The organism is Corynebacterium sp. HMSC069E04, from assembly GCF_001813175.1.
Taxonomy (GTDB): Bacteria; Actinomycetota; Actinomycetes; order Mycobacteriales; family Mycobacteriaceae; genus Corynebacterium; species Corynebacterium aurimucosum.
The window spans coordinates 1-56,460 of the sequence record NZ_KV811655.1 but is presented as its reverse complement, the minus strand read 5'-3'; the positions used below and the strand labels follow the sequence as shown (position 1 = coordinate 56,460).

Sequence of the window (56,460 nt, the reverse complement as noted above, 5' to 3'; positions counted from 1 at the left end):
ACGGCGCCCACGCAGGAGCCGGAGGCGGAGACCACGTAGTCGATGGAGGGATCCGCAAAGGCGTCCGCATAAGTGCGGATCATGCCCAGGGTCTGCTCCTGGTAGCCGGTGTTGATGTGCATCTGGCCGCAGCAGGTCTGCTCCTCTGGGAAGACGACGTCATAGCCCAAGCGAGAGAGAATGAGGGCCGTGGCCTTATGAGCATCGGGGAAGAGTGAATCACCGATGCAGGTGGAAAACAATGCTATTCGCATTCGCGTGTGCTCCTTAGTCTGCCTCTCTGTAGCTTGTCCTGTGCTTGGCACAGCGATGGTGTACTCGGATGCGCGCTACCAGGACAGCCGCAGTGGGCATTTTTCGAGTTTGTATCTATGAGCCTACCGCCCAAAACTCACATTATCGAGGCGGAATTAGCCCTCCTACCTGGCGTTTTATCGCAACATTAATGTTGTGAAATTCCTTACGTGCAGAGATGAAGCGGTCACAAAAAGCGGGCAAGCGAAAACCCCCAGATGTGGCGAGTGAAGTGCCCGATTCTGGGGGTAGTTGGTGCTGAGGACTGAGAACTTAAGGAACCAGGAAGCCCAGCACGTTGGTCATGAGAAAAACGATGATGCACACGACGGCAAGGAAGGCCACGGAGTAGCCCACAACGGCCTTGAAGATGCGGGATTCCTCGCCCTCCATTTGAACCGCAGTGGCTGCAATGGCCAGCGACTGCGGGGAGATCATCTTGCCCACAACGCCACCCGAGGTATTGGCAGCCAGCATGAGGTCCGGGTTAACGCCGATGCGCTCAGCAGCGGTGACCTGGAGGTTGGCAAAGAGTGCGTTAGCGGAGGTATCCGAACCGGTAACCGCGGTACCAATCCAACCCAAGACGGGGGAGAAGAGCGCGAAGATACCTCCGACAGAAGCCACGAACTGGCCGATGGAGATGGTCTGGCCGGAGTAGTTCATAGTGTAGGCCAGCGCCAGGACCAGGATGATGGTCAGCGCAGAGAACTTCATGCGGGAGATAACCTCGCCAAACTTAGCTAGCGGTGCCGATGCCTCCAGCGTGTAGCGGCCGTTCTCGTTGAAGGACATGTAGATAACAGCCACGATGATGCCGGAAATCAACAGCAGGGTGCCCGGGTTGCCCAACACGTTGAACTTAAACGCGGTATCCATGGCGTGGCCTTCGGCGTCGAAGACGGTGCCTTCGAGAAGCGGCCAGGCAACGTTGAGCTGCAGGAAGCCGAAGATGGACGGCCACGCGGTGGCGATGGCGAAGACAGCGGTGACCACGGCATAGGGCAGCAGTGCCATCCAGATGCGGCTGCCGTTGAGGTCCGTGACCTCCTCTTGGGCGGGCAACTCCATGCGCTCACGCAGGCTGTCCACACCCTTGGGCTTCCACACACGCAGGAAGAGGAAGCCAGCGCCGAGGGAGACAATGCAAGCCACGACGTTGGTGAGCTGGTAGGCAAAGAAGGTGGCCGCGGCCCACTGAGCAATGGCGAAGGAGATGCCGATGACAGCGGCGGCGGGACCTGCTTCTTTAACACCCCGCATGCCGTCAAGGATGAAGAGGATAAAGAAAGGCACGACGGCGGCGATGAGCAGGACCTGCAGCGAAATCAGTCCGGCGATATCAGCGGTCTGTTCGGCGGTACGGCCGCCCACGGAGCCTGCGGTGGTCACCGGGATGCCTACCGCGCCGAAGGCCACGGGTGCGGTGTTGGCGATGAGCACGGTGGTGGCTGCCTTGAGGGGTTTGACGCCCAGCGCCAGGATCATGGTGGCCGTAATTGCTACCGGAGCGCCGAAGCCGGCGAGCGCCTCCAAGAGGCCACCGAAGCAGAAAGCGATGAGAATGGCCTGGATGCGAATATCGCCATCGCCCAAGAGGTCAAAGGTCTTGCGCAGGTCATTGAAGCGGCCAGAGGCCACGGTGACCTCGTAGAACCAGATGGCAGTAATGATCACCCAGACGATGGGGAAGAGGCCGAAGAGCCCGCCGCGCACCGCGGAGGACAAAGCCATGCCGGTTGGCATGCCCATGCCAAAAATGGCGATGAGAACCGCGACGAGAAGCGCTACCGCACCCGAGGTGTGAGCGCGGGCCTTGAGCCCTAGGAGCATGATGAAGAACGCGATGAGCGGCAACGTGGACACCAGCGCGGTGAGCCCGATGTTGCCAGCGATGGCGTCGGTGGTGATGTTGAAGGTTGACATAAAACTCAATTCCAGTTGGCTCCCGCTGGCGTCTTTGTGGAGGTCCCCAGGATGCGGCACCGCATGTGTCGGCCAAGCGAGAAGGCGGAAGGTTGGATCGATTCAGATAACGCCTTTAGGGTAGAACTTGGTGCTTCGCTGTGCCGCATTGTTCACCTGATGGGGGTGAGTGACCTTGCTAACCTCTGCGACCTGATAGCGCCTCCCAGCGGCGGAGACGATAGACTTTGGCCCTATGAATCCTGAAGATCTTTCCGTCCTGATCAAGAACACTGCCGCTGCCGTGCTCACCGAGCATGAACTGGACGCCTCCGTCCTGCCAGAGACTGTCACCGTGGAGCGCCCGCGCAACCCGGAGCACGGTGACTATGCCACCAACCTGGCACTCCAGGTAGCCAAGAAGGCTGGTGCCCAGCCCCGCGAGCTGGCGCAGTGGTTGGCGGAGGCCCTCGCCGGCAACGACGCCATCGATGAGGCCTCCATCGCGGGCCCGGGATTCCTTAACATTCGCCTCGCTGCCGCAGCGCAGGGCGCCATCGTGGCCCAGGTGCTCAATGCCGGTGCAGACTTCGGCAGCAACACCACCTACCAGGGCAAGAAGATTAACCTGGAGTTCGTCTCCGCGAACCCGACTGGCCCGATCCACCTGGGCGGAACCCGCTGGGCTGCCGTGGGTGATTCGCTGGGCCGCGTGCTCGAAGCCTCCGGCGCGGAGGTGACCCGCGAGTACTACTTCAACGATCACGGCGGCCAGATCGACCGCTTCGCTCGTTCCCTCGTGGCTGCCGCCAAGGGCGAGCCGACCCCGGAGGACGGTTACGGCGGCGATTACATCAAGGAGATCGCTCAGGGTGTGCTGGAGCAGAACCCGGACGCCCTCGACGGCAGCGATGCCGAGGTCCAGGAAGCCTTCCGCTCCGCGGGCGTGGAGATGATGTTCGCCCAGATTAAGGAGTCCCTCCACGAGTTCGGCGTGGACTTCGATGTCTACTTCCACGAGAACTCCCTCTTCGAGTCCGGTGCCGTGGAGAAGGCCATCCAAAAGCTCAAGGACAACGGCAAGCTCTACGAAGCTGAGGGCGCATGGTGGCTGAAGTCCACCGAGTACGGCGATGATAAGGACCGCGTGGTCATCAAGTCCGATGGCAACGCCGCCTACATCGCCGGCGATATCGCCTACGTGGCTGATAAGTTTGACCGGGGCCACGACCTGGCCATCTACATGTTGGGCGCAGACCACCACGGCTACATTGCCCGCCTGCGCGCTTCCGCTCAGGCTTTGGGCTATGACCCGGAGGCCGTCGAGGTCCTCATCGGCCAGATGGTCAACCTGGTCCGCGATGGCCAGGCGGTCAAGATGTCCAAGCGTGCCGGCACCGTCATCACTCTTGATGACCTCGTCGAGGCCATCGGCGTCGACGGCGCGCGCTACTCCCTGGTGCGCTCCTCCGTGGATTCCAGCCTGGACATTGACCTGGGTCTGTGGGCTTCGCAGTCGGCGGATAACCCGGTCTACTACGTGCAGTACGGCCACGCCCGCATTTGTTCCATCCTGCGCAAGGCAGCAGAGCTGGGCTTCGACACCGCCGAGCTTGCCGATGCCCCCCTCGACCTCCTCACCCACGATAAGGAGGGCGACCTCATCCGCACCCTGGGCGAGTTCCCGGAAGTTGTGGCCACCGCTGCCACGTTGCGCGAACCGCACCGCATCGCGCGCTATGCCGAGGAGCTTGCCGCCGTGTTCCACCGCTTCTATGACCAGTGCCAGGTGTTGCCGAAGGCTGGTGAAGAGACCGAGCCGATTCACTCTGCGCGCCTCGCCCTGGCCAGCGCCACCCGCCAGGTCATGGCCAATGCCCTGACCATGGTTGGGGTCAGCGCACCGGAGAAGATGTAAGACGGAGAAGATATAAGACAAGGTATCGATGACTGATTTCAATTCTCTTCCGGCCCACGTGTGGCCGCGCAACGCTGCTCGTGATTCCGATGGTGTGGTCTCGATCGGCGGCGTTTCCCTGACCGACCTGGCCGAAGAATACGGCACCCCGCTCTATGTCTTTGATGAGCAGGATTTCCGCTCACGCTGCCGGGACATGGCCCAGGCCTTCGGCGGCCCCGACCACGTGCACTATGCCTCCAAGGCTTTCATCACCAAGCGCATCGTCCGCTGGGTAGATGAGGAGGGCCTGTGCCTTGACGTGGCCTCCCTCAACGAGGCCAAGCTGGCGCTCGCTGCGGACTTCCCACCGGAGCGCATGACCGCGCACGGCAACAACAAGGAAGACGAATACCTTGAGTTGTGCGTAAACGAGGGGATTGGCCATGTGGTCTTGGATAACGCGGAGGAGCTCTCGCGCCTCAACAGCATTGCTGCGGCCGCCGGCCGTGTGCAGCCGGTGATGATCCGCGTCAAGCCCGGCGTGGATGCCCACACACACGAATTCATCGCCACGGCTCATGAGGATCAAAAGTTCGGCATTTCCCTGTCCACCGGCGCCGCCTTCGATGTCGCTCGCACGGTGCTGGAATCCGCGAACCTAAAGCTCGTGGGCTTGCACTGCCACGTGGGCTCCTCGGTGTTTAATGCCGATGGCTTCAAGCTGGCTGCCGAGCGCGTGCTGAGCCTCTACAAGCGCATTCACTCCGAGCTCGGTGTTGCCCTTGAGGAGCTGGACTTGGGCGGCGGCTTCGGCATTCCCTACATGGAATACGAGGAAGCCCTCGACGTCGCCACGCTGGCTAAGGACCTGCTCGACGCCGTGGAGCGCACCGCCACTGAGCTCGGTATCAAGCCGCCCTTCGTGCTGGTGGAGCCCGGCCGCTCGCTGGTGGGTGCCTCCGCGGTCACCGTATACCGCGTGGGCACGGTCAAGGACGTGGAGACCGGCAAGGCGGATCTGCCGATGCGCCGTTACCTCTCCGTGGACGGCGGCATGTCCGATAACATCCGGCCGGCGCTCTATGGCTCTGAGTATGACGTGCGCGTGGTCAACCGCCGCACCCAGGGCGAGCCGGTGGACTCGCGCATCGTGGGCTTCCACTGCGAGTCTGGTGACATTCTGGTCAACGAGCGCCGTTTCCCCTCGGATATCACTACCGGGGATCTCCTCGCTTTCGCCACCACCGGCGCCTATCAGTACATGATGGCCTCGCGCTATAACGGCGCTCTGCGCCCGGCGGTCGTATCCGTGCGTGACGGCAAAGCCTCACTTATGCTGCGCCGGGAAACGGTGGAGGACTTGCTGGCGTTGGACGTCGATTAGCGCGGCGTTGGCACAGCTCACCGCATTTTATTCACAAAGACATGGCCGGTCGCACGTTGTGCCGGCCATTTCGTATAGAAATAGACAGCTCGTTCTGTATAGTGATGGGCTAGCACGTAAGAATCTTTCGCAATTTCAACAAGGGGACACCATGACGACGAACCGTAGCAAGAAGCCCGAAGGCGAACCCGTAGGAATCGCGCTGCTTGGATTTGGCACTGTGGGCGCTGAGGTTTTCCGCCTCGTGCAGGAGAACGCTGACGCTTTTGCACACCGCATCGGCGGCCCCGTGGAGATCCGCGGCGTTGCCGTGCACAACAAGAACAAGCTGCGCCCGGGCGTTCCGGCGGAGCTGCTGACCGACGACGCCAAGGCACTTGTCCTGCGCGATGATATCGACCTTGTCGTCGAGGTCATCGGCGGCATTGATTTCCCGCGCGAGCTTGTCCTCGCCGCCCTCAACGCCGGTAAATCCGTGGTCACCGCCAACAAGGCTCTCGTGGCCGCGCACGCGGATGAGCTCGCTGAAGCTGCCGACCGCGCCGACGTTGACCTTTACTTCGAGGCCGCTGTAGCCGCCGCCATCCCGGTCGTCGGCATGCTGCGCCGCTCCCTGGCCGGTGACAAGATCCAGCGCATCTCCGGAATCGTCAACGGCACCACCAACTTCATCCTGGACGCCATGGAGTCCACCGGTGCCTCCTATGAGGATGCGCTGGCTGAGGCCACTCGCCTGGGCTACGCCGAGGCCGATCCCACCGCTGACGTGGAGGGCCACGACGCTGCCTCCAAGGCTGCCATCCTGGCATCCCTGGGCTTCTATACCCGCCTGACCTTCAACGATGTCTACTGCGAGGGTATTTCCAAGATCACCGCCGATGACATCACGGCTGCCAACCAGGCCGGCTACTCCATCAAGTTGCTGGCCATCTGTGAGCGCCTCGTGGATGAGGAGACCGGTGCGGAATCCGTCAACGCCCGCGTGCACCCGACGTTGGTTCCGAAGGAGCACCCGTTGGCTTCGGTCAGCCAGTCCTATAACGCCATCTTCGTTGAGGCGGAGGCCGCTGGTTCCCTGATGTTCTACGGCAACGGTGCCGGCGGTAACCCGACGGCATCTGCTGTGCTGGGTGATGTCATCGGTGCGGCACGCAACATCGTCCACGGCGGCCGTGCGCCGGGGGAGAACACCTATGCCAACCTACCTATTGCGGAGTTCGGAGAAGTGGAAACTCGTTATCACGTCGACATGGAAGTTGAAGACCGCACCGGCGTGCTCTCCGCCATCTCCGGTGTCTTTGCCCGCCACGGTGTCTCCCTGCGCACCGTGCGCCAGGAAGACGGCGATGCCACCGCCCGCCTCATCGTGGTCACCCACGCGGCGAAGGAAGCGGTGCTCGAGGATATCGTTGCTGCCCTCGGCGAGCTCGATGAGGTCAAGGCCGTTCACTCCGTCATCCGCCTGGGCGTTTAAGGGGCTTAGGTACAACAATGAGTATCGATATCGAAGTAGGCACCAAGGTCACCGTCCAGGTCCCGGCCTCCTCGGCCAACTTAGGCCCGGGCTACGACACCCTTGGCATCGCGCTGAGCCTCTACGACACCGTAGAGGTAGAAGTCACGCGCTCCGGTTTGGAAGTGGAGATCTTCGGCGAGGGCGCCGATGAGCTTCCTCGCGATGGCTCCCACTTGGTAGTCAAGGCCATCCGCTCCGCGCTGAAGGCTGCCGACGTAGAAGTATCTGGCCTGCGCGTGGTATGCACGAATAACATCCCGCAGTCCCGCGGTTTGGGCTCCTCGGCCTCCGCTGCGGTAGCCGGTGTGGCCGCGGGCAATGGCCTGGCTGGTTTCCCGCTCTCCGAGGAGCAAGTCGTTCAGCTGTCTTCAGCCTTCGAAGGCCACCCGGATAACGCCGCGGCCTCCGTGCTAGGAAACGCCGTGGTCTCGTGGACCACCGTGCCTGTCGACGGCCGCTCGCTCCCGGAGTACCGCGCCGCCACCTTAGACGTGCACCCGACTATCAAGGCCACGGCCTTGGTCCCGGACTTCCATGCATCAACCCAGGCGGTGCGCCGCGTGCTTCCCTCGCACGTCACGCACGCCGATGCCGCCTTCAACGTCTCCCGTACTGCGGTGAACGTGGCGGCGTTGACCGCCTATCCGGACCTGCTGTGGGAAGGCACCCGCGACCGTCTGCACCAGCCTTATCGCGCTGATGTCCTGCCGGTGACCGCGGAGTGGGTCAACCGCCTGCGCAACCGCGGCTATGCCGCCTACCTGTCCGGTGCTGGCCCCACCGTCATGGTCTTGCACACCGAGCCCATCGAGGAAGAGATCCTCGAGGATGCCCGCGGACAGAACCTGCGCGTGCTGGAGCTGGAGGTCGCCGGGCCGGTTTCCGTCGAGCGCGGTTAGGCTAGCTAGCCTCCTTTTCCACGTTGATTCGGCACACGCCGTTTCCGGACTTCGGGATCAGCTTCAGGCTTAACCTCCCACCGGAATCGGCAGCCGCCTGCTCCAAGTAGCCATCGTGGATGGCGCAGACGAAGGGGGAGGGCTCCACACCGGCGCTGACAAATGGGCAAGCGTGTAGCTCCACATCAGTGCGGCCCTCCTCGTTGAAGTGATCAGACGAGGTTACCGGGTCAAAGCCCATATCGCGCATCATCCGATAAAGCGAGCCGAGTGCCTCAGCACCATGGCTGGTGGCCGCAGTTTTGGCCCATTCGCGGCCAAGCTCCCGCGCCTGATCGGAGGAATAATCGTTGAGCTGGTCTTTTTCCGCCAGCGCTGTGATGAGCACGCTGATCAGCGTGACGTATTCCTCCGCCACTGAACGGTTGTCCGGCACCCGCACTTGGAAGATCAGTGAGGGGCGTCCGCGCCCCTTCGCCGGAGCAGTAACTACTCGCACCGCGCCAGCGCGAACGAGCTCATCCAGGTGGCCGCGCGCGGTGTTGACATGCATGCCCATCTTCTTCGCAATCTCGGCAGCCCGTGCTCCTTGCGGGAATTTCTGTAAGGCCGAGAGGACGTCGCGCTGCTTCGGGGAGAGCTTCATCGTGTCAGGAAACAGCTCGCTGGAGGAGCGGGGGCTAGGCGTAGCAAATGCGGACATGAACTGTGACTCCTTGAAAACTCTAGAAGGATTCTACATCCGGCGCATTGATTTTCTCCCATTGCGGTGCTCAGTGGCACCACGATCTGCTTGACGACGTGGGTAAAATCCCATGGATTAAGTACGGGTGTAGACCGTGAGGGCGGTGGCGTCGAGGGCCACGGAGACCTCGTCGCTGGGAGCATTGTTGCCTGCTGGCTCGCCCACTGTGACTCGTTGGCCGTCAATCTCGATGAGGGTGGTTTTGCCCAGATCGGCCACAATGGTCGCGCTCAGTGCGCCAGCGGGGTCGAAGCGCAGCGCAGACTGGGGAAAGGCCGCCCAGTGCTCGCCGTTGCGAGCTGGCTGAAATGCATCATTCTGATGGTAGCCGCGAAGCACATTGACGCCTGCCAGCTCTGCCATAAAGCGGGACGGGGGCCGTTCCAGTAGGCGCTTCGCGGAGTCTTGAGAGATGATGTTGCCGGCTTCCATCACCAGGATGTCGTCCGCCAGCGTGTCGAGGTCCACGCGGCTGTGGGTGACGATGACGGTGGTACGGTCAGTGGCTGAAAAGCGCAGTAAGTGGCGCCAACGCGCGGCGGATTCTACGTCCATGGCGGCAAAGGGCTCATCCGCAACCAATACCGCCGGGCGCGCCGCCAGCGCGCGGAGGAGGGCAACTTGCGCGGCTTGACCGCCGGAAAGCTCGGATACATGGCCCAGCTCTTGCAGTCCGGCGGCGTTGATCAACTCTTTGGTCCTTTGCGGGTCTTTGGTCACCATCGTCAACGCTTGAGCCACGGTGGCAGTGGGCGGCAGCCCAGGGTTTTGAGAAAGCATGATCACGCGTTCGGCGTTGGTGTGTGCCCCTTGGAGTCGCCCGCTAATGAAACGCAGAAGCGTGGTCTTTCCGGCACCGTTGGGCCCGACCACCGCGGTCATGCGCCCGCCCCGGAACGTGGTGGTGGCGTTGCCGATAGTTACGGAAAGATCGTGGGCTGAGTCCACAGGGGTGGTGGCAGTGCGAAGTGCCGCAGGATCCATCGGCTTGAGCATGCGCACCTTCGGCTCGCGGCGACGCCGCAGCAACAGGGGCAGTCCGGCGGCGGTGAGCGCAAGGATGGCTATTCCAATAAGCACGGCGGAAAGGGCATAGGCATTGTCCGCGCTGACCTCGCGCTCTAGGTAGATTCCGCTCGGCATGGTTCGGGTCGAGCCGGGCAGGGAACCGGCGAAGGTGATAGTTGTTCCGAATTCACCCAGTGAGCGGGCGAAAGCCAGCGCACCACCGGTGAACACAGCGGGGCGGATGGCTGGGAGAATGATGCGCCGAAGGATGGTTCCCGCTCCTAAGCCGATGCCGCGCGCGCTGGCGATGACCTCAGGATCGAGTTGCCGCAGCGCGGAGTCCACCGCCACCACCGCGAAGGGAAGCGTGACGAAGACATGGGCTGCCACGACACCCGGGAAGGCGAAAGACACGTGCAATCCAGCCTGCTCCAGAACAGGACCAAGCAGTCCGCGGCGCCCCAGCAGGGCAGTAAGAGCCAAGCCGCCCACGACGGGAGGCATGGCCAAGGGGAGGTAGACCACCAGTCTCACCAGGTGGGAGGCGTGGCGTAGCTGCTGCAGCCACAGCGCCAAGCAGGTGCCCAGCAACGTGGACAACACTGTAGACCACGCCGCCGCGAACAGGCTGAGGCGGAGAAGATCCTGGGTCATCGGCGAGCTCAGCGTGTCCGAGAGTTGCCTCCAGGGCACCCGCACTCCCAAGGCGAGGACTGGGGCGAGAATGTAGATAGCTGCCAATGCGCCGGCGGCGATGACCGGCCAAGGGGCTCGTGGGCGCTGTTCGCGCAGAATCATGCGCGACACCTAGTTCACCGGAGTGAAGCCGAAGTGTTCCCAAGTGCTGTCAAAATCCGACTCAAGAAGCGAGAGGACTTCTTGGGCTTCTTCATGCCGGGATGAAGAAGCCACCACAGCGCCCATGATCTCATTGCGGAAGTCTTCCGCGTGGGCGAGCGGGATGGCCTCGACATCTTCGCTCGCGGCGGCGTCGGTGGAATAGACCCACCCGGCGTCCGCTTCACCGGAAGCAACCTTTCCCAGGACATCAGCGACTTGGCTCTCCAAGGAGGAGGCGTGCAGATCCCAGCCATTGGCCTCCATAATGCGCGTGGAAATGGCTCCGCAAGGCACGCTCGGGTCACAGAGAACTAGGCGTGCCGAGGGCTCAAGGTCTGCTGCGGAGCGCAGCCCTTGGGGATTACCCTTCGGCACGACCATAACCATGACGTTGCTGGCTAAGGCCACGGGCGTCTCCACGCTGCCCTGAGCGAGTGCATTCTCCATGGTCTCCCGAGAAGCAGTGAGGAGAAGGTCTGCGGGCGCTCCCTCATCGACTTGCTGCACCAAAGCAGAAGAGCCGCCGTTGTTGAAGGCCAGGGGAGTCCCGGAGGCGCTAGCAAGCTCGTCATTCAACACTCTTGTCGAGGATGCAGCAAACACCTGCAAGGGCTCTGTGGAATCAGAGGCGCAACCGGCAACAGTCAGCGCGGCGGCGATGACGGGGGCAGCAATTCTAAGAAGGCGCATGCTTCGTTAGGGTACGGCAGCATTACTCGGTGCGCGTGAATTTGATGTGGACGTCTTGTGGTTCTTTCTTAAGATACTCGTGAGTGAAAATCTCCTCCCGCTGGTCCACCTCTTTGAGCAGCGGAAGGGGGTCGTGCGGAGCTATGAGGATCATGGCTTCGCCCACGTTGAGGGTGCCGAGTGCCCCATGGATGGCGCCGTGGCGCACCGCGTGAGGGATTTCGGAGGCGTTGAGGGTGGGGATGTCGTGGCCCTTGGAGGCGTCGATAAGCGGCAAGTTCATTGATCTTTTCCGTTTCGATTTTCTAGGGGGAGCTGGCGTTGCTGCCCGCGTCTTTAATTTACTACGATTATATCCGTGCAAATAACTAAGTCAGGTATATCTGTGCGGGATGTCTCGTTGACGTCGCGCCGGCGTTGGCACACCATTGCCTTTAGCCTCGTGGCCTTGTGGATCGCGGTGGGCGTGGGAATCACCGTGGCGAGTTATCTGGGAGCACCCGTCGTGTGGTGGGATCTCATCCATCCGTTTACCCTCGGAGCGCTGACCACCGCCATCCTCGTATTTAGCACCCACTTCACTGAAGCGCTGACCCGCACCCCGGCTACCGGCTTCCGCGGGGTAGGCGCACGGGTGGGCTTAGTTCAGGTGGGTCTGGTCCTGCTACTCGTTGATCGCGCCGGCTACGACTGGGGAATGCTCGCGGATATTGGCTCCTCACTCGTCATCGTCGCAGTCACGTGGCACCTGTGGGCGTTGTGGTCTAAGCTTCGAGGCTCTCTTTCTGGCTCTTTTGCAGTCACCGTGCCCTTTTATCTGGCCGCGGCCTGCTTCATGGTGGTCTCTGTGTTATTGGTTATCCTGGCTGCGCACGGGGTGGGTAACTACTCGCTGTTGGTGGCGGCGCATTCACGCGGCATGGTGTGGGGGTTTGCACTGCTTACCATTGTGGGCACCGTGGTCACGCTGCTGCCCACGTTGACCCGAACGCCAATTTCATCGGTCGCCCGGGCCCGGTGTGGTCGAGCATTGACCGTGCATTGCGTGGGGCTGGGGGTGGCTATGCTTGCCGACGCCTCCGGGCTCACCCGCGCCGCCGGCATGGCGCAGCTACTCACCGTCCTCGCCGCTGTGTTCATCATTCAGCCAGTACTCGCGGGCGCGCTTGGTGGCGTGAAGACCACGGCAAGCGTGTCCGCGATGGCGGGACTGGTATGGATGCTGGCACTGTGTGCCGGTGACGCGGCGGCCACTCTCGCCGGGGCCTACCCGCGCGCGGTGACGTTACTCCTGATGCCCACATTCGTCGGCGCCGGCCTCCTGCAGCTCGTGACCGGGGTGCTCCACCACATGCTGCCCATCCTGGCCGGGGCTGCTCATCCCGCGCGGGGCCACCTTCCAGGGTTCGTGCGCGTAGCGCTCATCAACCTTGGCGGCGTGCTGAGCCTCATTGGCATTACTGGCGTGTCCTTCGCCGGGCTTATCATGATGGGGCTAGGCCTCATCGCCAATTGTGCGGCCCTAGTGTGGGCCGTCTCGTCATCTCAAGGAGAAGTTCATGTCAAGCGTGCCCGTTAAAAAGGAGCAATCTGAGAAGCAGTGGGCATCCTGGCTCATCATCATTGTTGCCTTGGTGGCGGTCATTGCACTGGCAGTGACCAATTCGCGGATGGGGAAACAAGATCCGGCGCTGGTAGCTTCCGCCGATGCCGTCACTGTGGATGTCTCTGTCGACGGCATGGCCTTTGTTCCGTCCTCTATTAACGTGGCTGCGGGCAGCCACCTGGTGGTGAATTTTCATAACACGGGCGACCAGGTCCATGACTTGAAGATCGGACGTGAGGAAACCGGAAGGGTAGAACCAGGTGAGACCGTGCAGCTGGATGCCGGGATCATCGATGACTCCGTGGAAGGCTATTGCACGATCGCCGGGCACAAAATGCAGGGGATGACGTTTATGGTCAACGTCGACGAGCCAGCATCTGGGGACCATGAGCATGCGGGGGCGTCGGCAAGCACGGGCTCTGCTGGTGCCCCGGCGACGGTGCCCTCAGCAGCCGAGCGCATGGCGGCACGCGAGGGCTTCGACGCCGTCGATGCCTCCCTTGCTCCCGCGGAAGGCGACCTTCACGAGGAGACCTGGGTGATGACAGAAGAGGAGGCTGAGGTCGCCCCAGGAGTGCGCCAAACCCGGTGGCTCTTCAACGGGCAGGCACCCGGACCAACCCTGCGCGGCAAGGTCGGGGACCGATTTCGTATCACCATCAAGAACGAGGGCTCGATGGGGCACTCGATGGATTTTCACGCTGGTGAAGTCAACCCAGATAAGAACATGAAGACGATTCAGCCGGGCGAGTCGCTGACATATGAATTTGTCGCGCACCGGGCAGGCATCTGGATGTATCACTGCTCAACGATGCCGATGAGTCTACACATTGCCAACGGCATGGCAGGAGCAGTCATTATCGATCCGCGTGGTGAGGATGCACTGGGGGACGTTGACGCGGAGTACGTCATGACGGCAAGCGAGGTTTTCCTCGCCACCGCGGGCAGGGAAGCTGAAGGTGCGGATGCGCAGCGAGTCAGCAATGGCGACTATGACCTCACCGCCTTCAACTACTATCCCAATCAATACGACGAAGGCTTAGCACCGCTGCGCGCCAAGGTGGGCGATACCGTGCGTATCTGGCTGGTTAACCTCGGCCCGGATTTGCTATTGAGCTTCCACGTCGTGGGCGAGCAATTCGACACCGTGTACAAGGAAGGCGCCTATCTGCTTAAGGGCGCGAAGGATTCCGGATCCCAGGCGCTGGACCTCTTGCCCGCCCAGGGCGGATTCGTGGAGATGACCTTCAACGAGCCGGGCACCTATTCCTTTGTGAACCACCTCATGACGAACGCAGAGAAGGGCCAGCACGGTCAGATCATCGTTGAGTAGTTCGGCGCTCGCGCCGTTCGCGAAGCTCGTCCAGGGTATCTATATCGTGCACTGCGGCGGTGCCTTCGATCTCGGTGATGTTCTTCGCGAGTCCCAATAAGCGCATGACTGACCTATTGCGGGGATTGCCGAGCTCGTGCAGAGCGCGGGCGAGAGACTCGGTGCGCCACAGCGCGCACAGCGGCTGCGGCAGCCCATCGAGCGCGGCCACCGCGACATCAGCGCCGGAGCTTGCCAAAGCCACCTCGAGTGCGGGGAGCATCTGTGGGGAATCCGGGCCATCGACGGCAAAGATGGCGGTCGTGGACTCTGCGGCACCAACCAGCGCGGCGTGGCCCGCGGCGATTCCCGCGGCTGGCCCGCCGAAGAGGGGCTTTTCACATACCTGGGGCATGCCTAAGTGGTAGGGCGAGACAACCGCCACCGGCGCATCATAGGGCAACTGGCGCAGGAGACGGTCGATAAGGCGCTCACCGGCGAGAGTGATACTTGCCTTGTCCACACCACCCATGCGTGTGCCGCGTCCGCCCGCCAAAACAATGACACCTGGCATTGTTTTCTATCCTTCCGCGCCGGGCAGCTCGCGGGACCAATCACCCGAGCGGCCGCCGGACTTTGCGGTGATGCCGCAGCGCCGGATATAAGCGGAGCGGTCAACGCCTTTTACCATGTCGATGAGCGCTAGGGCGGCGACGTTCACCGCGGTCAGCGCCTCCATTTCTACGCCGGTGCGGTCGGCGGTGCGCACGGTGGCTTCGATGAAGACGTGGTCTTCGCGCAGGTCTATGTCCACTGCGCAGCCATGCACACCAATGGTGTGGGCCAGCGGCAGGAGATCCGGGACCTTCTTCGCCGCCGCAATACCGGCCGCTCGAGCAACCGCAAGCACGTCGCCCTTCGGCACGGCTCCCTCCCGCAGTGCGGTGAGGACCTCCGGCGAGCATGCCACTTCGCCTTGGGCGGTGGCGGTGCGCACAGTGGGCTGTTTTTCGGTGACGTCCACCATGTAGGCGGAGCCGGCCTCATTAAGATGAGTGAACTTCATTGTTGCAGCGGGTCCTTTCCTTGGGTAGACCCAGCCTATCTGACGAAGAGTGGGCCGATTCGCGTTTCTGAGGCGCGATCTTTGGCAGCAACGGAGGGGTGGGGGCTGTAGAAGGGGAGACCCTGAATCTAGTAGGGGTAGACGGTAAGTTGCTCCCCTGCGGTGACGGAGCTCGTCAGCAGCGCGAAACCTTGCGTGCCCGGCAGTGCTGCAACGTGGTGGCTGCGCATGCGTGGACCAGGCGGCGGAGAGGCGGTAATGCTTCCTCCCAGAGCAATTGAGCACGGCTGGATCAGCGGGCGGTGCGGATCCGGGAAGTCGGCCCCGGCGACGGCCGTCAGATGCGGCCGGTCTAAAACTCCGGTGGGGCGGGGAAGGCCGCGCAAGGAACACAGAAGCGGGGTGAGGTAAAGGTGTGCGGAGACGAACGCCGCCACCGGGTTGCCCGGCAAACACACCACGGGAACGGCGTTCCACAGCGCGTGGCCCTGTGGCGCGCCGGGGCGTTGGTTGACGTGCCCGAACCAATAAGAGCCGCGCTCCACGACATCCTCAATGACCGCGCGAACCACGTCAAAGGCTCCTGCGGATACCCCGCCTGTGGTGACGATGAGATCGGAATCAGCAGCAGCCGCGTCGAAGCAGCGCCGCAGCTCAACGGGTGAATCGCCACATACCGTGCGAGTGATGTCAACGGGCCCGGTGGCACTCATGAGTGCTTCGAGCATCGGCCCATTGGAATCCGGGAGCTGGCCGTTGCGCAGCTCCTCGCCCGTGGCGATAATGCTCACTCGCGGGATGCGGTGGACCACGGCGGTGCTGACCCCGGCAGAAATGGCGGCGGCGATGAGGGAGGCGTCGACCAGCGTGGCGGCACCGGCTAGTTGGTGCCCGGCCTCGATGTGGGAGCCGCGCCGCCGGATGTGGTTGCGCTCGGGAAGTCGGTGCACCGTAACGGTCTCGGGCAGCGGCCCGGGGCCTGGCGGAATATCGGTGTCCTCCACAGGGATGACCAGACCATCAAAGCTCGCGGGTACTGCACCACCGGTCATGATGCGCAGCGCAGTGCCGGGCTGCGGGGCCTGGGCAGACGCGCCGGCAGGCACATCACCCACGACGGGCAGAGTGAAAGGAACGGTGAGGCTGCCGGGTGAGGAGGGCTGAGGAATGAGGAAACCATCCATCGCGGAATTATCTTGCGCTGGCAGGGGCAGGCGGGCGACGAGGGGCTCAGCCAATACGTGACCCTGCGAGAGTGGGACATGCTCCGCAGGCAGGGCGCGGACCAGCGCGTGGAGGCGGTCGAAATACTCCTCGATACTTAAGTCAGTCCCAGTGCTTGTCATTGCACCCAATCTAGCCGCCGATGGCGGACATCGGGCGATCTGGTTGGAGGAAACCTTCATCATCCACCCCATGGCCCGGTAATTTCCTCCACATTTCACCCGCCCACGCGGTGGCGAGCTCCGCATCGCTGGCACCGGCCCGCATGAGGTCGCGCAAGGAGGTTTCCGAGTTGCCGAAGAGGCAATTGCGCACCGCGCCGTCTGCGGTCAGGCGCGTGCGATCGCAATCCCCGCAGAAGGGCCGCGTCACGGAGGCGATCACCCCGATGTGTCCTGTGGGGAGGGAGCCATCGCGCGAGACCGCGGACAACAGTGCAGCCGGCGCGGAGCCGCGGGGTTTCTTAGCCGGGGTGAGCTCGAAGTCTTCGGCCAAGCGTGCCAAGATGTCCTCCGCGGTGACCATCTGGGAACGCGTCCACTTCTCCCGTGGGCCCAGCGGCATCTGCTCAATGAAACGAAGCTGCGCGCCGCGCTCTAAACAAAAACGGGCCAGCGGCAGGATGGCGGATTCGTTGACGCCTGGCATGATGACAGCATTGACCTTGACCGGATCAATGTCGGCGGCCAGCGCGGCATCGATGGATGTCAGCACATCTGCCAGGCGGTCGCGTCGGGTGAGCTGGGCATAGAGCTCCGGATCGAGCGTGTCCAGGGAGATATTGATGCGGTCCAGCCCGGCGCGCTGCAGCCCCGGCAGGCGTTTATCCAAGCCCAGCCCGTTGGTGGTGAGAGCAACAGTAGGAGAGCGGCCCTCATCGGTAGTGAGCGCTTTTGTGGCGGCGATGATTTTCTCTAAGGAGCCGCGAAGAAGGGGCTCGCCACCGGTGAAGCGCACCTGCTGGATGCCGAGCTTGTCCACTGCGAGGCGGATCAGCCGGATGGTCTCTTCATCGCTGAGCGTGTGTTCGGTGGGCAGCCACTCATAACCTTCGGCGGGCATGCAGTAGGTGCAGCGCAGGTTGCAGCGATCCGTCAGAGAAACGCGCAGGTCGCGGGCCTGGCGGCCGTAGCGATCCACGAGTGCACGGCGGCCCTCGGTTCCTGGTGCCGGCAGGTCCGAGGGCGGCATCCCCGCTCCCCGTACACGCGGCAATGGCAGAGTCAGCGGGACGGAGGTGCGTGGCGAAGGCTGGGATGGCTGGGCGGACATTGCTGGCAAGTCTAGATCGAAGCGCGCCAAATGAATAGGAGGGGACTAAGCTTCCCCGTCGCCTTCTTCGGCATCGAGGCGCTGCGCCTCACCCGGGCCCTTGAGACGGATGATGTTGTATTCGCCCTCCGCAAGGTGGGCGCGCAGGTCCTTCTTATCGAACTTGCCCACCGAGGTTTTATCGATGGATTTCACGAAGGTCCAGTACTCCGGCAGCATCCAGGAGGGCAGCTCAGAGCGCATACCGTTGCGCAGGCGCTCGGCGGTCTCAATCGTGGGGCTGATATCTGCGGCGAGCACGGTGACAGCCAGCGGGCGCTCGACCCACTGTTTGTCGGGGTAGCCAATGACGGCGCATTCGAGTACCACCGGGTTGGCCATGATGAGGTTCTCCAACTGCACGGAATAAATCCACTCACCACCGGAGCGAATGACATCGCGTGCTCGGTCTTCCACGGTAAGGAAGCCATCCTCGGTGACGAAGCCGACGTCGCCGGTGCGTAGCCAGCCGTCCGCCGTGAACTTGGAAGCCGCGTCCTCGACGTCTTTCCCGCGGAACTCGTGAGCAGCGCCGCCATCCTCCGAGGCGGGCGAGTGGTAGTAGGCGCCAGTAACCAGGTTGCCGCGGACCTGAATCTCACCGGCGTTGCGGTCCGTCGTGTTGACCACGTGGCCGTCGTTAACCACGCGGTATTCCAGGGCGGCAGGGAAGCGCCCTTGGGAAATACGGTAGGCCCAGCGGGCCTCACCCGAGGCGCCTGAAGGCGGGCGAGCCACGGTGCCCACCGTGGTGGTTTCCGCCATGCCCCACACGTGGACCACGTCCACGCCGTAGCGCTCTTCCCAGCTCTTGATGAGCTGCGGCGGCACAGGAGAGCCGCCAGCGAAGATCTCCGTCAGGGTCATGCGCTCCGGTGGGTTCTTGAGGTAGTGCACGAAGAGCTGAATCCAAATGGTGGGCACACCGTGCGCCACGCGCGGGGAGGTGGCGGCGATGACCTTGGCCAGGGTGGCGGGGGAGACGTCGGCGTCGGGAAGCACCAGCGGCGTGCCCGTCATCCACGCCGCGAAGGGAACTCCCCAGCTCAGCACGTGGTAGATGGGGATGCAGCACAAAAATGTCTCCCCGTGGGTCACGCACAAGGAATCGGAGGAGCGCAGCTGCATACCTTCCAAGTACAGGGCGCGGTGGGAGTAGAGCACGCCCTTGGGCGCACCGGTGGTGCCGGTGGAGTAGCACAGTGCGGCGGCGGTGTGCTCATCCAGAACCGGCCAGTCATACACGGTGGAGCGCCCATCCAGCAGTTGCTCATAGCTATAAATCTCGACGTTGCCCGGCAGAGCGGTGCTGGGCTTGTCGACACCCGTGAATACCACCGCACGCACACAGTCCACGCCTTCTAGAACCTGGGCCAGTTGCTCGGCGAGGCGACAATCCGCGACGATGACGCGGACCTCAGCGTGGTTGATGATGTGCCGGATCTGATCATTCATGAGCTGCTTGTTGAGCGGGGTAAATACTGCCCCCTTGCAAGCGGTGCCAAAAAGCACTTCGAGGTGTTCGGCGCAGTTCCACATTAGGGAGCCCACACGTTCATCGCCAGTGATGCCGAGCGTGTCATGCAGGGCGTGGGCGAAGGCAGCGGCGCGCGCGCCGATATCGGCGAAGGTGGTTTTTTCGCGTTCATTGCCGGGATTGGCGCTGTGCCACGTAACCACCTGGGTTTGGCCGTGGACAGTGGAACCGTACTCCAGGATGCGAGTGAGGGACAGCGGGATATCCTGCATTGTGGAGAGCATGCGCACTACTTTAGCCGTGTCAGTGTGAGCGCGGTGGAAGGATGCGGTATAGTTGTCGGCGACTGGCGGGGAAGGCCTTCCCCGCACCTCCGAGCTCCCTCTACGGCGCACACACCTGTGGTGAAAACTCATGGCAGTCCAACGGTGTGCGCGACGGTGAGAGGGGAGAGACACGCTCGCAGTCGCCTTCTTAAAATATCTCCCCGCGATTGACCCGCGGCCGCTTCCTTGAGAACTTTTCAGGAGTTCTGCAAGGAGTTCTTCATGTTCCGTACCGCAGGGCCGGAGAGGGGGGAGAGCCAAAGAAAACCACCGCCCACGGGGATCGCGGTCGCGTGAACTCGCTGGTGGCGGTGGACCATCTCAATTACACACTGGCTTCCAACGCCCGCTTGGAACAGCACCACACACAGTGCAGGTGCGGCAGATAAGACAGCGCGCGTTGGTGAAGCGACGAAAGGATATCCGTGAGCGATACGGACAAGACCGCAGCACAGGATCTCGCATCCCTGAAGCTGCCGGAATTGCGCAAGCTGGCTGCGGAGCGCGGACTTCGCGGCGTTTCTGGACTGCGCAAGGGGGACCTCATCACTGCACTGACCACCGGCCAGGTTCCGGCACGCGGCGCAAAGGCTGCTGCCGAGGGCGAGGCTAAGGACGCACAGCCGCGTCGCGCTGCCCGCAAGGCCTCGCGCCCCGCCGGTGCTGCTGACCAGGCCTCCGAGCAGCCGGAGCAGGACAAGAAGAAACAGGACCAGCCACAGCAGGAATCCGAGAACTCCCAGAAGGGTGAGGACGGTGCTCAGGAGTCCGAGCACAAGGACGGCCACGACGAGCAGCGCTACGAGTCCCGCTCCCAGGCCCGCCGTGCTCGCCGCAACCGTGCGCGCCGTCAGGAGCGCGAGGCCCGCGGAGAGTCCAAGGGCAACGGGAATGACAATGGCGCAGAGGACAACGACGGCAAGTCCGAGGACAGCCAGTCCCGTGGCGGAAAGAACTCCGACAACGGTGACCACGGCAACGGTGGCAACGGTCATAACGGCGGCAATAACGGCGGTGGCCAGAACAACAACCGCCGCGATAACCACCGCAACGATGATGACAACAACGGCGGCGGAGGCCGCCGCAACCGCCGTAACCGTCGCAACCGCCGCGGGCGTGACCGCGATGGCGGCGGCAACGGTGGCAATGACCTGCAGATCCGCGAGGGCGATGAAGTGCAGGTAGTCGGCGGCATCCTCGAGGTCGTGGACAACAACGTGGCCTTCCTGCGCACCACCGGCTACCGCGCGGCGAGCTCCGATGTCTTTGTCAACAACAACCTCGTGCGCCGCCTTGGCCTGCGCTCAGGCGACGCCCTGACCGGCAAGGTCAAAGTTTCCGGCCCGACCCACACCCACGGCAACGGCCGCAACCGCCGCAAGTACAACCAGCTGGTGGAGGTCGACACCGTCAACGGCTTGGATCCGTCCACCGCGAAGGAGCGCCCGGACTTCGCCAAGCTCACCCCGCTGTACCCGAACCAGCGCCTGCGCTTGGAGACGGACCCGAAGATCCTCACCACTCGCGTCATCGACCTCATCATGCCGATTGGTAAGGGCCAGCGCGCGCTCATCGTCTCCCCGCCGAAGGCTGGTAAGACGACGATCCTGCAGAACATCGCCAACGCCATCGCCACGAATAACCCGGAGTGTTACCTCATGGTGGTCCTCGTGGACGAGCGCCCCGAAGAGGTCACGGACATGCAGCGCAGCGTCAACGGTGAGGTCATTGCCTCCACCTTCGACCGCCCTCCGTCAGAGCACACCTCGGTGGCAGAGCTGGCTATCGAGCGCGCCAAGCGCTTGGTGGAGCAGGGCAAGGACGTCGTCGTTCTGCTCGACTCCATCACCCGTCTAGGCCGTGCGTACAACAACTCCTCCCCGGCGTCGGGCCGCATCCTGTCCGGTGGTGTGGACTCCAACGCCCTGTACCCGCCGAAGCGCTTCTTGGGCGCTGCCCGCAACATCGAAAATGGCGGCTCGCTGACCATCATCGCCACCGCGATGGTGGAGACCGGCTCCACCGGTGACACTGTCATCTTCGAGGAGTTCAAGGGCACCGGCAACGCCGAGCTCAAGCTTGACCGCGCTATCTCCGAGCGCCGCATCTTCCCGGCCGTGGACGTCAACCCCTCCGGTACCCGCAAGGACGAGCTCCTGCTCGTTCCGGAGGAGGCACGCATCATGACCAAGCTGCGCCGCATCCTCTCCGGCTTGGACTCCTTCGCCGCCATTGACCTGCTCATCAAGCAGCTCAAGAAGACCCGCTCTAATGGCGAGTTCCTCATGCAGGTCGCTTCGTCCGCGCCCATGGCGGCAGACACGGACGAGGAGGACTACAAGTAATGTCTAACCAGGTTTCCCTCGTTGATGACATCATCTCCGAGTACCAAGGCATCGAAATGCAGATGGCTGACCCAGACGTAGCCGGGGATCAGTCGCAATTCCGCAAGCTGTCCAAGCGCTACGCTGAGCTGCGCCCCATCGTCGCCGTCAACGAAGAGCTGGTGCAGGCCCGCCAGGATTTGGCCGACGCCAAGGAGATGGCCTACGAGGATCACGAGTTCCAGTCTGAGGTTGACCGCCTCGAGCCGCTCGTCGTGCAGCTGGAGGAGCAACTCGCGGACCTCCTAGCCCCGCGCGATGAGCATGACTCCGAGGACATCATCATGGAGATCAAGGCCGGTGCTGGTGGCGAAGAGGCAGCGCTCTTCGCCGGTGACTTGGCCCGCATGTACGAGCGCTTCGCCGACAAGGCAGGCTTCCAGTGGGAGGTCCTGGGCCTCAACGAGTCTGACCTTGGCGGAGTGAAGGATATGTCCATCTCCTTCAAGTCCAAGACCCCCTCGCGCGATGGCGCGTGGAGCGTGTTCAAGTTTGAAGGCGGCGTCCACCGTGTACAGCGCGTGCCGGTGACCGAGTCCCAGGGCCGCATCCAGACCTCTGCTGCTGGTGTGCTGGTCTACCCGGAGCCGGAGGAGATCGACTCCGTCAATATCGATGACAAGGACATCCGTGTCGACGTTTACCGTTCCTCCGGTAAGGGTGGTCAGGGCGTGAACACCACTGACTCCGCTGTGCGTATTACCCACCTGCCCACTGGCCTGGTGGTGACCTGTCAGAAGGAGCGCTCGCAGATTCAGAACAAGGCGCGTGCCCTGCAGGTGCTGCAGGCTCGCCTGGACCAGATGGAGCGCGAGGCCCGCGAGGCCGAGGCCGGCGAGCAGCGCGCCTCCCAGGTGCGCACCATGGACCGCTCCGAGCGCATCCGCACCTATAACTGGCCGGAGAACCGCATCACCGATCACCGCATTGGTTACAAGGCCAATAATCTTGACTCCGTGCTCGACGGCGATATGCAGGATCTCATCGAAGCTCTGCAAGCCCAGGAGCGCGCGGAGCGCCTTGAGGCCGAAGGCTAGAAGGCTAAGGCACGGTTAGATACGGTGACTTTTCACACCTATAAGGAGGCGCTTCGTGATGCCACGGAGCGCCTTCGCACTGCCGGGGTACCCTCACCCGAGTGGGATGCGCGCCTGTTGGCTGCCCACCTCATTCACTGCGGCCACATGGATATCCCGCTAAACGAAGCTCCGATCCCCGGCTTTGACGTGGCATATGGGGCGTTGGTGGGGCGTCGTGAAGCGCGCGAGCCTCTCCAGCACATCCTAGGAGCGGCGTGGTTTGGCCCCCTCGAACTCGAGGTCGGCCCCGGTGTGTTCATCCCGCGCCCAGAGACGGAGGCGCTCGCCGACTGGGGAGTTAAGTTTCTGAAGAAACTTAACTCGTGGGAGACGAAGAAACTTAACTCATGGGAGACGAAGACTAACGCGCACCCTCCCCGCGTCGTGGATTTGTGCGCCGGATCCGGTGCACTGGCGTTGTACGTCGCCCACTACGTGCCGCAGGCCGAGGTGTGGGCAGTGGAGCTTGCCGACGCCGCCTTGGCCTACACCCGCCGCAACGTTGCACGTCATGACCGTGATGTGCAGCTGATCCAGGGCGACGTGACGGATCCATATGTGCTTTCGGAGCTGCACGGCACCGTCGACCTCGTGCTGACCAACCCGCCCTATGTCCCCGAGACCCCGGACCTGGATCCAGAGGTCTACCAAGACCCCCACGAGGCGGTGTTTGGGGGAGCAGACGGCATGAAGACCATCACAGCGATGATTCCGACCATCGCCGCACTGCTTCGCCCCGGCGGAAAGGTGGGCATTGAACACGATGATGACACGTCTGAACAGGTGCAAGAAGCCCTGCGTGCGAATGGCGGGTTCACGCACATCGAGGTACTTAAGGATCTGACTGGCACCGCCCGCTTTGTCACGGCCGAACGGGGAGTACAGTAGATTGGTCGAAGATTGGTCGACAAGCCGATAGGAACGGAATTAAAGGAGAGACCAATGCAGGGACAGATTTATAACTGTGCGGACGCGGCAGAACGCGAAGAAGGAATGGCCCTTGCCGTCAAGGCTGCCAAGTCAGGGCGGCTCGTGGTCATGCCCACCGATACGCTCTACGGGTTGGGCTGCGACGCCTTCGATAATGACGCCGTTGCGAGCCTGCTGGCCACCAAACACCGCGGCCCCGACATGCCGGTGCCGGTGCTCGTGGGATCCTGGGACACCGTAAAAGGCCTTGTCGCCACTTTGGATGACACCGCACAAACGCTTATCGAGGCCTTCTGGCCTGGTGGTTTGTCCATCGTGGTCCCGCAAGCGCCTTCGCTTCCGTGGAACCTGGGCGATACCCGCGGCACGGTGATGCTGCGCATGCCCCTGCACCCCATTGCAATCGAGCTCCTCCGCGAGGTCGGCCCGATGGCGGTGTCCTCGGCGAATATCTCTGGACAGACTCCGCCGACCACTGCGATTGCTGCCAAGCAGCAGCTGGGTAAGGCCGTCACGGTCTACCTCGACGGGGGAGAAGCTGAGGTGGGCAAGCCCTCCACCATCATTGATCTGTCCGGCTCACACCCGTATCTGCTGCGCGAAGGTGCTTTGAGCGCCGAGCAGATCGGCGAGGTCATCGGAGTGTCTGCAGAGTCCCTGCGTACACGCCCGGGCTCCCAATCCTCTTAAGGAGACATCAGTGGCTGGAACCGGAGTGCCGCTGCGTGAGCTGGCGTTGGTGATCTTCGTCGCCGCGGCGTTTACCTACCTCACCACCGGACTGGTGCGCACCTTTCTGGTGCGCAGTGGCCAGGTGGCGGAGATCCGCCTGCGCGATAGTCACTCCCAGCCCACCCCGCAGCTTGGCGGAGTGGCGATGTTTACGGGGTTTGCCGCCGCAGTGTACCTCGCCGGCCAGCTTCCAGCCTTGACTCGCGGGTTTATGCCCGTCACGCCAGAGATGAACGCTGTGCTCTGGTCCGCTGCCGCCATCGTGGTTGTCGGTGTGGTGGATGACCTGTTGGAACTGAGTGCTTTGGTCAAACTCATCGGGCAGCTCGTTGCCGCAGCCATTATGAGCGGATTGGGCTTGACCTGGACGCTTCTCTTTCTGCCTTTTGGTGATGGAACCACGGTCATTCTGGACCAGGTCCAGGGAACACTCTTGACCACATTCTTTACCGTACTGCTCATTAATGCCATCAACTTCGTCGACGGCCTCGACGGCTTGGCGGCTGGGCTGGGCATGATTGCCGGCGGGGCCATCCTGGTCTTCTCCTTGACTGTTCTGCATGACCAAGGCGGTACCGTATCGGCCTATCCGCCGGCGATTATCGCGGCGGCACTCGTTGGTGTGTGTGCCGGATTCCTTCCGCATAATTTTGAGCCCTCCCGCATTTTCATGGGGGATAGCGGAGCGATGCTGATTGGTTTGTTGCTCGCCGCGGCGTCGACCTCAGCCTCCGGCAAGATCAACATGTCCCTCTACGGCACCGTGGACATCGTGGCGCTGATGTCACCCGTCATCGTCGTCGTTGCCGCGGTCTTTATTCCAGTCCTGGACCTTGTCTGGGCGGTCATTCGGCGTGTTTCGCAGGGGCGCTCGCCCTTCGCTGCCGATAAGGCGCATATCCACCACCGGCTGCTGTCGCTGGGGCATACGCACCGCCGCACCGTGCTGGTGCTCTATCTGTGGGTCTCCGCGGTGGCTTTCGGGGCGGTTTCCTTCTCCATCGTTCCAGCCCCTGTCGCGGTGGTGCTCGCTGTTTTTGCGCTCCTCGTAGCCTTTGGCGTGACCTTGATTCCGCTGCGCCAGGGCAAGATTGGACGCCGGCCGCGCTCGACTAGCGTGGTGCTGGAAACGGATCCCTCCTGAGGTAGGGTATGGGGCTGTGACTGATTCAACGACTTCCGAAGAGCTATCGCCCTATGACGATCATCGTCGTCCCCTCAAGCGCGCCCTGCGCCTCGGAGCCATTGGCCTCGTCGTAGTGACCATCGCATCCCTGGCCCTCTGGGGTGGCGTTCGTGGGTTGCCCGGCATCTGGGGAGTGCTCGTCGGCGCTGCTATCGGAGGCGGCTTCGTGCTCTTTACCGCAGCTTCGGTGCTCCTTACCGCGCGGACTACTCCCTCGACCACGATGGCTGTGGTGCTCGGCGGCTGGTTGCTCAAGGTGGTCATCCTCATCATGGTGCTGTTGCTGATTAAGGACTTGGACTTCTATGACACGATGGCGCTGTTTGTGACTGTGTTGCTAGCGCTGGCGGTGACGCTGGGAACCGAGGTCTGGGGTGTGATTACTTCCAACGTGACCTACGTGTCCTAGCGTGCCTCGATCTCCATCACAGGCCACTGCTTCCGGTGACCCCGGGAGGGTGGCTTTTGTGTAGTAAGACACGTCTTTCAACCTGCTCATTACCCCCGTCAAGGTGGGAAAACGTGGGTATGTGACCAAATACACTCAGCAGGGTTTTGGCAGAATGCGGGCCTTTTATGAGGCTTTCTGGTGCTGGGCTGTGGCTTTAGGTCCGCAACGGTGCCCCCACGTGCGAAAACTTGAGGGCGAACTGATAGCATTCTCTTCGGGTTACCGCGGGTTAGCGTCATGCTATCCCGAAAAAGTACGGTTTATCCTTGCCCTGTTTACGCTGATGTGCGACGGAGTCCGTGGACAGGGCAAAGAGCTTGAGACGTCCATCGCACCACATAGCCTTCGACAAGCTGTGTGGCCCGAACACGGGAGAGAACGCTGAGCGTTACGACATTGGCCATGAAGGGTGAGTTTCACGCACCCGAACTGGATCCAGAATTTTTCCCGGGGCACGTAACCGATGATGGTGAAGTCGTCGATCTCTTGTTCGCCGATTTCGCCAACGGTTGGTTCGCTTTGGATCGCATCATGCTGGTTCGCCTGTTCATGGCGGCCATTCTGGTGCTCCTTTTTGTTGTCGCCTTTAGGAACCCGAAGCTGGTTCCTAAAGGATTGCAAAACGTAGCGGAGCATGCGATTGACTTCGTACGAATTCACATCGCAGAAGACATCTTGGGCCGTAAGGAAGGACGTCGATTCCTTCCGATCTTGGCCACGATCTTCTTCGGTGTTTTGTTCTGGAACGTAGCAACTATTGTTCCAGCTCTAAACATCTCTCCGAACGCTCGTATTGGTATGCCAATCGTGCTGGCAGCCGTCGCGTACATCGCCATGATCTACGCCGGTGCTAAGCGCTTTGGCTTCGGCAAGTTCATCAAGTCTTCGGTGGTTATTCCTAACCTGCCGCCGTTGCTGCACGTGCTTGTTGTGCCGATTGAGGCTTTCTCTACGTTTGTCATGCGTCCAGTCACGCTGGCTCTTCGTCTGATGGCGAACTTCCTGGCTGGCCACCTCATTTTGGTCCTGTTGTACTCGGCAACGAACTTCTTCTTCTTCCAGTTCAACGGCTGGACTGCCATGAGTGGCCTGACGCTGGTCGCAGCGGTTCTGTTCACGATTTACGAAATTATCGTCATTTTCCTGCAGGCATATATCTTTGCCCTGCTGACGGCGGTATACATCGAACTATCGCTGCATGCAGATTCGCACTAACAACAACGCGAACCTCGCGGTTAACTAAATACCCCAAAACCACCACATCCCCCGCGGACAAGTCCGTGGGAAAACATTGAAAGGGAACGACTTTCATCATGAACGAAATCATTCTTGCTCAGGCCGCTGACGAGTCCACCCTCAAGGGTCTCGGTGCTATCGGCTACGGCATCGCAACCATCGGCCCGGGTCTGGGCATCGGTATCCTCGTCGGCAAGACCGTCGAGGGCATGGCTCGCCAGCCGGAGATGGCTGGTCAGCTGCGTACCACCATGTTCCTGGGTATCGCCTTCGTTGAGGCCCTCGCCCTGATTGGCCTCGTTGCAGGCTTCCTGTTCTAAAGAGCGCTTTACACAAAGTAAATCGAACTTTAAGAACGGAGCCCCATGAACAACGTCATTTACTACCTTGCAGCAGAGGGAAGTGAGCACCTGCCGCTGGAGAGCGGTAACTCCATCCTTCTGCCCAAGATGTACGACTTGGTCTGGTCCCTCATTCCGTTCGCCATCATCCTGCTTGTGTTCTGGAAGCTCGTTCTTCCGGCATACAACAAGATGCTGCAGGAGCGTGAAGACCGGATCGAAGGTGGCCTTAAGCGTGCGGAGGCTCAGCAGGCCGAAGCAAAGGCCGCCCTGGAAAAGTACAATGCTCAGCTCGCTGACGCTCGAGCAGAGGCTGCGGAGATTCGTGAGCAGGCGCGTGAGCGCGGCAAGCTGATCGAGGCAGAGGCTAAGGAAGCTGCAGAGGAAGAGTCTCGTCGCATCCTGACCGCCGGCGAGAAGCAGCTTGAAGCTTCCCGTGCACAGGTCGTGTCTGAGCTGCGTTCCGACATCGGGCAGAACTCCATCAACCTGGCAGAGAAGCTGCTCGGCGGCGAACTTTCGGACGCCACCAAGCAGTCCTCCACGATTGATAACTTCCTGTCCGAGCTCGACACTGTGGCACCGGCCGGAAAGTAGGCAACGATGAAGGCAGCTAGCCGCGAAGCACTCGCTACCACTGAGTCCAAGCTGGATGAGTTCCTCTCCAGCGACCGCTCGGTAGCGACTGCTACCCAGGCAGGCCAGGACCTCTTCGAGGTAGTCCGCGTCCTCGACGGCGACCGCGAACTGCGCGTCGCTCTGACCGACGACGCCGCCACCGCAGAGGAGCGCAAGTCCCTGGTCCAGACCCTTTTCGGCGGGAAGGTCACCCCGGTAGCACTCCAGGTGCTGCAGGAGGCCGCCGCCGCACAGTGGTCGAGCCCGCGTGATATCGCCCGTGGCCTCATCATCCTCGGCCGCCGCGCACTGCTGCGTGGCGCTGAGTTTGAGGGCAAGCTGGGCCAGGTAGAAGACGAGCTCTTCTCCCTGTCGCGCGTGCTTGACCGAGAAGGCGAACTGACCCAGCTGCTTTCAGACCGTACTGCTACGTCCGATCGTAAGGTCGGGCTGCTGGCAAGCGTGCTCTACGGCAAGGTCACGATGGTTACTGAGGCGCTCGCGCTGCAGGCCATTGGCCGCCCGGAGCAGAACCCGATTGATGATCTCGCCGGTTTGGCGGACACCGCAGCCAAGCTGCAGGGCCGTACCATCGCGCGCGTGACCACTGCGGGTGAGCTGAACGATAGCCAGCGGGCAGCACTCGCTGAAAAGCTGGGCAAAATTTATGGTCGTGCGATGTCCATCCACTCTGAGGTTGACACCAGCCTCCTCGGTGGTATGACCATCCGCGTCGGCGATGAAGTCATCGATGGCTCGACGGCAGGCAAGATCGCCCGCCTTCGCGCGCAGATGGCATAAGCCGAAACGACAGAAACGATTAAGTAATTGCTGGAAGATACTACCGAGAGCAGGAAGAACATGGCGGAGCTGACGATCTCCTCCGACGAGATCCGTAGCGCGATTGCGAACTACACCTCGAGCTACTCCGCGGAGGCCTCCCGTGAGGAGGTCGGCGTGGTCATTTCGGCAGCTGACGGTATTGCGCAGGTTTCGGGCCTGCCGTCCGTCATGGCGAATGAGCTGCTCGAGTTCCCGGGCGGCGTGATTGGCGTCGCACAGAACCTTGACACCAACTCCATCGGTGTCGTGGTCCTGGGCAACTTCGAGTCGCTGAAAGAAGGCGACGAGGTCAAGAGGACCGGCGAGGTTCTCTCCATCCCTGTGGGCGAGGAATTCCTCGGCCGCGTAATTAACCCCCTGGGCCAGCCGATTGACGGCATGGGCCCGATCACCGCTGAAGAGGACCGCGTCCTCGAGCTGCAGGCACCGTCCGTGCTGCAGCGTCAGCCGGTGGAAGAGCCGATGCAGACCGGCATCAAGGCTATTGACGCGATGACCCCGATTGGTCGCGGTCAGCGTCAGTTGATCATTGGTGACCGTAAGACGGGTAAGACGGCTGTCTGTATCGACACCATCCTGAACCAGAAGGCTAACTGGGAATCTGGCGACAAGAACAAGCAGGTTCGCTGCATCTACGTCGCCATCGGCCAGAAGGGCTCCACCATCGCTGGTGTGCGCCACACCCTGGAGCAGCACGGCGCTCTGGAGTACACCACCATCGTGGCTGCTCCGGCATCCGACGCCGCCGGCTTCAAGTGGCTGGCACCGTTCTCCGGTGCAGCTCTGGGTCAGCACTGGATGTACCAGGGCAACCACGTCCTGATCATTTACGATGATCTGACCAAGCAGGCTGAGGCCTACCGTGCGATTTCCCTTCTGCTGCGCCGTCCGCCGGGCCGCGAGGCTTACCCGGGCGACGTCTTCTACCTCCACTCCCGTCTGCTGGAGCGTGCTGCAAAGCTCTCCGACGACATGGGTGCAGGTTCCATGACCGCACTGCCGATCATTGAGACCAAGGCGAACGACGTCTCCGCCTTCATTCCGACCAACGTTATTTCTATTACCGACGGCCAGGTCTTCCTGGAGTCCGACCTGTTCAACCAGGGCGTCCGTCCGGCAATTAACGTCGGTGTGTCCGTCTCCCGTGTTGGTGGTGCTGCACAGACCAAGGGTATGAAGAAGGTTGCCGGTAACCTGCGTCTTGAGCTGGCTGCCTACCGTGACCTGCAGGCCTTCGCGGCCTTCGCATCCGACCTGGATCCGGCCTCCAAGGCTCAGCTGGAGCGCGGTGAGCGCCTCGTCGAGCTGCTCAAGCAGGCCGAGTCCTCCCCGCAGCCTGTCGAGTACCAGATGGTATCCATCTTCCTCGCAGACCAGGGCATCTTCGACGTCGTTCCCGTCGAGGACGTACGCCGCTTCGAGAAGGAGCTGCACGATCACCTCAACTCTGCAACCCCGCAGGTGTTCGAGCAGATCCAGGGCGGCACCGCTCTGACCGACGAGTCCAAGGATGCACTTGTTGCAGCAGCTAAGGACTTCACTCCGTCCTTCCGCACCACCGAGGGCCACAACCTCGGCACCGAGGCGCCGGTTGACCCGCTCGCCGCGGATGACGTGAACAAGACCGAGCTCAACGTCTCCCGCAAGACGGCCAAATAGAGTTTCGCACGCTCTAAGAATTAACCGTCTAGAAAAAGAAGGGAGGAGCGAACACCATGGCTAATCTTCGTGAACTGCGTGACCGTATCCGGTCCGTCAATTCCACCAAGAAGATCACCAAGGCACAGGAGCTCATTGCTACCTCGCGCATTACCAAGGCTCAGGCCAGGGTAGAAGCGGCGCAGCCTTATGCACGTGAACTGTCCAGCGTGCTCAACAAGCTGGCGGCGCACACGTCCCTGGATCACCCGATGCTCCGGGAACGCGAAGATGCCAAGGTAGCCGCCATTCTCGTGGTCTCTTCTGACCGCGGTATGTGCGGTGGCTACAACAACAACATCTTCAAGAAGGCGGCCGAGCTGGAAGCCCTGCTGAAGAGCGAGGGTTTCGAGACCGTCCGCTACGTCACCGGTAATAAGGGCGTTGGCTTCTACAAGTTCCGTGAGGCCGAGGTCGCTGGCAGCTGGACTGGATTCTCGCAGGATCCGACCTGGGAAAAGACGCACGATGTGCGCCGCCACATTATCGACGGCTTCGTTGCCGGTTCGAATGGCCAGGCCAAGACCCGCGAGGGTATTCACGTGGAGGGCGAGACCGTTCGCGGTTTCGACCAAGTACACGTTGTGTACACCGAGTTCGAGTCCATGCTGACCCAGACCGCGCGTGTGCAGCAGCTGCTGCCGGTGGTACCGGTTATCGAGGAAGAGGACTACAATCTGGGTGAGTCCGCGCTTTCCGACGCCGAGCCGAATAATCAGATCACTCCTGATTACGACTTCGAGCCGGATGCGGACACCCTGATGGAAGCGTTGCTTCCGCAGTACGTTTCTCGCCTCCTGTTTGCGATGTTCTTGGAGTCCTCGGCCTCCGAGTCCGCCGCACGCCGTACCGCAATGAAGTCTGCAACCGACAACGCTACCGAGCTGGTCAAGGACCTCTCGCGCGTGGCCAACCAGGCTCGTCAGGCGCAGATTACCCAAGAAATCACAGAGATCGTCGGTGGCGCTGGGGCGCTCGCCGAAAGCGCAGAAAGTGACTAGATTATGACTACAGCTCTGCAAGAGCAGAACACACAGTCGTCGGCTACCGCCGGCCGTGTGGTGCGTGTCATCGGTCCGGTCGTCGACGTGGAGTTTCCGCGTGGCGGGCTGCCGGCACTGTACAACGCACTGACCGTCGAGGTGACCCTCGAGGCTGTTGCAAAGACCGTCACCCTTGAGGTCGCTCAGCACCTCGGTGACAACCTCGTCCGTGCCGTGTCCATGGCTCCGACCGACGGCCTTGTCCGCGGTGCCGCAGTGACCGACACCGGCAAGCCGATTTCCGTCCCGGTGGGCGATGTGGTCAAGGGCCACGTCTTCAACGCCCTCGGTGACTGCCTTGACCAGCCGGGTCTGGGCCGCGACGGCGAGCAGTGGGGTATCCACCGCGAGCCGCCGGCATTCGACCAGCTGGAAGGTAAGACCGAGATCCTGGAGACCGGCATTAAGGTCATCGACCTGCTGACCCCGTACGTCAAGGGCGGCAAGATCGGCCTGTTCGGTGGTGCAGGTGTGGGTAAGACCGTTCTTATCCAGGAGATGATTACTCGTATCGCACGCGAGTTCTCCGGTACCTCCGTCTTCGCCGGCGTCGGCGAGCGCACCCGTGAGGGCACCGACCTCTTCCTCGAGATGGAAGAGATGGGCGTTCTCCAGGACACCGCGCTTGTCTTCGGCCAGATGGATGAGCCGCCAGGAGTCCGTATGCGCGTGGCTCTGTCCGGCCTGACCATGGCGGAGTACTTCCGCGATGTGCAGAACCAGGACGTGCTGCTGTTCATCGACAACATCTTCCGTTTCACCCAGGCCGGTTCTGAGGTCTCGACCCTGCTGGGCCGCATGCCTTCCGCCGTGGGTTACCAGCCGACTCTGGCTGATGAGATGGGTGTGCTGCAGGAGCGTATTACCTCCACCAAGGGTAAGTCCATTACCTCCCTGCAGGCCGTGTACGTGCCGGCCGATGACTACACCGACCCGGCTCCGGCGACCACCTTCGCCCACCTCGATGCCACTACCGAGTTGGACCGTGGTATTGCTTCGAAGGGTATTTACCCGGCAGTGAACCCGCTGACCTCTACCTCTCGTATTCTGGAGCCGTCCATCGTGGGAGAGCGCCACTACGAGGTGGCACAGCGTGTCATCGGTATTCTGCAGAAGAACAAGGAGCTCCAGGACATCATCGCCATCCTTGGTATGGACGAGCTGTCTGAGGAAGACAAGATCACCGTTCAGCGTGCTCGTCGTATCGAGCGCTTCCTGGGCCAGAACTTCTTCGTCGCAGAGAAGTTCACCGGCCTGCCGGGTTCCTACGTGCCGCTGGCCGATACCATCGACGCTTTCGAGCGCATCTGCAACGGCGAATTCGACCACTACCCGGAGCAGGCTTTCAACGGCCTGGGTGGCTTGGACGACGTCGAGGCTGCGTACAAGAAGCTGACCGAGAAGAAGTAGGGAGAGGCACATGGCTGACATCACCGCCGAATTGGTTTCGGTTGAGCGCCTGCTGTGGACCGGAAAGGCCACCATGGTGACGGCTGAGACCACCGAGGGTGAGATCGGCGTGCTTCCTGGACATGAGCCCATGGTTGGTCAGTTGATCGACAATGGTGTTGTGACCATCCACCCGGTGGACGGCGATCGTCTCGTCGCTGCCGTCCAGGGTGGCTTCCTCTCCGTGTCCGAGAACAAGATCACCGTCCTCGCTGATTGGTCCATCTGGGCCTCTGAGGTCGATGAAGCACAGGCACAGGAAGACCTGAAGTCTGAGCGCGAGCTGACGAGGTCTCGTGGCGACGCCGCGTTGCGCGCCGCCCGCCGCCTCAACAGCTAACGGATGAGCGGAGAGGGAAACGACGGGCAGCAATGACCGCCCTTCCCACTCTCACTTAGGAACCCCACAACCTCGATAAGAGGGGGTGGGGTTCTTTCGTGTTCTTGGGTAAGGACTAGCGTTGCTTCCGTCAACGGCGGTACAATCAATCCATCGTTTCGTACTCGCTGTGAAGGACATCATTCCATGAATTCTCAGGTGCTTCAGGGGCTAACAATTCTTTTAGGCCTGTGTGCACTGGTCGTTCTGGTTTTCCTCATCCTAGCGGCGGTGCGTTTTTTCACCGTGCGCTCCCGCGGCACGAGCATCCTTTTGCGCCAATTACCGTCGAAGGACTCTCATTCTTGGCGTCATGGTCTCGTGCGCTATGACGGCGGGTATATGGACTACTTCAAGCTCCGCTCCGTCATGCCGCGCGCCAACAAGCGCTTCAATCGCCTCGACATCGAATTGGGCAAGACTCGCCCGATGGATGGTGACGAGGCTTCTTTTATGCCCTCGGATCACCAAATCATCCAGCTTCGCATCAATGGTAGGGACTATGAGATTGCCTCGGATGCGCAGGGCATCATGGCCCTGAATGCGTGGGTCGAATCAGCCCCTTCGAAGCGCCAAGAAAAGTTGGACTACCACCAGATGCGCCAGCGAGCTACCCGTTTACCTAAGAAGTAGCGCTCAACGATAGGGTAGAGGACATGCGTCTTGTCATCGCCCAATGCTCCGTAGACTACGTCGGCCGCCTCGACGCCCACCTTCCGATGGCGGATCGGCTCATCCTTATCAAGGCCGATGGTTCGGTGTCCATCCATGCGGATGACCGCGCCTACAAGCCTTTGAACTGGATGACACCACCATGCACCTTTGAAGAGTCGGCGATTGAGGATATCGATGGCGAAGACACAGGAGAAAAGCTGTGGCTGGTGGAGAACCCGAAGGGTGAGCAGCTACGCATCACCATTGCTGAGATCCACCAGGACATCACTATGGAGCTGGGGGAAGATCCCGGCCTAGTCAAGGATGGCGTGGAAGCGCACCTGCAGGAGCTCTTGGCCGAGCATATTGAAACGTTGGGAGAGAAGTACTCGCTAGTGCGTCGCGAGTACCCCACGGCTATCGGGCCGGTGGACATCATGGCCAAGAATGCCAAGAACGAGTTTGTCGCCGTTGAGGTCAAGCGCCGCGGGGGCATTGATGGAGTCGAGCAGCTTTCGCGCTACCTCGAGTTGCTGAATCGCGATGACCTGCTAGCACCCGTGCATGGCGTCTTCGCCGCGCAGGAAATCAAGCCCCAAGCACGGACCTTGGCGGAGGACCGCGGCATCCGTTGCGTCGTCCTGGATTACCAGGAGCTGCGCGGCATCGAATCCAACGAGCTGCGGTTGTTCTAGTGCCACGCCGCAATCGTAGAATCCGCGAAGAGCCGCGTTCATTGCCCCGCGATGGAAGTGCTTTCCTCGGATCGCAGACTGTACCCGGGCCGCGGTGGACTAATGGAGAGCCTTTCGTCATGAGGCACGTTGGCAGTGCCGCCGCGCAGAAGTATTACGTGTGCCCGGGGTGCAATCAGAACATCCCTCCCGGGGTGGCGCATATCGTGGCGTGGCCACGGGATACCGGTGGGCGCGGTGAGGACCGCCGCCACTGGCACCGGCACTGCTGGGACCGGCGGTAGGATGGCGGGCATGATTGTTGCCTTTTCCGTAGCCCCCACTGTTGTGGGTGATGAAAACGCTGAAATGTCCGAGGCCGTGGCTGAAGCCGTGCGTGTTGTCCGGGCCTCCGGCCTGCCTAATGAGACCAACTCCATGTTCACCATCATCGAAGGTGAGTGGGACGAGGTCTTCGCGGTCATCAAGGAGGCCACCGATGCCGTACGCGCCGTGTCGCCGCGCACGAGCCTGGTGATTAAGGCCGATATCCGCGAAGGCGTGAGCGGGCAGATAACCCAAAAAGTAGATTCCGTTAACCGTTACCTGGAGGAGAACAAGTGACTGGACCGTACGTAGGAGGAGCCCTCGACCTGGGCGCCATCAAGCAGCAGGCGGAGGCCAAGGCGAAAGCACAGGAACAGGGCACTACTGGTGCCTCGGCAGGTGTGCAGCCCTTCTTCGAGGTCACCGAGCAGAACTTTGAGAATGACCTGGTGCGCCGCTCTGCCGAGGTACCCGTTATCGCCTTGATCGGCTCTCCGCGCTCGCCTGCCTCCGAGCAGCTCAAGAAGGACTTCGAGGAGATGGCGGCCGCCGGTGGGCTGAAGTTCATCGTGGGCTATATCAATGCCGATGTCGTACCCCAGGTAGCGCAGGTCTTCGGCGTGCAGAATCTGCCTACCACCGTCGCCATCGCCGCCGGCCAGCCCGTCACCAACTTCGAAGGCGGGCAGCCGCGAGAGAACCTGGAGCAGTGGGTTGCGGCGATCGTCGACAAGCTCGGCCCCCAGCTCAAGGGCTTGCCTGACCAAGATATGGCGGGGGAGAACCCCGAGGAAGAAGCAGCGGATCCGCGCCTGAGCCTGGCTGAGGACGCACTCAACCGCGGCGATTTCGATTCCGCTATTGCTACCTACGAGGAGATCCTGGCTGCCGAGCCAGACAACGTGGAGATTAAGCAGGCCCGCGACACCACGCTATTACTCAAGCGACTGGACCCGGCTAACCGCAGCGAGGATCCCATCGCTGCGGCGGATGCTACCCCGGAGGACGTGTCCAAGCAGCTCGATGCCGCCGACGCCGAGGTGGTTGCCGGTGCTCCCGATCGCGCCTTCGAGCGCCTCATCGAAACAATGAAGCGCACCGCCGGGGATGAGAAGGAGCAGCTCAAGGCCCGTCTGCTGGAGCTCTTTGGGCTCTTTGATTCCGGCGATCCGCGCGTGCTGGCCGCGCGCACGAAGCTGGCCAGCGCGTTGTACTAAGGAGGGCGTCGTAATAGGGCCCAGCTTGTGCTGGGCCTTAGAGCGGCCTTTCCGGACGATCGCGGTCTGAACCCTCAGGATGGCTCAGATGAGTCCTCTCCTGAGGTTCTTTTTGCGTTCAAGCAATTATGTGAAGCACCTCATGTTAAATTCCTTCTAGTGTTATGTAACACAATAATTGGTTGACTCTTTCAGGAGGACTCTCATGCGCAAGCTCCTCGGCGTCGTCGGCGCCGCCTCTCTTGCTTTTACCCTCGCCGCCTGCGGAAGCGATAGCTCCGATAGCGCTGGTGGCTCCAACTATGTTCGCGTTCTCGGCACTGAGCCGCAGCAGGGGCTCATCCCCGCGATGACGAATGAGAACGGCGGCGGACGCATCGTCGACATGCTGTATTCCGGGTTGGTGTACTACGACGCCGAGGGCAACGTGCACAACGAGATGGCGGAGTCCATCGACAAGGAAGAGGAGAAGACCTACAAGGTCACGCTCAAGCCGGACCTGAAGTTCTCCGATGGTTCTGCCGTAACTGCAGATACCTTTGTCGATACGTGGAACTACGCGGTGGCCAATGAGCAGCTCAACGAGAGCTTTTTCTCCTCCATCAAGGGATACGGGGAAGGCGTCAAGGAGATGGAGGGCCTCAAAGTTATTGATGAGCGCACCTTCACCATCGAACTCACCCAACCGGAAAGCGACTTTCCGAGCCGCTTAGGCTACAACGCTTACTTCCCGGTTCCTGCAGCCGCACTTGAGGACCCGAAGTCTTTCGGCGAGACCCCGGTATCGAATGGCCCGTACAAGATCAAAGAATGGAACCACAACCAGAACCTGATCATCGAGCCCAACCCGGAATACAAGGGCGACCGTGCTGCACAAAACGACGGCATTGAGTTCGCCTTCTACGCTGACTCCAACGCCGCGTACATGGACCTGTTGGCGAATAACCTCGATGTCCTCGAAGCCATTCCGTCCTCTGCCTTCGGAAGCTATGAGCAGGACCTGGCCGGTCGCCAGGAAACCAAGCCGGCTGCTACTTACCTGGAGATGTCCATCCACATGGAGACCCCGCACTTTAGTGGGGAAGAAGGCGCGCTGCGCCGCAAAGCAATCTCGATGGCCATCAACCGTGAGGAAATCGCGGAGACCATCTTCCACGGCACCCGCACACCGGCCCGCGAGTTCACGTCACCAGTGCTCAATGGCTACAACGACAGCCTGCCCGGATCGGAGAACTTGGATTACAACCCGGAGGAGGCGAAGAAGCTGTGGGCGGAGGCCGAGAAGAAGTACGGTGCTTTTGAAGGCTCGTTCCCCATTAACTACAACACCGATGGCGACAACAAAGATTGGGCCGATGCCGTAGCCAACAACATCAGCAATACTCTCGGAATCCAGGCCGTGGGCAACCCTTATCCGGACTTCAAGTCCTTCCGTGACGCTTACCGCACCGAGCGAATGGACGGTGCCTACCGCACGGCGTGGTTTGCCGACTACCCCTCCATGGGCAACTTCCTGGGGCCAAACTTCACCACGGGCGTGGCCTCCAATGACTCGAAGTACTCCAACCCGGAGTTTGATGAGCTCATCGTCAAGGCCAACGGCGCCGCGAATGAGGAGGAAGCCGCGAAGCTCTACAACCAGGCGCAAGAGCTTCTGCTGCGTGACCTTCCTTCGATCCCGCTGTTCTACCCGAACGTGGTCGGCGGCTGGTCCGAGAACGTCCAGGACGTGACCTTCAACTGGAAGTCCCTGCCGGTGTACTACGCGGTGAAGAAGAACTAGTCGTTTCCATCGTTGAGTTACTGCGGGAGATTGCGCACCTGCTATAACAAAACTGCCCGAGTTGCCAAAGATCCCCGCTGAGATCGAAGGCCCAGCCCCTATTTTTGGCAGATCGGGCAGTTGCAATCTCGCTGTGGGCACACCGCTGATGCTCCGCAACTGGACTACAGTACGGAGGTATGACCTCCGTACTTTTTCTTTGCAATACCAACCGCGGTAAGTCCCAGATGGCGGCTGCCTTAGCCAGGAAGCATGCGCCCGACTGGGAGATTCACTCCGCAGGAGTAAAGACCACTGAACAGCATCGTGAGCAGGGCGTTAATGCTGAGGCGCAGGCCTCCCTTGCAAAGGTCGGCGCCGACATGGCAGGTACGCCGACGTTGATTGACCGCGACCTTGCGTCTTCAGTGGACCACGTCATCGTCGTCGGTGATGCCGACTATGACGGAGTGGCTGAGCGTTGGGAGATTGAGGACCCGTCCGTGCGCGGCCTAGAAGGCGCGGAGCGAATGGATGCGCTGCGCGATGACATTGATGCTCGCGTACGAGCTTTCCTTGATGGTCACGCGCAGGACTGAAAACTAAAACTGCCCGAGTTGCCAAAACTAGGGGCTGGAATTCGATCTCAGCGGTGATTTTTGGCAGATCGGGCAGTTGTGCTTTGAGAAACTAGCCGCGGAAGGTATACCACTGCACCGAGTTGGCAGGCAGGTGCAGCTGGACGTGGTTGCCTTCGGAGCGCACGCGCTGGGCAAGGTCGTTTCCAGCGCCTTGGTAGACGGCGTCGTCGGTGTTGATGACCAGTTCCCACTCGCCATCGCGTGGCACCCAGAGGTCGTAGTTGGGCACCGAACTGCCGGAGAAGTTGCACACCGCCAGCAGTGCGGAGCCATCCTTTCCGTAGCGCACGTAGCCGAGCATGTTGTTGTTCGAGTCATCAGCCTTGACCCACTGGAAACCGTCTTGGGTAAAGTCCTGTGTCCAGAGTGCCGGGTGCTGCTTGTACACCGCGTTGAGGTCGCGCACCAGGCGCTTAATGCCGTGGTGCCACTCGTTGCCCCAGCTCTCCAAGTTGGACCAGTCCACGGAGTGGCCTTCGGCCCATTCGGTGGTCTGGCCAAACTCCTGGCCCATGAACATCAGCTGCTTGCCCGGGTGGGAGAACATGTAGCCATACAGCGCACGCAGGCCCGCGGCCTTGTTCCAGTCATCGCCCGGCATGCGCTCCCACAGGGAGCCCTTGCCATGGACTACTTCGTCGTGGCTAAACGGCAACACATAGCGCTCCGAGTAGGCGTAGACCATGGAGAAGGTGAGCTCACCGTGGTGGTACCGGCGGTGAATCGGCTCGTGCTTGAAGTACTCCAGGGTGTCGTTCATCCAGCCCATGTTCCACTTCAGGCTAAAGCCCAGGCCGCCCTCATGCGTCGGGGCGGTCACGCCTGGCCAGGAGGTGGATTCTTCGGCGATGGTCAGCACGCCCGGGTGGGTGCGGTTCAGGGTGGCGTTGGTCTCCTGAAGGAACTGGACGGCCTCGAGGTTCTCGCGGCCGCCGTAGATATTGGGCAGCCACTCTTCGCGGGAGTAGTCGAGGTAGAGCATGGATGCCACGGCGTCGACACGCAGGCCGTCGATGTGGAACTCCTCGGCCCAGTAGAGAGCATTGGCCACGAGGAAGTTGCGCACCTCGTTGCGACCGAAGTCGAAGACATAAGTTCCCCAGTCGGCCTGCTCGCCGCGGCGCGGATCCGGGTGCTCGTAGAGTGCCTGGCCATCAAACCGGCCCAGCGCCCACTCATCCTTGGGGAAGTGTGCGGGAACCCAGTCGACGAAGACGCCGATGCCTGCCTTGTGCAGATCGTTGATGAGGGCGCGCAGCTCGTCCGGTGTGCCCCAGCGCGCGGTAGGCGCGTAGTAGCCGGAGACCTGGTAGCCCCAGGAGCCGCCGAAGGGGTGCTCGGCCACGGGCAGCAGCTCCACGTGGGTAAAGCCGTGCTCCAGAAGGTAGGGGATCAGCTCTTCACGCAAGGTGTTGTAATCGGCGCCCACCTTCCAGGAACCCACGTGGAGCTCATAGACGCTCATCGGGACGTCGAGGTCCGCGTTCCGCTTGCTCATCCACTCCTCATCGCTCCACTCGAAGCTGGAGCGAGCCACCACGGAGGCGGTCTCCGGCGGGGCGATGGTGCGCTTGGCCAGGGGATCGGCTTTATCAATGCGTGGGGAGTTCTTGCCATGGACCGCGAACTTATAGCGCTCGCCTTCGCCCACTCCAGGGATGAAGACCTCCCAAATGCCCGTGGAACCGAGGCAACGCATGGGGTATTGGGTTGGGTTCCAGCCGCAGAAGTCACCGACCACGGCCACGCCTTCGGCGTTAGGCGCCCACACGGCAAACGCCGTGCCCTCGACCGTGCCCAAGTCGGTGGTGTAGCTCTTGAGGTTGGCACCGAGCACTTCCCACAGGCGCTCGTGGCGGCCCTCACCGATGAGGTGTTGATCCAGGGTGCCCAGGGTGGGCAGGAAGTGATAGCCGTCCGCTACTTCGGTAGCGGGCTGGCCCGGGTAGGTGATGCGCAGGCGGTAGTCTGCTTCTTCGGCGAGCGGGGCCTCCCAGATATCATCCCCAACCGCGCGCATAGCAATCGTGTCGGTTGCGGTGACGAGCTCGACGGCTTCGGCACCGGGGCGGCGAGTGCGGACGGTACCGTCGTGCCACCCATAGAAATCATGGGGCGCGTGGTGGCGGCAGTGGTTAAGGCGTTCGAGGTCTGAGGCCGGGATGTTCATACTGACCAAATTACCGAACAACGCCCGCCCGCGGGGCAGAAAAGAAACTCCGCGCTACCCGGAAAGGGGGACGGAATCAGCGCGGGGTGGTGAGGGTTTTAAAAGCCTAGGGGCGGTAGTCGTTCACACGGCGCCACGCTATGCGTTCCTGCAGGTCATGGTGGGCCGGCGGGAGGACGAAGATGTGGGCGACGTCACGCAGCGGCTCCAGACGCACGAAGTTACGGTCGGACCACTCGTAGGCAGCTCCACTGATGGTGTCCTGCACCGTGAAGTGATCGCCCGGGTGGCGGCCCACGGCGGCAAGATCCAGGAAGACTGTGGCCTCCTGTGCATTGCGCGGATCCAGGTTGACCACCACGAGCACCACGTTGCCGGTGGTGGGATCAGCCTTGGAGTAGGCAATGATGGCCTCGTTATCAGTGTTGTGGAAGCGCAGCGTGCGCAGCTGCTGGAGGGCCGGGTTCTCGCGGCGGATGACGTTGAGCAGGCGGATATAGGACTCCAGGGAGTCACCAGACTTAACGGCGGCCCGGAAGTCGCGCGGGCGCAGCTCGTATTTCTCCGAATCGAGGTATTCCTCGCTGCCCGGCTTGACTGCTTGATGCTCGTAGAGTTCGAAGCCGGAGTACACGCCCCACAGCGGGGAGAGCGTGGCAGCCAAAGTGGCGCGGATGGCGAACATGGCGCGCCCGCCGGTCTGCAGAGATTCGTGGAGGATATCCGGGGTATTGACAAAGAGGTTGGGGCGGCAGATATCGGCCTGCTCCACGTGCATTTGCGCGAACTCGGTGAGCTCGTGCTTGGAGGTCTGCCACGTGAAGTAGGTATAAGACTGCGTGAAGCCAGCCTTGGCCAATCCGAACAGGCGCGGGGCGCGGGTGAAGGCCTCGGAGAGGAAGATGACTTCTGGGTGGGTCACGTGCACCTTGGAAATCAGCCAATTCCAGAAATTGGCGGGCTTGGTGTGCGGGTTGTCCACGCGGAAGGTGGGGACACCGGCCTCCACCCAGATCATGACGATGCGGTAGATCTCCGCGTAGATGGCATCCGGGTCGTTATCGAAGTTGAGCGGGTAGATGTCCTGGTACTTCTTCGGCGGGTTCTCGGCGTAGGCAATGGTGCCATCGGCCAACACCGTGAAAAACTCTGGGTTGGTCTTGGCCCACGGGTGATCCGGGGAGGCCTGTAGGGCTAGGTCCAGTGCTACCTCCAGGCCCAAGTCGGTGGCCTTCTTGACCAGCTGCTTGAAGTCCTCCATGGTGCCCAGTTCCGGGTGCGTGGTGGAGTGGTCCTGAATGGCCCAGGGTGAACCCACATCACCGGGTTCAGCCACCACGGAGTTGTTGCGGCCCTTGCGGTGGACCTTGCCAATGGGGTGGATGGGCGGGAAGTAGACGGTATCGAAACCCATGGCGGCCACGCGCTCCAGTGCCTGCTCCGTGGTCTTAAACGTGCCGTGCACGGGGTTTCCCTCGTCATCCCAGCCGCCGGTGGAACGCGGGAAGAGCTCGTACCACGAGTTGTAGAGAGCTTCAGGACGCTCTACCAGGACCTCGTGGATGTCACCTTCCACCAGTAGGTGGCGCAGCGGGTGGTGGTGGAGGACGTCTGCGACCTGGTCAGACAGGGCGGTTCGCACGCGCTTATCGACGTCCACCGACTCATCCTTCAGCTCCTTCGCCGCCTGAAAGAGCAGCTCCGCCTTGTCACTCGGGCATTGGATTGCCGCTTCCTCGAAGAGCTCGGCACCGTGTAGAAGGTCGTTGCTGAGTTCTTGGGTGGATTGACCGGCCTCCATCTTCTTGACCACTGCGTTGCGCCAGGTGGACATCGGATCCGACCAGGCATCGATGCGGAAGAACCAACGCCCAGTGGTGGCTGGGCTAAATACGCCGTGGACTCGGTCTGGATTCTCCGGGTCCACTGTCATAGTAACGGCGGAGGTAGATGGGGATTCGGTGTTCCATACCGAGAGCGTTGCGGCGACGGCATCGTGGCCCTCGCGCCACACCAGCGCAGTGACAGGGATAACCTCTCCGACCACAGCCTTCGAGGCGGCATTACCGGAGAGGGAGGGGCGGACATCGTCGATACCAAGGCGTTGAGTCATGCCCATAGAATAATGCAGCTGTGTCAGTTTCACCGGGGAAGAAGGATTTCAGCCACAATGGTGGCTGTGAACACTCCAGAGCAATTGAGCCAGCAAGACCCTGAACTGATGGAAACCGACGAAGATTGGTTGATTGACTTCCGCGGCGTCGAGCTCCGGCGCGGCGGCCGCACGCTCGTGGGGCCCATCGACTGGCAGGTGGAGCTCGATGAACGCTGGGTCATCATCGGCCCCAACGGCGCGGGCAAGACCTCCTTGGTTCGAATGGCTGCCGCCGAAGAGTTCCCGTCCGCTGGTGTGGCTTTCCTCATGGGTGAGCGCTTGGGCAAGACGGATATGCGCGATCTGCGCGCCGCCATCGGTATTTCCTCCGCCGCCGTCCAACACCGCATCCCGGATAGAGAACGCGTGGATGATCTCGTTGTGTCTGCCGGTTATGCGGTCCTCGGCCGCTGGCGTGAGGACTACCAAGACATGGACTTCTCCCGTGCCGATGACATCTTGGAACAAGTGGGTGCAGCGCACCTGGCAGAGCGGACCTGGGGCACGCTTTCTGAAGGCGAGAAGAAGCGCGTCATCCTCGCCCGCGCGCTGATGGCCAACCCGGAGCTGCTCATCCTGGATGAGCCTTCCGCCGGTATGGACTTGGGTGGCCGTGAGGACCTCGTGGGCTACTTGGGGGACCTAGCACTCGATGCGGATGCCCCGGCAATTGTCATGATTACCCACCACGTCGAGGAAATCCCTTATGGATTTACCCATGCGATGCTCCTAGATGAGGGTAAGGTCGTGGCCAAAGGACTCATTAACTCTGTCCTGACGTCGGAAAACCTCTCCAAGGCTTTCCACCAACCCATCCAGGTGGACCGCATTGGGGAGAGGTACTTCGCCCGACGAGTCCGCTAACCCCTAGCACATAACCCCTAGTACATAACCTCAGTACGCCTTCTCGACGTATACCTCTCGAATTCTGCTCCTAGCTTGCAGACACGGAAAGTTGCATGAGCCAGTCCATCCACGACAGCCTTGACGCCATCGACCCTGGCGAAACCACGGGCTTTAACGGGGCACGCCTGGCCGCTACTGTCCTCTTGTTGCGCGATACCGCGGAGGGCTTGCGCGTGTGGATCCAAGAACGCGTGCACACCATGCGTAATTACCCCGGCCACGTTGTCTTTCCCGGCGGCGGTGTAGACCCGCGTGACTTCCCACCGCGTTCTTGGGACTCCGGCGAACTATGGGCGGGCAGCTCGGTGGTCTCCATGGCACGGCGCATGGGCGTAACCAAGTACAAGGCACACGCCCTTGTCTTCGCGGCCGCCCGGGAGCTTTTCGAGGAGGCCGGCACGCTGCTGGCCATCCGCGAGGACGGCTTGGTTTCCGACGCCTCTCGCTACCACCGTGAGCGCGAGCTGTTAGAAACCCACGAGATTTCCTTCACCGAGTTCCTTGAGCACAACGGCATGCGTGTCGACGCCGACATGCTACTGCCTTGGTCCCGCTGGGCTGGGGAAGACAACAACCACTGGTTCGACACCTTCTTCTTCATCGGTGTACTACCCGAAGGCCAAGAACCCGATGGAGATACAGGCGAAGCCGACGACGCCGGCTGGTTCGACCCACAACTGGTCCTCGATGGCTGGCGCGCCGGGTTGGTGCGCCTAGCTATCCCGACGTGGGCGCAGCTCAAGCGTTTGACCTCCTACGCCACGGTCAAAGAGGTCTTAGATGATGCCTCCTTCTCCGACCTGCGTCCGATTATCGGCGACCCGCGCGATGATGAGCGCTACCGTGAATACTTCACCACTTTCCCTGTCGACCGCATTTAAGTCGGCCTCGCCCGGCATCAACCGATACAGAAGAAACCTGCATGAGCTACACCCTGGACGAAGTTGCCTTCCTACGCGAGAACGCCGCTACGATCGATGCCGCCGCAGCAGACCTGGAAGGGACCAAGAAGGCGCACCTGCGGGACGTCGCCAAGCTGCAGGCCCAATTCGGTAATTATGGCCGCGCCGTAGCCGAGCTGATCCAAGCCCGCAGTTCCGGCAAGCTACCGGGGCAGTGGCTTATGGATCACGACTCCGCCCAACAGGCCACCCCACCCGCAGTGGCGGCTTATCGCGCGCAGTTCCTTCAGGAACGCAACGTGGACTTCGTCCACGACCTCACCTGCTCCATCGGCACCGAAGGCCAGGCCTATCGCCCCGGCGCTTATGTGGGCAGTGACCTAGACGCCTCACGCGTGGCCATGGCGCACCACAACATTGAGCACCCAGTTTTTCGCGCCGATGCTCTAACCACCACGACGACCGCCCAGGTCTGCATCGCCGACCCTGCGCGGCGACAGGGTGGCAATCGCATCACGCGCCTAGACCAACTCCTACCACCGCCAGCAGATCTGCTGGCCACCCACGGCGAGATGGCCATCAAGTGCGCCCCCGGCATTGATCATTCCGAATGGGAAGGCCTGGCTTGCGTGGTGAGCCTCGATGGCGGGGTGAAGGAAGCCTGCCTGTATACCCCGGGCCTGGGAATGGGGAAGAGGGCAGTGGTCCTCAACACCACGCCCGAAGGAATACACACTGACGTCATCGAGGATGACCTCGACGAAAACGAGCTGCCTGAGGCTGGGCCCATGGGGCGCTTCCTCATCGACCCCGACGGCGCCATCGTGCGCGCCGGGCTGGTGCGCCACTACGCCGCGCGGGAAGGCTTGCATCAGCTGGACCCGCGCATTGCCTACCTCACCGGCGACCGCCTTCCGCAAGGCATGTCCGGATTTGAATTCATCGAGATGGTCCCCATGAAGAAGCTAAAAGCGGCCATGGCGGCCCACGACGTCGGCTCGCTGGAAATCCTGGTACGCGGGCAAGACGTGAACCCGGACCAGCTGCGTAAGAAGCTCAAGCTCAAAGGCTCCACTGCCAAGACACTCGTGGTCACGCGCATTGGAACGAAGGGAGTCGCGGTGTTGTGCGGACCGCGAGTAGTATCGACCGAAGGTAATTACGCACCCTAATAGTTTCAAAATTTACGGAAGGGGAAGTGCCCACATGCCAGTCATTGTGGCTCTGGTCAAGCACGTACCGGATACGTGGTCAACCAAGACCCTCGAGGCGGACCACACGTTGGACCGTACCTCGGTGGATAACGTCATCGATGAGGTCAACGAGTACTCCGTCGAGCAGGCACTGCGCTTGCGCGACGATAACGCCGACGCCGGCTATGAGGTCGTGGCGCTTACGATGGGCCCGGCCGCTGCCGATGAGGCTCTGCGCAAGGCGCTGGCCATGGGCGCGGACCACGCCGTGCACGTGACGGACGACGCCCTGGCCGGCGCCGACGCCCTGGCTACCGCCTGGGTTCTCAACGCCGCCATCAACAAGGTGGCTGAGAAGTTCGGCGAGGTCCAGGTCATCACCCTGGGCAACAACTCCTCGGATGCCTCTACTGGGCTTATCGCCGGCTTGCTAGCGGAGTACCGCCAGCTGACCGCGCTCACGGAGCTCAAGGCCGCCTCCCTGGCTGGTGCTACCGCCACCGGTACCCGCGAAGATGCCCACGGCCACTGGGAGCTATCCGCCAACCTGCCAGCCATCCTGTCCTTCACTGACAAGGCCGATAAGCCGCGCTTCCCGAACTTCAAGGGGCTAATGGCCGCCAAGAAGGCTGAGGTCACCACCCTCGCCGTGGCGGACCTGGGCATTGATGGCGTGCCGTCCACCACCACTGTGACCGCCTCCGCGCAGCGCCCGGCCCGCACCGCCGGTGAGGTCATCGTTGAAACTGATCCGACCGTGGCTGCCGCCAAGGTCGCGGACTTCCTGGCCGCCAAGAATCTCATCGAGGGTTAAGGAGAAAAGATATGTCTCACGTTTATGTCCTAGTTGAGCACGAAGCAGGCCAGCTCAGCCCCGTTACCGGCGAGCTCATCACCGCCGCCCGCGCGCTCGGCACCGTCTCCGCCGTCGTCGTGGCCAAGGATGCCGCCACCGCCGCCTCCTTCGACGCAGAGTTAGGCAACTTCGGTGCCGCTCAGGTGGTCCAAGCCACGGCTGCGGACTATGAGCAGCGCATCGTCACCCCGGAGGTTGACGCCCTTCATGCCTTGGCCGCCAATAACCCGGCGCCCATCGTGCTGGCCTCCACCCCGACTAACAATGAGATCGCCGGCCGCCTTGCTGCGCGCTTGGGCTCGGGTGCCTTGGTCAACGTCGACGGCATTAATGCCGATGGCTCCGCTCACCACACTATCTTCGGCGGTTCCTACGAGACTTCCTCTACGGCCACCGGTTCTGTGGTCTACACCCTGCGGCCGGGCTCCGTGGCCACTGAGCCGCAGCCGGTCACCGCAGCACCCGCGCCCTTCGAGCTGCCTGCCGCCACCGCGAAGGATGTCACCGTCACCTCCTTCACCCCGGCGGAGAAGACCGCTCGTCCGGAGCTGACCTCCGCCAAGGTCGTCGTGGCCGGCGGCCGCGGCGTGGGCGATAAGTTCGCCGACGTGGTGGAGCCGCTTGCCGACGCCCTCGGTGCCGCCGTCGGTGCCACCCGCGACGCTGTGGACGAGGGCTTCTACGATCCGGCCCACCAGATTGGCCAGACCGGTGCGACCGTCTCCCCGAAGCTCTACATCGGTCTCGGCATTTCCGGTGCCATCCAGCACACCTCCGGCATGCAGACCTCGGAGACCATCGTCGTGGTCAACCAGGACCAGGACGAGCCCTTCTTCCAGATCGCTGACCTCGGCGTGGTGGGTGACCTCCACGAGATCGCCCCGGCACTCGCCGCGGAGCTGACCAAGCGCAAGGAGGCTGGCAACTAATGCCGCTCTACCTCGATTACGCAGCCACCCAGCCCATGCGCCAGTGCGCTATCGACGCATGGACGCAGGCAGCCAGTTCCCTCAACCCGGGCGCGTCCTATGCCTCCGGGCGCAAGGCACGCTCCGTGCTGGATGACGCCCGCGAGACCGTTGCCGAGCTGCTCGGCTGCGAACCTATCGAGGTCATCTTCACCTCCTCCGGCACGGAGGCGGACAACATCGCCATTCAGGGCCTCTTCCGTGCAGCACAGAACGCAGCGCGCAGCGGGAGCGCAGCAGATGAACCGTCGAAACGCATCGTTTCGACCCCCATCGAGCACCCTGCCGTGCTCGAAACCGTAGAGAAGCTCCACGCTGAGCACGGCGCCACTGTGGAGCTTCTCCCGGTTGATTCCACCGGCCACGTCAGCGTTTTAAGCGCCCTGGATACCCCGGCCGCGGTGGCCACCTGCATGTGGGCCAACAACGAGACTGGCGCCATCCAGCCGGTCGACGACATTATCCAGCGCGCCGCCGCGCAGAACACCCCAGTGCACATCGATGCCGTACAGGTCGCCGGCAAGCTGCCCATCAACTTCCATGAGCTGGGTGCCACCACATTGGCGGCCAGCGCCCACAAGTTCGGCGGGCCCCGCGGCATTGGCCTGCTGCTCGCACGCCGCACCCCGGCACCCCAACCCATCGCCTTCGGCGGCGGCCAAGAACGCGGCATTCGTCCCGGTACCGTGGACGTGGCCAGCGCCAGCGCACTCGCCGCAGCTCTGTGTGAATCCGTCGCGGAAATGGAGCAGGAGGATACCCGCCTGACTGCACTTCGCGACAAGCTCAAGGCCGGCATCGAGTCGAGCATCGACAACGTCATCATCAACTCCGCCGAGCCCACCTTGGCCTCTCACCTCCACGTGTCTTTCCCAGGCACGGACGGCGACAGCCTCATCATGCTTCTTGACGCCGCCGGCATCGAAGCCTCCGCCGGCTCCGCCTGCCACGCTGGTGTCAACCGCATGTCCCACGTGTTAGAAGCCATGGGCATCGACGAGAAACACGGCCGCGGCAGCCTGCGCTTCAGCCTGGGGCGCCTCACCACCGACGAGGACATTGACGCCGTGTTGGCAGAGCTTCCTGAAATCATCCGCCGAGCACGCTCGGTCTAGGACACAACAGGTCTGGGCCTAGGAAAAAACGATCACCAACCACGAAGCGAACAGGCACATTTCGCAATCTTCGACGTTGTGCCACGGAGTGAATAGGCCGTCAGGTTTCTTCCTCCTCGTCGATGGTTAATCCGGTACGAAAGCGTTGTCCGACGTCGCTACCGACCGCGATCTCTTGCGGAGGAATCCGGTGGACTCGTGGCCGTCGCCCTACAGCTTGGAGGGCATGGTCGCGGCGGGGCGTCGATAAGCATGCCTAAGTTGTACCCGACGCTCGGGCGACGTACTCCGATTCGACGCTGGTTGAAAACTACCTGTTGTGCTTTCACGCAACCCGTCTTATTCTGGGCGCAACGATTGGTTCAGACTCGCGGAGCCTAGTCAGCAATTACTGGAGATACTGATGACTTCCTCAATAACGTTGACCTCGTATGAAGGTGCTCAGTTCGCTTCACCATTTGGCGAAGGTACCGTTCGTTTCGGTGACAGTGCCGAGCAGGTGGTAGCGGTCCTTGGGGAACCGGAGAATCACCCGAGTGAAAGCCCCTTGTACTACTCCCAAGCAAATATTCAGGTTCACATCGGTGACAACGGTGTCGAGTTCATTGAGTTCGCAACCAACCCTGAAAAAGACGGTGTCACGGTGGAATGGGAAGGCCATAACCTTTCCCACATGAACGCGATCGAGTGCGCCGAGCTGTTGAAGAGGCTCAACGACGGGGCTCGGCTTGACGATGATCAAGCTCCAGAGTCTTATGCTTTCGAGAAACTGGGGCTTAGCGTATGGCAACCGTACGCGCTTGCCGATGCTCTCGAGGAACTCGAGGAAGAGCGAGCTGGGGGCGCCGAGGGTGACGAACTCGAGTACTTTGAAGAAGAAGCCAAGATGGCAGAGTGCTTTGACGCGATCGGCCTGGGTTCTCGCGACTACATGAACCAGTACTTCTAGGCTCGCCTTTCTCCAGATCCGCGCCCCGCTTCGTGGAGACGAGCGAGAGCGTAAGAAATTATTGCCTCACCCGACATCGAACATATGGTTCCAGTGCGGGAACCCGATCTTGCGCTCGAGCACCTCTTGTCACGCGTCAAGCGAAATGAGCGACCACACGTCGTCGGGGGTGAGCTCGAAAGAGTAGCGGTGGGGGCGTCGCCAAGCACTGCTCAAGTACTAGCAGTTGTAGCACGCGACAACGCAAGCCAGTGGCCCCTGCCTGGGAAGTGGGTGTGGTGGTGTCGGTGAGGGCACGTTGCGTAAGAAATGTGACAAACGAGTTGAATGTTGCGCGTGTTGCATCTGTGACTGATGTTGTTGAAACGGTAGTGTGGCGCGCATGAGCCATGCACGTCGCCTTGTTACCGCCGCCGTTACCGCAGTAGCGGCCGTGGCACTGTCCGTATCCACCGCCGTTGCTATCCCGTCCACCGCACCTTCTGGTGTGGATGTCTCCGGCAATAACCACATGTCCCTGCGTGGGATCGATTGGGACGCCGTGAAGTCCGACGGCCAGTCCTATGCCTTTGTCAAAGCCACCGAGGGCGTTGGGTTTGTTAACAACCACTTCGTACGCGATGCCAATGCTGCTGCAGCGGCTGGCTTGAAGGTCGGCGCTTACCACTACGCGCGCCCGGCTGGCGATGCCAAGCAGCAGGCAGCCAGCTTTGCCTCCCAAATCGCGCTGGTGCCGACGCAGACCCTGCCGCCGGTGCTCGACATCGAGGTTGATGAGGGCCTGAGTGCTGCGCAGCTTGAGGAGTGGATTGACACCTTCATGAAGGAGGTGAAGTCCCTGACCGGGCGCACGCCGATGCTGTACACCTACAAGTACTTCTGGATGGGCCAGATGGGCAACACCACTCGCTTCAGCGAGTACCCGCTGTGGCTGGCTGCCTACCAGGACACCGCACCGGATCCCGTCGGTGGCTGGGACAAGCTGGCCTTCTGGCAGCGCTCGGGTTCTGGTCGCGTGGCCGGTATTGAGACCGATGTCGACATGAACCTCTTCAACGGAACTGAAGCCCAGCTGCACTCTTTCTCCGGAGGCAACTACATTGACTTCGGTGGCATCTTGAATGACCTGGTTATCCCAGGCGTGGACCTTGGTGATGACGCCGGCGTGCTGATTGCCGGAATCCTGGCCCTAGCGGCGGGCGCGGTAGCCGTTCCTGCCGTAGCGGATGCTGCGAAGGATGCGGGCTTGGACGTGGATCCGACCGGGCTTATCAAGCAGGCGGAGAAGCTGCTCAACACTGGCGCTATTAGCACCGACGACCTCAAGGACATGTCCAATAACGACGCCAGCATCGGTGACTTGGCCATCTTCTTGGATAACGCACAGCACCTGCAGGACTTTGATGCCAACAACGTCAGCGAGCAGGACGTGGAGAATGTCAGCCGTGCCGCGCGCAGTGCTGGTCACGCCGCGGGTGTGGAGATCCCGGCATTTGATTCCAAGCAGGTGGCGGACCTGCTCAAGAGCCTCCGCTAAGTCTCTTTAGGGCTTGAGTGTCCTTAACTCTCCGCGTCGTCTAGGGCGTCGTGGCGTGGGCTCACGCCGGTAAAGAAGCGGCGGGTCCAAGACTCGTCGCGGAAGTGTGCGGGCACCGCACCGGAGAGTAACGGTTTAGCAAGGGCGGCGGCTTCGGGGGAGCCGTCGACTGGCAGCTCGGTGTCTGAGCCGATGAGGATGATGTTGCCGTAGCGCCGGCCTTTAAGCATGGGAGGATCGGCGATAACCGCGACGTGTGCGAAGACTTCTGCCATCCCTGCCAGCTCCGCCTTTGCGCCCTGGAGATCGGAGTGGTCACCGCAGTTGGCCACGTAGAGGCCACCGGGGCATAGCGTTGCATGGGTGTGTTGGAAAAATTCAACGGTGGTCAGTGGCTTCGGCGTCGTATCACCGGCGAAGACGTCTCGGATGATGACGTCGAAGCGGTTCGGCGGGAAGCCCTCAGTGACTGCGCGTGCCTCGCCGGCACGGATTTTCACGCGGGGTGCTGCCGGGATATCGGCCAGCTCACGGACGAGCTCGGTAAGCTTCGCGTCGAGTTCGACCACAGTGTTGTGGGAATCCGGCCACAGGTCAGCGAAGTAGCGTGGTAGCGAGCAACCACCGCCGCCTAGGTGGAGTAGGCGTTTGCCGGGTGCGAGATTCTCTACCGCGGCGGCGATCCAGCGCATGTACTCGAATTCCAGGGTGCGTGGCTCATCGGGGATGAGGTGTGAGGAGGGCACGCCGTTGACGTTGAGGATGAATGCGCCGTCGCGGAAAGGATCCGGCTCGATGACGAGCTCGCCAGTGGATATCTCATAGGTTCCCGCGATGGAGTTGGTGGTGTTGCGCTTTCTGCCCATAGTGCCTCTTAGCTTAGGGAATAGGCTGCGTGGTTCGCGTGTTGGGGTATGAGGTACACCGCGACTAGCCTTGGTGGACAACAAAGCAACGAGAAGGGGAGAGCATGCGAGTATTGGTAGCCATGTCCGGCGGCGTCGATTCCTCGGTGGCTGCAGCACGCGCAGTGGAAGCAGGCCATGACGTCATTGGCGTGCACTTGGCCCTGCACAAGGATGCGCAACAGACCCGTGAGAAGGCACGCGGATGCTGCTCCCTAGAGGATTCCGCCGACGCCCGCCGCATCTGCGATAAACTCGGCATTCCCTTCTATGTATGGGACTTCTCCGAGGAGTTCAAGGAAGCCGTCATCGGGGATTTCGTGGACTCCTATGCCCGCGGTGAGACCCCGAATCCGTGCTTGCGCTGTAATGAGAAGATCAAGTTCGCAGCCTTGCTGCGCAAGGGCATGGCGCTGGGCTTCGATGCAGTCGCCACAGGTCACTACGCCACCATCGACTCTGATGGCTACATGCGCCGCTCCCTGGATGAGAACAAGGACCAGTCCTATGTGCTGGGTGTCATCACCAAGGAGGAGCTGGACCACTGTTTCTTCCCGATTGGCGATACCCCGAAGCCGCAGATCCGCGAGGAGGCCAAGCGCCATGGATTCTCCACGGCGTCCAAGCCTGATTCTTATGACATTTGTTTCATCCCGGACGGCAATACCCAGGCCTTCCTGGGCCGTTCCATCGGGCTGCGTCCGGGAATGATCGTGGATACCGAGGGCAATGAGCTCAAGGAACACGATGGCGCGTGGAACTACACCATCGGCCAGCGCAAGGGCCTAGACATCAAGACGCCGACTGCCGACGGCTCCCCGCGCTACGTCACCGATATCGACGCGGCCACCGGTACCGTCACCGTGGGATCGCGCGCCGACTTGGCCGTGACCCGCATTGAGGCCGATCGCCTAAAGTATCTGCACCCGGCGATGGACGGTGATTTCGACTGCGAGGTACAGGTACGTGCCCACGGCTCCGTCGTTGCCTGCCGCGCCCACGTGGACCGCGAGGCTGACCGCATGACGCTCGAGCTTAACGAGCCACTCTCCGGTGTAGCCCGCGGCCAGGCCGCGGTGCTCTACTTGCCGAGCCCGGATGAGCTGGGTGATATTGTGCTCGGCTCTGGCACGATTTGCGGGACTGAGTAGCTTTAGCGAAGCACGCAGTCAGCGATGAGTCGGTCGAGTGCCCGAATATCGACTTTGGGTCCGATGTTGATTTTGAAGTGGCCAGCCCGTGTCCAGAGCTCCAGTTCAGCATTTACGTCTAGGAGCTTTCCGGCATTCTCCGTCGACCACATGTTAATGGAGGAATAAGGGAGCGAATAGATTTCGACTTTCTTTCCAGTGAGACCTTGAGAATCTCGGATAATTAATCGGTGGCTAGTGAAGACCGCTGCGTCTCGGACAGTTTTGAAGGCGCAGATGGGCTTTTCGTTGGCAGCGAGAATTGACGGAATGTCACTCGGAATCTCGCAAGGAGAATAGAAGGTCCAGCCAGAAAACTGTTCAAGTGCCACGGGAGTATCCTTTACTATCTGCGACTTAGTGGTTTGTGAATTGCATTATAGATGCCGCAGCACTGTCTTTGATTCGGTATTAAAAGAAAAAGAATTCGGAAGGAGATGAGATGACGGGATTCGCTCTTGGCCCCATGCCCGGCACGTCCATGGCGGAGGCCGCGGACATCATCATGGGGGAGACCGAACTTCCTGCCATCCCGCAGCTGCCCGAGCGTGGGCTGGGGTCGGATGCGGTGGGCCGCACGGCCAGCATGCTGGAGGCTATCTCCATCGACCGCGGCCCGCGCTCGTGGCGCATGACGGCGCGCCCGCAGCTGCTGACCCGCCGCACGTGGGACCGCTTGGAGCGTGACCTCGACGAGGTCCAAGAGGTATGGGGCGAGAGCGTGCCGCACGTCAAGGTGCAAGCACTTGGCCCCTGGTCGCTTGCGGCGAGTATCGAGCTTTCCGATGGCCACCGCGTCCTCACAGACCGCAGCGCCTTTAACGAGCTTGCCGACGCCCTCCGCCACGGCCTTCACGCCCACGCTCAGGACGTCGCTAGTCGCTTCCACGGGGAGGTCGTCGTCCAGCTCGACGAGCCCCTGCTTGCCGATATCATCGCCGGCCGCGTCCCCGGCACCACAGATTTCGATACCATCCCGGCGGTCCCGGATGAGGTCGCGCTCGATCTCCTGCAGTCCTTCGACGCAGATTACCTGCACGCCCCGCCGCTGTGGTCGATAGCACCTGCTGCCAAAACTTTGCTCACGACTTTCCGCGGCCTAGACACCCCGCGTCACCTCGACGGCCTGGGTGAGCACTTGAGTGCGGGTCACTGCATCGGTCTGGGCATCGAAGGCTCCGATGCCCGCGCGGAGGCCATCACGCTGGCCCGTCACCTTGACCGCATCGGCATGCCACGCGAGCTGCTCATCGATCATTTCGACGTCTACCCAGTCAAGGCCTCCGCTCGTTCACTGCGCTCGGTAACCGAGACCGCCGGCATCCTCACCCGCGATGCTGGTGACCTTTAGCTCACCCTCTAATCAACCCGCCCCAGGCTATCCGTCGCGGTGAAATAAGACTCCATATACGGGATGACGAACTGGAGTTGGCCATGGGCGGTGGGTTCGATGAGGTCGGCGTCGATAAGCCGCTGGCGCGTGGCCGACAGTGAGCGCACCGTCCGGTCCTGGTGCGCGGCGATGTTCTTGATTTCTGCCGTACCGTCCTCCATGACCGCGCTCATCGCTTCGAGGAAGAGACGCTGCGCCGGCGGAAGCTTCAGGGTAGCGGGCTGGTGGACCTGGGCGCCCAGCACTGAGATAGCCTCGGCCGACACTGCTGCGACGTCACTCACCTCGATACTGCTTCCACCATCACGCTGCGCCTTCCCCCAAGCCAGTGAGCCCACCAGCTGCACCATGTAGGGGTAGCCGCGCGACAGCCTCACCGCTGCCGCAACCGCATCATCGGTGAACTCGAGCCCGGACTGTGAGGCGGTTTCGGTGAAGGCCACCTCGGCGTTTGCGGGGGAGAGCGGGCCCAGAACGAACTTCTGCGCGCGGCGCAGGAAGGTTACACCAGGCAGGTCTAGCAGGCGGTTGACTCCCTGTGGAAGTCCTGCGGCGACAATGGCGACGTCGAGCTCATCGCGCACTAGGTCTTGATATGTCACGGCGAGGGAGGTGAGATCCTCCGCGTCGGCGTCCTGTACCTCGTCGATGGTCAGCAGCACGCCAGTGCCTTTGAGCATGCCTAAAAGCTCGCGCAGGCGAGTGTTCAACGTGGGTTTGTAGGCTTCCTCAGTGTTGTGCTGGATGCCAATGGTTGCCACACCACCAATGCCGACGCGGTTGACCTTGTGCTTGTCCGCCGGGGCCAGCTTGTCCATGATGCGCGGGATGGTGGTGTCAACGAGCTCGTCAACCATGGAGCTGCGTCCCGAGGCTCGCAGGGTAATCCACCCGCGGCTCGAGGCGATATCTTCTATCTCGTTGAGCAGGACCGTCTTGCCGATACCGCGGGCGCCGCTAATGATAGCGAGCGGCCCGGGCTACCCGGCTGGGAGTCAAGCGCAGCTCGGAAGGTATCGAGGACTGCTGTGCGGCCGACCCAGAACTGGGGTTGCCCGCAAATCGTGGACACGT

53 protein-coding genes (1 of these 53 only partly in view) are annotated in these 56,460 nt (G+C 61.7%); 37 read left to right on the top strand and 16 right to left on the bottom strand.

All coding sequences use genetic code 11. From position 1 onward, the window contains the following. Both HMPREF2896_RS04355 and HMPREF2896_RS04350 read right to left on the bottom strand, forming a co-directional pair. On the bottom strand, nt 1-254 hold the beginning of the coding sequence (locus HMPREF2896_RS04355; protein ID WP_010187137.1) for a (Fe-S)-binding protein. Its footprint begins 532 nt before the window's first position; only the first 254 of its 786 coding nucleotides appear in the window; the start codon lies at nt 252-254; its stop codon lies beyond the left edge, outside the window. 313 nt (nt 255-567) lie between these two features. After that, entirely contained in the window at nt 568-2,220 is a 1,653-nt protein-coding gene (locus tag HMPREF2896_RS04350; RefSeq protein WP_070646020.1) for an L-lactate permease, read from the bottom strand. 235 nt (nt 2,221-2,455) lie between these two features. Here HMPREF2896_RS04350 and argS point away from each other — a divergent pair, with 235 nt between their 5' ends. The 4 genes from argS (at nt 2,456) to thrB (ending at nt 7,898) form a co-directional block, all read left to right on the top strand. Next, nucleotides 2,456-4,117: an arginine--tRNA ligase gene (argS, locus tag HMPREF2896_RS04345; protein WP_070718019.1), complete on the top strand. Its 1,662-nt coding sequence runs from the start codon at nt 2,456-2,458 to the stop codon at nt 4,115-4,117. Between the two features lie 28 nt (nt 4,118-4,145). Then, nucleotides 4,146-5,483: a diaminopimelate decarboxylase gene (lysA, locus tag HMPREF2896_RS04340; RefSeq protein WP_070718016.1), complete on the top strand. Its 1,338-nt coding sequence runs from the start codon at nt 4,146-4,148 to the stop codon at nt 5,481-5,483. 151 nt (nt 5,484-5,634) lie between these two features. After that, the gene (locus HMPREF2896_RS04335; RefSeq protein ID WP_070718013.1) at nt 5,635-6,957 is read left to right on the top strand and encodes a homoserine dehydrogenase; all 1,323 of its coding nucleotides are present in this window, start codon (nt 5,635-5,637) and stop codon (nt 6,955-6,957) included. A gap of 17 nt (nt 6,958-6,974) precedes the next feature. Further along, nucleotides 6,975-7,898 carry a homoserine kinase gene (gene thrB / locus HMPREF2896_RS04330; protein WP_070443760.1) on the top strand — a complete coding sequence of 308 codons (924 nt, stop codon included), beginning with the start codon at nt 6,975-6,977 and terminating at the stop codon, nt 7,896-7,898. 1 nt (nt 7,899) lies between these two features. On the opposite strand, the gene HMPREF2896_RS04325 is transcribed toward thrB, so the two are convergent. The 4 genes from HMPREF2896_RS04325 to HMPREF2896_RS04310 all read right to left on the bottom strand — a co-directional run bounded on the left by HMPREF2896_RS04325 (nt 7,900) and on the right by HMPREF2896_RS04310 (nt 11,464). Further along, complete coding sequence (locus tag HMPREF2896_RS04325; RefSeq protein WP_070443763.1) at nt 7,900-8,601, bottom strand: helix-turn-helix transcriptional regulator; 702 nt, start codon at nt 8,599-8,601, stop codon at nt 7,900-7,902. Between the two features lie 117 nt (nt 8,602-8,718). Then, a complete protein-coding gene (locus tag HMPREF2896_RS04320) occupies nt 8,719-10,449 on the bottom strand; it encodes an ATP-binding cassette domain-containing protein (protein ID WP_246823992.1) in 1,731 nt (576 codons plus the stop codon). Nucleotides 10,450-10,458: 9 nt separating this feature from the next. Further along, entirely contained in the window at nt 10,459-11,181 is a 723-nt protein-coding gene (modA, locus tag HMPREF2896_RS04315; protein WP_070718008.1) for a molybdate ABC transporter substrate-binding protein, read from the bottom strand. A 22-nt stretch (nt 11,182-11,203) separates the two neighbouring features. Then, entirely contained in the window at nt 11,204-11,464 is a 261-nt protein-coding gene (locus HMPREF2896_RS04310; RefSeq protein ID WP_070710975.1) for a DUF2249 domain-containing protein, read from the bottom strand. Nucleotides 11,465-11,560: 96 nt separating this feature from the next. Between HMPREF2896_RS04310 and HMPREF2896_RS04305 the strand changes: the two genes are divergently transcribed. Together HMPREF2896_RS04305 and HMPREF2896_RS04300 are read left to right on the top strand one after the other, a co-directional pair. Next, complete coding sequence (locus tag HMPREF2896_RS04305; protein ID WP_070718030.1) at nt 11,561-12,760, top strand: beta-carotene 15,15'-monooxygenase; 1,200 nt, start codon at nt 11,561-11,563, stop codon at nt 12,758-12,760. Then, nucleotides 12,741-14,120, top strand: a complete 1,380-nt coding sequence (locus tag HMPREF2896_RS04300; protein ID WP_070718005.1) for a multicopper oxidase domain-containing protein — start codon at nt 12,741-12,743, stop codon at nt 14,118-14,120. The genes HMPREF2896_RS04305 and HMPREF2896_RS04300 overlap by 20 nt, the downstream gene beginning before the upstream one ends. Here HMPREF2896_RS04300 and HMPREF2896_RS04295 read toward each other — a convergent pair. From HMPREF2896_RS04295 to HMPREF2896_RS04275, 5 genes are all read right to left on the bottom strand, one after another. After that, the gene (locus tag HMPREF2896_RS04295; RefSeq protein WP_070717999.1) at nt 14,107-14,673 is read right to left on the bottom strand and encodes a molybdenum cofactor guanylyltransferase; all 567 of its coding nucleotides are present in this window, start codon (nt 14,671-14,673) and stop codon (nt 14,107-14,109) included. The two genes, HMPREF2896_RS04300 and HMPREF2896_RS04295, sit on opposite strands and share 14 nt — an antisense overlap. A gap of 6 nt (nt 14,674-14,679) precedes the next feature. Continuing rightward, nucleotides 14,680-15,165, bottom strand: a complete 486-nt coding sequence (gene moaC, locus HMPREF2896_RS04290; RefSeq protein ID WP_070717995.1) for a cyclic pyranopterin monophosphate synthase MoaC — start codon at nt 15,163-15,165, stop codon at nt 14,680-14,682. Nucleotides 15,166-15,293: 128 nt separating this feature from the next. Then, nucleotides 15,294-16,511 (bottom strand): molybdopterin molybdotransferase MoeA, encoded by a 1,218-nt coding sequence (locus tag HMPREF2896_RS04285; protein ID WP_070717992.1) that lies wholly within the window; start codon nt 16,509-16,511, stop codon nt 15,294-15,296. Nucleotides 16,512-16,521: 10 nt separating this feature from the next. Next, on the bottom strand, nt 16,522-17,661 hold the full coding sequence (gene moaA / locus HMPREF2896_RS04280; protein ID WP_070718026.1) for a GTP 3',8-cyclase MoaA: 1,140 nt from the start codon (nt 17,659-17,661) through the stop codon (nt 16,522-16,524). A 45-nt stretch (nt 17,662-17,706) separates the two neighbouring features. Continuing rightward, complete coding sequence (locus tag HMPREF2896_RS04275) at nt 17,707-19,461, bottom strand: long-chain fatty-acid--CoA ligase (RefSeq protein WP_070717989.1); 1,755 nt, start codon at nt 19,459-19,461, stop codon at nt 17,707-17,709. A gap of 467 nt (nt 19,462-19,928) precedes the next feature. On the opposite strand from HMPREF2896_RS04275, the gene rho reads away from it, so the two are divergent. The 21 genes from rho (at nt 19,929) to HMPREF2896_RS04175 (ending at nt 39,105) form a co-directional block, all read left to right on the top strand. Continuing rightward, entirely contained in the window at nt 19,929-21,848 is a 1,920-nt protein-coding gene (gene rho, locus HMPREF2896_RS04270) for a transcription termination factor Rho (protein ID WP_070717983.1), read from the top strand. Continuing rightward, complete coding sequence (prfA, locus tag HMPREF2896_RS04265; protein WP_070443792.1) at nt 21,848-22,924, top strand: peptide chain release factor 1; 1,077 nt, start codon at nt 21,848-21,850, stop codon at nt 22,922-22,924. The genes rho and prfA overlap by 1 nt, the downstream gene beginning before the upstream one ends. A 24-nt stretch (nt 22,925-22,948) precedes the next feature. Then, nucleotides 22,949-23,854, top strand: coding sequence for a peptide chain release factor N(5)-glutamine methyltransferase (gene prmC, locus HMPREF2896_RS04260; RefSeq protein ID WP_070717981.1), 906 nt, complete (start codon nt 22,949-22,951; stop codon nt 23,852-23,854). 54 nt (nt 23,855-23,908) lie between these two features. Then, nucleotides 23,909-24,586, top strand: a complete 678-nt coding sequence (locus tag HMPREF2896_RS04255; protein ID WP_070443797.1) for an L-threonylcarbamoyladenylate synthase — start codon at nt 23,909-23,911, stop codon at nt 24,584-24,586. Nucleotides 24,587-24,596: 10 nt separating this feature from the next. Further along, entirely contained in the window at nt 24,597-25,772 is a 1,176-nt protein-coding gene (locus HMPREF2896_RS04250; protein ID WP_070443800.1) for an MraY family glycosyltransferase, read from the top strand. Between the two features lie 16 nt (nt 25,773-25,788). Beyond that, the gene (locus tag HMPREF2896_RS04245; RefSeq protein ID WP_070710982.1) at nt 25,789-26,223 is read left to right on the top strand and encodes a Cg1360 family ATP-synthase-associated protein; all 435 of its coding nucleotides are present in this window, start codon (nt 25,789-25,791) and stop codon (nt 26,221-26,223) included. 444 nt (nt 26,224-26,667) lie between these two features. Continuing rightward, entirely contained in the window at nt 26,668-27,480 is an 813-nt protein-coding gene (atpB, locus tag HMPREF2896_RS04240; RefSeq protein WP_070645977.1) for a F0F1 ATP synthase subunit A, read from the top strand. 98 nt (nt 27,481-27,578) lie between these two features. Next, a complete protein-coding gene (locus HMPREF2896_RS04235; RefSeq protein WP_010187073.1) occupies nt 27,579-27,821 on the top strand; it encodes an ATP synthase F0 subunit C in 243 nt (80 codons plus the stop codon). A gap of 45 nt (nt 27,822-27,866) precedes the next feature. Beyond that, entirely contained in the window at nt 27,867-28,439 is a 573-nt protein-coding gene (locus HMPREF2896_RS04230) for a F0F1 ATP synthase subunit B (protein ID WP_070645975.1), read from the top strand. A 6-nt stretch (nt 28,440-28,445) separates the two neighbouring features. Continuing rightward, entirely contained in the window at nt 28,446-29,261 is an 816-nt protein-coding gene (locus tag HMPREF2896_RS04225; RefSeq protein ID WP_070443809.1) for a F0F1 ATP synthase subunit delta, read from the top strand. Nucleotides 29,262-29,321: 60 nt separating this feature from the next. Then, nucleotides 29,322-30,962, top strand: coding sequence for a F0F1 ATP synthase subunit alpha (gene atpA / locus HMPREF2896_RS04220; protein ID WP_070443812.1), 1,641 nt, complete (start codon nt 29,322-29,324; stop codon nt 30,960-30,962). Nucleotides 30,963-31,018: 56 nt separating this feature from the next. Beyond that, nucleotides 31,019-32,002, top strand: a complete 984-nt coding sequence (locus HMPREF2896_RS04215) for a F0F1 ATP synthase subunit gamma (RefSeq protein ID WP_070443815.1) — start codon at nt 31,019-31,021, stop codon at nt 32,000-32,002. Nucleotides 32,003-32,005: 3 nt separating this feature from the next. Further along, complete coding sequence (atpD, locus tag HMPREF2896_RS04210) at nt 32,006-33,454, top strand: F0F1 ATP synthase subunit beta (protein ID WP_010187062.1); 1,449 nt, start codon at nt 32,006-32,008, stop codon at nt 33,452-33,454. A gap of 10 nt (nt 33,455-33,464) precedes the next feature. Beyond that, nucleotides 33,465-33,833, top strand: a complete 369-nt coding sequence (locus tag HMPREF2896_RS04205; RefSeq protein WP_070443818.1) for a F0F1 ATP synthase subunit epsilon — start codon at nt 33,465-33,467, stop codon at nt 33,831-33,833. Nucleotides 33,834-34,019: 186 nt separating this feature from the next. Then, complete coding sequence (locus HMPREF2896_RS04200; protein ID WP_070443821.1) at nt 34,020-34,505, top strand: DUF2550 domain-containing protein; 486 nt, start codon at nt 34,020-34,022, stop codon at nt 34,503-34,505. A gap of 23 nt (nt 34,506-34,528) precedes the next feature. After that, nucleotides 34,529-35,221, top strand: a complete 693-nt coding sequence (gene nucS / locus HMPREF2896_RS04195) for an endonuclease NucS (RefSeq protein ID WP_070443823.1) — start codon at nt 34,529-34,531, stop codon at nt 35,219-35,221. Then, nucleotides 35,221-35,505 carry a hypothetical protein gene (locus HMPREF2896_RS13040; RefSeq protein ID WP_083276401.1) on the top strand — a complete coding sequence of 95 codons (285 nt, stop codon included), beginning with the start codon at nt 35,221-35,223 and terminating at the stop codon, nt 35,503-35,505. The genes nucS and HMPREF2896_RS13040 overlap by 1 nt, the downstream gene beginning before the upstream one ends. A gap of 10 nt (nt 35,506-35,515) precedes the next feature. Then, nucleotides 35,516-35,824, top strand: coding sequence for a thiamine-binding protein (locus HMPREF2896_RS04190; protein WP_070717978.1), 309 nt, complete (start codon nt 35,516-35,518; stop codon nt 35,822-35,824). Continuing rightward, nucleotides 35,821-36,744, top strand: coding sequence for a tetratricopeptide repeat protein (locus HMPREF2896_RS04185; RefSeq protein WP_070717975.1), 924 nt, complete (start codon nt 35,821-35,823; stop codon nt 36,742-36,744). Before HMPREF2896_RS04190 ends, HMPREF2896_RS04185 begins: the two co-directional genes overlap by 4 nt. A 205-nt stretch (nt 36,745-36,949) precedes the next feature. Further along, a complete protein-coding gene (locus HMPREF2896_RS04180; protein WP_070717971.1) occupies nt 36,950-38,527 on the top strand; it encodes a peptide ABC transporter substrate-binding protein in 1,578 nt (525 codons plus the stop codon). A gap of 179 nt (nt 38,528-38,706) precedes the next feature. After that, complete coding sequence (locus HMPREF2896_RS04175; RefSeq protein ID WP_070717969.1) at nt 38,707-39,105, top strand: arsenate-mycothiol transferase ArsC; 399 nt, start codon at nt 38,707-38,709, stop codon at nt 39,103-39,105. A 91-nt stretch (nt 39,106-39,196) separates the two neighbouring features. On the opposite strand, the gene glgB is transcribed toward HMPREF2896_RS04175, so the two are convergent. Both glgB and HMPREF2896_RS04165 read right to left on the bottom strand, forming a co-directional pair. Beyond that, nucleotides 39,197-41,317 (bottom strand): 1,4-alpha-glucan branching protein GlgB, encoded by a 2,121-nt coding sequence (gene glgB / locus HMPREF2896_RS04170; RefSeq protein WP_070717964.1) that lies wholly within the window; start codon nt 41,315-41,317, stop codon nt 39,197-39,199. 106 nt (nt 41,318-41,423) lie between these two features. Continuing rightward, on the bottom strand, nt 41,424-43,430 hold the full coding sequence (locus HMPREF2896_RS04165) for a maltotransferase domain-containing protein (protein ID WP_070718023.1): 2,007 nt from the start codon (nt 43,428-43,430) through the stop codon (nt 41,424-41,426). A 57-nt stretch (nt 43,431-43,487) separates the two neighbouring features. Here HMPREF2896_RS04165 and HMPREF2896_RS04160 point away from each other — a divergent pair, with 57 nt between their 5' ends. From HMPREF2896_RS04160 to HMPREF2896_RS04125, 8 genes are all read left to right on the top strand, one after another. Further along, nucleotides 43,488-44,336: an ABC transporter ATP-binding protein gene (locus HMPREF2896_RS04160; RefSeq protein WP_070447698.1), complete on the top strand. Its 849-nt coding sequence runs from the start codon at nt 43,488-43,490 to the stop codon at nt 44,334-44,336. Between the two features lie 95 nt (nt 44,337-44,431). Next, a complete protein-coding gene (locus HMPREF2896_RS04155; protein WP_070447702.1) occupies nt 44,432-45,259 on the top strand; it encodes an NUDIX hydrolase in 828 nt (275 codons plus the stop codon). A 41-nt stretch (nt 45,260-45,300) separates the two neighbouring features. Further along, entirely contained in the window at nt 45,301-46,452 is a 1,152-nt protein-coding gene (locus HMPREF2896_RS04150; protein ID WP_070447705.1) for a THUMP-like domain-containing protein, read from the top strand. Between the two features lie 34 nt (nt 46,453-46,486). Then, nucleotides 46,487-47,287: an electron transfer flavoprotein subunit beta/FixA family protein gene (locus HMPREF2896_RS04145; protein WP_070717960.1), complete on the top strand. Its 801-nt coding sequence runs from the start codon at nt 46,487-46,489 to the stop codon at nt 47,285-47,287. 11 nt (nt 47,288-47,298) lie between these two features. Then, the gene (locus tag HMPREF2896_RS04140) at nt 47,299-48,258 is read left to right on the top strand and encodes an electron transfer flavoprotein subunit alpha/FixB family protein (RefSeq protein ID WP_070717957.1); all 960 of its coding nucleotides are present in this window, start codon (nt 47,299-47,301) and stop codon (nt 48,256-48,258) included. Next, nucleotides 48,258-49,412, top strand: coding sequence for a cysteine desulfurase family protein (locus tag HMPREF2896_RS04135; protein WP_070717956.1), 1,155 nt, complete (start codon nt 48,258-48,260; stop codon nt 49,410-49,412). The genes HMPREF2896_RS04140 and HMPREF2896_RS04135 overlap by 1 nt, the downstream gene beginning before the upstream one ends. Nucleotides 49,413-49,815: 403 nt before the next feature. Continuing rightward, a complete protein-coding gene (locus tag HMPREF2896_RS04130) occupies nt 49,816-50,361 on the top strand; it encodes a hypothetical protein (RefSeq protein WP_070717953.1) in 546 nt (181 codons plus the stop codon). A 382-nt stretch (nt 50,362-50,743) separates the two neighbouring features. Continuing rightward, the gene (locus HMPREF2896_RS04125; RefSeq protein ID WP_070717950.1) at nt 50,744-51,898 is read left to right on the top strand and encodes a glycoside hydrolase family 25 protein; all 1,155 of its coding nucleotides are present in this window, start codon (nt 50,744-50,746) and stop codon (nt 51,896-51,898) included. A gap of 23 nt (nt 51,899-51,921) precedes the next feature. Here HMPREF2896_RS04125 and HMPREF2896_RS04120 read toward each other — a convergent pair whose 3' ends face one another. Further along, nucleotides 51,922-52,764, bottom strand: coding sequence for a spermidine synthase (locus HMPREF2896_RS04120; RefSeq protein WP_070717947.1), 843 nt, complete (start codon nt 52,762-52,764; stop codon nt 51,922-51,924). 104 nt (nt 52,765-52,868) lie between these two features. Here HMPREF2896_RS04120 and mnmA point away from each other — a divergent pair, with 104 nt between their 5' ends. Then, entirely contained in the window at nt 52,869-53,954 is a 1,086-nt protein-coding gene (gene mnmA, locus HMPREF2896_RS04115; RefSeq protein WP_070447724.1) for a tRNA 2-thiouridine(34) synthase MnmA, read from the top strand. A gap of 2 nt (nt 53,955-53,956) precedes the next feature. Here mnmA and HMPREF2896_RS04110 read toward each other — a convergent pair whose 3' ends face one another. Next, complete coding sequence (locus HMPREF2896_RS04110) at nt 53,957-54,325, bottom strand: PH domain-containing protein (protein ID WP_046649328.1); 369 nt, start codon at nt 54,323-54,325, stop codon at nt 53,957-53,959. 110 nt (nt 54,326-54,435) lie between these two features. On the opposite strand from HMPREF2896_RS04110, the gene HMPREF2896_RS04105 reads away from it, so the two are divergent. Beyond that, the gene (locus tag HMPREF2896_RS04105; protein WP_070447726.1) at nt 54,436-55,344 is read left to right on the top strand and encodes a uroporphyrinogen decarboxylase/cobalamine-independent methonine synthase family protein; all 909 of its coding nucleotides are present in this window, start codon (nt 54,436-54,438) and stop codon (nt 55,342-55,344) included. A gap of 8 nt (nt 55,345-55,352) precedes the next feature. Here HMPREF2896_RS04105 and HMPREF2896_RS04100 read toward each other — a convergent pair whose 3' ends face one another. Beyond that, on the bottom strand, nt 55,353-56,303 hold the full coding sequence (locus tag HMPREF2896_RS04100; RefSeq protein WP_246823993.1) for an ATP-binding protein: 951 nt from the start codon (nt 56,301-56,303) through the stop codon (nt 55,353-55,355). Nucleotides 56,304-56,460 lie beyond the last annotated feature (157 nt).

Excerpts from the sequence above, each read along its gene's own strand:
- HMPREF2896_RS04310 (WP_070710975.1), bottom strand. The coding sequence starts at position 11,464 with ATGAACTTGCCGCTTATCGACGCCTCCAAGGGCCACGACATCCCCACC.
- HMPREF2896_RS04105 (WP_070447726.1), top strand. The coding sequence starts at position 54,436 with ATGACGGGATTCGCTCTTGGCCCCATGCCCGGCACGTCCATGGCGGAG.
- HMPREF2896_RS04230 (WP_070645975.1), top strand. The coding sequence starts at position 27,867 with ATGAACAACGTCATTTACTACCTTGCAGCAGAGGGAAGTGAGCACCTG.
- atpB (WP_070645977.1), top strand. The coding sequence starts at position 26,668 with ATGAAGGGTGAGTTTCACGCACCCGAACTGGATCCAGAATTTTTCCCG.
- HMPREF2896_RS04235 (WP_010187073.1), top strand. The coding sequence starts at position 27,579 with ATGAACGAAATCATTCTTGCTCAGGCCGCTGACGAGTCCACCCTCAAG.
- HMPREF2896_RS04285 (WP_070717992.1), bottom strand. The coding sequence starts at position 16,511 with ATGACAAGCACTGGGACTGACTTAAGTATCGAGGAGTATTTCGACCGC.
- HMPREF2896_RS04200 (WP_070443821.1), top strand. The coding sequence starts at position 34,020 with ATGAATTCTCAGGTGCTTCAGGGGCTAACAATTCTTTTAGGCCTGTGT.
- nucS (WP_070443823.1), top strand. The coding sequence starts at position 34,529 with ATGCGTCTTGTCATCGCCCAATGCTCCGTAGACTACGTCGGCCGCCTC.
- HMPREF2896_RS04165 (WP_070718023.1), bottom strand. The coding sequence starts at position 43,430 with ATGACTCAACGCCTTGGTATCGACGATGTCCGCCCCTCCCTCTCCGGT.
- HMPREF2896_RS04275 (WP_070717989.1), bottom strand. The coding sequence starts at position 19,461 with ATGCTCTCCACAATGCAGGATATCCCGCTGTCCCTCACTCGCATCCTG.
- HMPREF2896_RS04160 (WP_070447698.1), top strand. The coding sequence starts at position 43,488 with ATGGTGGCTGTGAACACTCCAGAGCAATTGAGCCAGCAAGACCCTGAA.
- HMPREF2896_RS04255 (WP_070443797.1), top strand. The coding sequence starts at position 23,909 with ATGCAGGGACAGATTTATAACTGTGCGGACGCGGCAGAACGCGAAGAA.
- HMPREF2896_RS04295 (WP_070717999.1), bottom strand. The coding sequence starts at position 14,673 with ATGCCAGGTGTCATTGTTTTGGCGGGCGGACGCGGCACACGCATGGGT.
- atpA (WP_070443812.1), top strand. The coding sequence starts at position 29,322 with ATGGCGGAGCTGACGATCTCCTCCGACGAGATCCGTAGCGCGATTGCG.
- HMPREF2896_RS04135 (WP_070717956.1), top strand. The coding sequence starts at position 48,258 with ATGCCGCTCTACCTCGATTACGCAGCCACCCAGCCCATGCGCCAGTGC.
- HMPREF2896_RS04225 (WP_070443809.1), top strand. The coding sequence starts at position 28,446 with ATGAAGGCAGCTAGCCGCGAAGCACTCGCTACCACTGAGTCCAAGCTG.
- HMPREF2896_RS04140 (WP_070717957.1), top strand. The coding sequence starts at position 47,299 with ATGTCTCACGTTTATGTCCTAGTTGAGCACGAAGCAGGCCAGCTCAGC.
- HMPREF2896_RS04350 (WP_070646020.1), bottom strand. The coding sequence starts at position 2,220 with ATGTCAACCTTCAACATCACCACCGACGCCATCGCTGGCAACATCGGG.
- lysA (WP_070718016.1), top strand. The coding sequence starts at position 4,146 with ATGACTGATTTCAATTCTCTTCCGGCCCACGTGTGGCCGCGCAACGCT.
- atpD (WP_010187062.1), top strand. The coding sequence starts at position 32,006 with ATGACTACAGCTCTGCAAGAGCAGAACACACAGTCGTCGGCTACCGCC.
- glgB (WP_070717964.1), bottom strand. The coding sequence starts at position 41,317 with ATGAACATCCCGGCCTCAGACCTCGAACGCCTTAACCACTGCCGCCAC.
- HMPREF2896_RS04300 (WP_070718005.1), top strand. The coding sequence starts at position 12,741 with ATGTCAAGCGTGCCCGTTAAAAAGGAGCAATCTGAGAAGCAGTGGGCA.
- HMPREF2896_RS04125 (WP_070717950.1), top strand. The coding sequence starts at position 50,744 with ATGAGCCATGCACGTCGCCTTGTTACCGCCGCCGTTACCGCAGTAGCG.
- HMPREF2896_RS04120 (WP_070717947.1), bottom strand. The coding sequence starts at position 52,764 with ATGGGCAGAAAGCGCAACACCACCAACTCCATCGCGGGAACCTATGAG.
- HMPREF2896_RS04150 (WP_070447705.1), top strand. The coding sequence starts at position 45,301 with ATGAGCTACACCCTGGACGAAGTTGCCTTCCTACGCGAGAACGCCGCT.
- HMPREF2896_RS04190 (WP_070717978.1), top strand. The coding sequence starts at position 35,516 with ATGATTGTTGCCTTTTCCGTAGCCCCCACTGTTGTGGGTGATGAAAAC.
- mnmA (WP_070447724.1), top strand. The coding sequence starts at position 52,869 with ATGCGAGTATTGGTAGCCATGTCCGGCGGCGTCGATTCCTCGGTGGCT.
- moaC (WP_070717995.1), bottom strand. The coding sequence starts at position 15,165 with ATGAAGTTCACTCATCTTAATGAGGCCGGCTCCGCCTACATGGTGGAC.
- HMPREF2896_RS04145 (WP_070717960.1), top strand. The coding sequence starts at position 46,487 with ATGCCAGTCATTGTGGCTCTGGTCAAGCACGTACCGGATACGTGGTCA.
- modA (WP_070718008.1), bottom strand. The coding sequence starts at position 11,181 with ATGCGCCTTCTTAGAATTGCTGCCCCCGTCATCGCCGCCGCGCTGACT.
- HMPREF2896_RS04155 (WP_070447702.1), top strand. The coding sequence starts at position 44,432 with ATGAGCCAGTCCATCCACGACAGCCTTGACGCCATCGACCCTGGCGAA.
- HMPREF2896_RS04325 (WP_070443763.1), bottom strand. The coding sequence starts at position 8,601 with ATGTCCGCATTTGCTACGCCTAGCCCCCGCTCCTCCAGCGAGCTGTTT.
- HMPREF2896_RS04130 (WP_070717953.1), top strand. The coding sequence starts at position 49,816 with ATGACTTCCTCAATAACGTTGACCTCGTATGAAGGTGCTCAGTTCGCT.
- HMPREF2896_RS04175 (WP_070717969.1), top strand. The coding sequence starts at position 38,707 with ATGACCTCCGTACTTTTTCTTTGCAATACCAACCGCGGTAAGTCCCAG.
- HMPREF2896_RS04320 (WP_246823992.1), bottom strand. The coding sequence starts at position 10,449 with ATGATTCTGCGCGAACAGCGCCCACGAGCCCCTTGGCCGGTCATCGCC.
- prfA (WP_070443792.1), top strand. The coding sequence starts at position 21,848 with ATGTCTAACCAGGTTTCCCTCGTTGATGACATCATCTCCGAGTACCAA.
- HMPREF2896_RS04205 (WP_070443818.1), top strand. The coding sequence starts at position 33,465 with ATGGCTGACATCACCGCCGAATTGGTTTCGGTTGAGCGCCTGCTGTGG.
- moaA (WP_070718026.1), bottom strand. The coding sequence starts at position 17,661 with ATGTCCGCCCAGCCATCCCAGCCTTCGCCACGCACCTCCGTCCCGCTG.
- HMPREF2896_RS04215 (WP_070443815.1), top strand. The coding sequence starts at position 31,019 with ATGGCTAATCTTCGTGAACTGCGTGACCGTATCCGGTCCGTCAATTCC.
- argS (WP_070718019.1), top strand. The coding sequence starts at position 2,456 with ATGAATCCTGAAGATCTTTCCGTCCTGATCAAGAACACTGCCGCTGCC.
- thrB (WP_070443760.1), top strand. The coding sequence starts at position 6,975 with ATGAGTATCGATATCGAAGTAGGCACCAAGGTCACCGTCCAGGTCCCG.
- HMPREF2896_RS04335 (WP_070718013.1), top strand. The coding sequence starts at position 5,635 with ATGACGACGAACCGTAGCAAGAAGCCCGAAGGCGAACCCGTAGGAATC.
- HMPREF2896_RS04180 (WP_070717971.1), top strand. The coding sequence starts at position 36,950 with ATGCGCAAGCTCCTCGGCGTCGTCGGCGCCGCCTCTCTTGCTTTTACC.